The following is a 54755-nucleotide window of genomic DNA, read 5'->3' on the forward strand; positions in this document are numbered from 1 at the left end:
GCCCTGGGCCACCCGGCCCCCCCCACCCGCCCCCGGCTCGGCCGGCTAACCGACCCGGCACGGGCCCGCTCGCGATGGGCCCGTGCCGGGTCGTTTCCGGAGCCGGCGTCAGGCGACGCGGCAGGAGACGGTGGGCCAGTTCCAGTTACCGCCGTGCATGATCGTGAAGCCGAACGAGTTGCCGCTGCCGTTGGGGCGTGCGGTCATCACGTTCGCGGAGTCCCAGCTGGCGCTGGTGTTCCAGGTGGCGACGATCCGCTGGGGTGAGCTGACCGTGACCGTGACGATCCAGTTGTCCGTGCCCGAGACGGTGACCTGGCCGTTGAAGCGGTCGCTCCACTTCTCGCCCTCGGAGTACGTCGCGGTGCAACCCCCGCCGCCGGGGTTGGACGTCGTGGTCGTGGTGCTGGTGGGCGGAGTGGTGGTGCCCGTGCCGGCGTTCAGCGCGTTGAGCACCGAGGTGTAGGCGGCCTTCTTGTTGCCGTTGCCGTCGAACAGCAGCGGGGTGCCGGAGGCGCGCCAGGAGTCGGTGTCGCGGATGCCCCACACGGTGATGCCGGTGCACCGCGCGACGGCGAGACAGGCCTGGGTGACGCCCTGGTACTGCTGGGCCTGGGTGCTGCCCGAGCCTTCAATGTCGAGCTCGGTGATCTGCACGTCCACGCCGAGGGCGGCGAAGTTCTGCAGGGTGGTGTGGTAGTTGGACGGCACCGGGTTGCCGCTGTTGAAGTGCGCCTGGAAGCCGACGCAGTCGATCGGCACACCGCGGGACTTGAAGTCCTGCACCATCCGGTAGACGCCCTGGGTCTTGGCGTGCGACCAGTTGTCGGTGTTGTAGTCGTTGTAGCAGAGCTTCGCGCCGGGGTCGGCGGCACGGGCTGCGCGGAACGCGGCCTCGATCCAGTCGTTGCCGGTGCGCTGCAGGTTGGAGTCGCGGCGTCCGCCGCTGCTGCCGTCGGCGAAGGCCTCGTTCACCACGTCCCAGGCGTAGATCTTGCCCCGGTAGTAGGTCGCGACCTGCGTGACGTGGTTCAGCATCGCGTTGCGCAGCGCCGTGCCGGACATGTTCTGCATCCAGCCGGGCTGCTGCGAGTGCCATGCGAGAGCGTGCCCGCGCACCCGCTTGCCCTGGTTGCGCGCCTGGTTCACGATCCGGTCCGCGTTGCCGTAGCTGAACTGCCCCTGATTCGGCTCAGTGGCGTCCATCTTCATCTCGTTCTCGGCCGTGACCATGTCGAACTCGCGGTTGAGGATCCCGGTGTAGGTCGAGTCCCCGAGCTTGTTCGCGGCCACGGCCGTACCGAAGTAACGGCCGCTTTGCTGGGCCGCCGCGCCGAGGGTGGAGGCGGCGCCACTGGCGGGTGACGCCGCGAGGACTGCGACGCCCGCGGCGGCGAGGACGAGGGTGGACACGAGGGATACCCGTGCGACTGACTTCACTGTCAGCGTCATGTTCGGCGCTTTCTGAGAAGCACTCGCGAGAACGCGAGTGGAATGGGCCGGGCGGTGCGGACTGCGCCATGTCCGCGTCGCTCGATCTGAAACGCTGACAGTATTAGCCGACGTCGTTCGACCTATCAAGCGTGCTTGCCGACCCGTTGTCGCATTAGGGCTGACCTGGACGATCACTGGCGGGGAGGGTGCCGTCTTTTCGAATGCCCGTCGAACGCGCAGGTGGGACCGCCTGTCCGACGGGGCGGAATTCAGTATGATTTCGCGTCTTGTGCGAGGTGTTTCGTGGACAATTGTGTGAAAGTTTCGAAACAAGTTTCGAAACTTGAAGCCGACCGTTTGGGATCACTTCCGCCAGAACAGGTGGTGCGTCACGCCACTCGGACTGGGCACGACGTCGAGGTGGAACCGATCCAGCAGTTCGCCGGGCGACTTCCACAGCGGCACGCCGTGCCCGAGCTCGACCGGCGCCACCGCCACGTGCAGGGTGTCGACGAGGTCGGCGTCGAGGAACGACCGGATCGTGGTGGCGCCGCCGCCGATCCGGACGTCCTTGCCCCGCGCGGCCTCCTTGGCGAGCTCGAGGACGTCGGCCGGGTCCGCGTTCACGAAGTGGAACGTCGTGTCGGACAGGGTGAACGACGGCCGTTCGTGGTGGGTCAGGACGAAGACCGGGGTGTGGAACGGCGGCTCGTCGCCCCACCAGCCCTGCCAGTCGTGGTTCTGCCACGGGCCGCGGTGCGGGCTGAACTTGTGGGCGCCCATGATCTCCGCGCCGATGTTGTGCCCGAAGTCGCGCGTGAGGTAGTCGTCGAGGCCGCGGCTGCCGCCGGGATCGGTGCGGTTGGGCCAGCTCGCGGTCGCACCCGCCCACGCGAACATCGTGCCGGGATCGGCGTGGCCGAAGGGCCGTTCGAGGGTCTGGTCCTCACCGGCACCGAACCCGTCACTCGACACGACGAAGTTCTGGACCTTCACGAGCTGGGTCATGTGGCTTCCTTCCGTTCCGGGGTCGATGGTTGGACCGCGACGGCGGCATGAACTCATCGGTCCCGGTCGGAAAGCGTGTCACTCCTCGTCGGGCTCGAGGACCATCAGCCGGAACGTCGTCGACGGCGACTCGCGCCCACACGTCTGCAGCATGTGCCAGGCCAGGTTGCCGGGCCCGTTGTCGGCCTGAGGCAGTCGCTGCCGGCTGATGCCGAGGACGCCGTCCGGGCTCCTCCCGAGGATCTCCGGCGTGCCGACGAGCACCGCGATGCCGAACGCCAGCACGTCGGCACGCAGGTCGTCGTCCAGGTCGTCGGTGAGCCCGATCTTGCACTGGGGTTCGTCGTTCTCGTCGGCGCCGACGCCGACCAGGCCCGCCAGTCCCGCGCTGTGCGCCACGGGTACCTCGAACACGCGGATGTCCGTCCCCATCGCCAGCGCCATCAGCCTGGCTGTCGGGGTGGTGAGGAGAGGGTCGTTGATCGAGGCGCCGCCATTGCCCGCGGGGTCGTTCATGCGCTGGCCCATGATGCGTCAGATCGTACTGCGAACGACGCCACCCTTTTGGGTGGTCATGAACGGATCGGCGACGTCCGGCTAAGGGATGCGGGCGGCGGCCGCGGCGACGGTCGCCAGCTCCTCGCTCGAGAAGCCGGCGCGGCTCAGCACCGCCAGGGACTTGTTCGCCGCCAGCGCGCACAACGCCAGCTCTGCCGCCTCCCGCTCATCGGCCCCCGCCGCCAGCAACGCCCGCTCCAGCATCGCCCGCACGCCGTCGATCATGGCGCGGACCATCGCCTGGCTTTCCGCGTCGAGGGCCGGGAACTGCGCTGCCGACACCGTGACCAGGCAACCGTCCGGGACCGTCGGGTCGGCGATGCGGTTCAGGGTGACCTGCAGGTAGGCGGCCACGACGGCGCTCGGGCTCGGGTGGGAGTCGGACAGTGCCTGGTCGTACTGCGGGTGGTAGGTCTGCTCGTACCGCTGGAGGCTCTTGCGGAACAGGGTGCTCTTGTCGCCGAAGGTGCTGTAGAGCGAGCTCCGGCCCAGGCCGGTGCCCTCGGTGAGGCGGTCGATCGAGGACCGAGATCCTGCAAGACTTCCTCGGTGGCACACCGGTAGCAGGTGCACCGCGCGCTTGACCCGTGCGCAAGCGAACAACGTGATTTCCTGTTCGTCGATTCCGCCGAGTGCGAGAGGGTGTCCGGGTGACGTCCCCATCCAAAGCGTTCGTGCTGTCGGCGCACCTCGACGACGCCGTCCTCTCCGCGTCGGCCAGGCTGATGCGAAGAGGAACCACCCTGGTCACCGTCTTCACCGGCATGCCGCCGGACGGATTCCCCCCAACGTACTGGGACCGCCTCACCCGCGCGGAGTCGTCAAGGCAACGGCAGGTCGAACGGCTGGCCGAGGACGACGAGGCACGCGGCGTCCTCGGCTGCGACACGGTGCGCCTCGGCGAACTGGAGGAGCAGTACCGGTCCGCCCCGGTGGACGCCGAACGGCTGGCCGCGCGCATCGGCGAGGTCGTCGGGCACGCGGCCGAGGTCTGGATCCCCGCGGGGATCGGCGGGCACGACGACCACCTCGCCGCCCGGGACGCCGCGCTCGCGGCGGTGCGGGCCTTGCCGGAACGCCCTGAGGTCCACCTCTACGCCGACATCCCCTACGCGCTCTGGCACGGCTGGCCGTGCTGGGTGACCGGTGGGGAACCCGGCCCGTACCTGGACGTCGACGCCTGGCTCGACGAGGAGCTGGGCTTCCGGGGCCTCGACCCGGACCGGATGGTCCGGGAGGTGCACGCGCTGCCGCCGCAGGCCAGCGCCCTCAAGGAGAAGGCGGTGGCGGCTTACCGCTCGCAGTTGCCCGCGCTGTCGCTCGACGGCTCGAACCCGCTGCGGCTGCGGAACACCCTCAGCCACGAGGTCTCCTGGCTCCTCCAGCCGTGAGGCAGGAGGGCCTCACCACCCCGCGGTGAGTCCCTCCTGTCTGCCGTCGTCGAGCCCGTAGAGCGACTCCGGGTGGCGCCCCAGCACCCGGAGCACCCCGCCGACACTGGTGCGCACCCGCAGGGTGTGTCCCGCGCCGCTGAGCCACTCCTGGACGTCCGCCGGCATCGACGAGTCGACCTGCAGGTGCGGCGGCACGCCGGCCTCGGTCTTGTCCGCGCCGGGCAGGTAAGTCCATCTTGGACGGTTCAGCGCCACCAGCGGGCTCACCCCGTCGACGAGCAGCGCGGCCAGCACCTGGGTGTTCCACTGGCACTGGCCGTCGCCGCCGGGGGTACCGCCGAGCCGGCGCACCCCGTCGGCATCGGCGGCGCTCCACGCGAAGATGGTGTTGACCGGGCGCCTGCCGGGGGAGACGCCGTTCGGTTCGCCGGGGGAGAGGGTGGCGCTGCGCCCCAGCCGGTTGCACAGCAGCAGACCCAGTTCGCCGACACCGACGCCCGTCCCGAACCCGAGGCCGAGGCTCTGCGTCCAGCTCACGCTGTTGCCCGCCTCGTCGATGACGGCGAAGTGCGTGGTGTCGCCGTCGGTGTAGTGCCCGGCGTACCGGGTGGCACTGCGCTTGTCCGGGTCGACCTCGCCCGCCAGGTCCGCGAGCACCGCCTCCGCCAGCGGGTCTGCCGGCGGCGTGCACGCGGGGTCGCCCAGGTGCGCGATCCGCCACGCGTACGTCTGGTGGACGATCTCCGAGAGGAGGTGCACGTTCGCCGCGGAGTCGGCGCCGCCGTGCTCCCGCAGCCGTTCGTAGAGCGCGAGGTTCTGCAACAGCAGCACCCCTTGCGTCGGCGCGGGGTTCGTGGCCACCTGCGCGCCCGCCACCGTCGTGGTCGCGGCGGGCAGGACCTCACCGATCCGGACCCCGCAGTCGCCGGGCGCGAAGAACCCGCCCAGCCGCTCGCTGAGCCTGGTCACGCTCGCGTCGAGCACGGCTTCCAGCTCGTCCACCGACCTCGCCAGCAACCGGTACAGCGCGGCCAGCCCGGGATTGCGCAGCCGGCCGCCCACGGCGGAGGTGTGCGGACCGTACAACCCCGCGAACTCCGGCTGGCTCAGCACCTTCAGGTTGTCCTGGATCCAGCGCGCCGTCTGCGTGGTGACCGGGGTGCCGCGCTCGGCCAGGTCGACGGCCGGGGCGAGCAGCCGGGACCACGGCAGCGTGCCGTGGCGTTCGTGCAGGGCGCACCAGGCGCCCAGCAGACCCGGTGTGGTGGCCGACTCGATGCCCCGGCCGGGCACGGTCCGGTGGCCGCGGGCGGTGAAGTTCGCCGCGGTGGCGTGGGCGGGCGCCCGGCCCAGCCCGGTCAACGACCAGGCCTGGGCCGAACCCGCGAGGTGGAACACCGCCGCCGCGTCACCGGCGGGGCCGGACGCCATCGGCATCGCCACCGTGAGCACCGCCGAGGCCGTGATGGCGGCGTCGAACGCCGTGCCGCCGTCCCGGAGCACGTCCAGTGCGGCCAGCGTCGCGGCGGAACTGCCGGTGGACACCATCGCCCGCGTTCCCCACTGCTGGCGGTCGCGCAACACGTCACGCATGCGTTTCCTTGCGCAGTCGCAGGAACACGCTGGCGTGCACCAGCTCCACCTCCCCGTCCCCGAGCACCGAGCGCAGCGCGCCGACGGCGTCCTGCACGGACGCCTGCGCCGCCGTCCACGGCCCGCCGCTGGCGACCCACCAGCGGGCGCGGACCTCTGCCGGAACGACCGTGGTGCGTTCCAGCACGAAGGAGTCCTCGACCTCGAACCCCGCGCCACGAGCGAGTTCCCCGGCCTGCGCCACCGTCAGCCTGCGCGCCTCGAACGGATCCGGCTCGGACAACCCGGTCAGGCGGGTCAGCGCGGCCTGGGACTGCTCGGCGAACCGGTCCGTCGCCGCCGTGCGGCCCGCCGTCGCCGCACAGACGAGGCCGCCGTCGGCCAGCAACGCGTTCATCGTGGCGAACACGTCGGGGTAGCGCGGGTGCATCCAGTGCAGCGCGGCGTTGGAGAACACCGCGTCGTAGCGCTGATCCGCTGCCACGTCGGGAAAAGCTCCCTGCGTGAAGCGGACCCGGTCCGGCCAGTCCTTCTCCGCGGCCACCGCCAGCATGTCGGCCGACACGTCGACCGCGTCGATGCGCGCGGAGGGCAACCGGTGCACCAGCGCCTCGGTCAGAGCGCCGGTGCCGCAGCCGATCTCGTACACGCTGCGCGGTTCGGCCGGCCGGGGGTGCAGCCCGGCGACCAGCTCCGCGTTGCGGAACTGGATGCGCCGGGCCAGCACGTCGTAGTCGGCCGCGCTGTTCCAGCGGTGGGCGGTGACCGTCACGTGCGCACCACCTGCGGCAGGCCGATGATCTCGCGGACCTGTTGCGGCGTGGCGGGTTCGCGGCCCATTTCCCGCGCGATGCGCACGATGCGCTCCACCAGACGGGGGTTCGTGGTCGGTTCCTTGGTCTTCCAGTCCAGGTACGGGTTGTCCTCCAGGCCGACCCGGACGTGACCGCCGAGGCTCAGCGCCAGCGTGTTCGCGGCGAGCTGGAACCGGCCGATGCCCGCGAACGCCCACGTGGACGGCTGCGGCAACGAGCTGAGCACGGCGGCGGCGTTGGCCGCGCTGACCTCGGCGGTGCCGATGGAGCCGAACAGGATGTTGAGGTAGTACGGCGGCTTGAGGATGCCGCGGGAGATCAGGTAGTTCGCGTAGTTGACCATGCCGATGTCGAAGATCTCGAGCTCCGGCACGATGTCGCGCTCCTGCATCGCCCGTGCCAGCCCCTCGATCGTCTCTGGCGAGTTCACCGACGGCCCGGACACGAAGTTCATCGACCCCAGCGTGAGCGAGGCCATCTCCGGGCGAGCGAGGTTGTCCACCGTCAGCGACGCGGCGCGCTTGTCGAGGTCCGACCAGTTGCGGCCGCTGGTGGTGACGACCAGGACGATGTCCGGCGTCAGCGTCACCACCGCGTCCACGATGTCGGTGAACCGCTGCGCGCTCCAGGTGGGTTCCTCGTCGTCCTCCCTGGCGTGCAGGTGGACCATGCCGGCGCCAGCCTCGTAACAACGGCGGACGTCCTTGGCGATCTCGTCGGGCGTGATCGGGACGTCCGGCACCTTCGCCCGGCGCGGCACCATCCCGGTGGGACACAGATTGATGATGACCTGATCGGGAAGACTCATACCCCTCGCCTCTCCTCGGTCGCGGACGACCGCCACACCCCGGTCCACTGCCCGGGTGCGGGCGATGGCCCGGCGGGTCGGCAGCGCAGCGTCGCGCCACCGTCGATGTCGATCAGTTCGTGGTCGCCGGCGGCGGGATCGCCCGCGTCGAGCACCACGGCGTGCTCCGGTGCCAGATCACGCTCGGCGGCCGGTTCCCAGCGATAGCGCCGGACGTCGGGATCTTTGCGCCACAACGGTTTCGCGGACTCCCAGAACGCGGTCAGCGCGGGCGGCGGAGCAGCCCAGACCGCCTCCCGGTCGGCGAGGTCCCGCCACAGCCAGTACACGCACAGCTCGGTCTCGTCGTCCGGCCGCACCAGCACCTGGTACCTGAGCAGGCCGGGCACGTGCAACGCCCGGCCCAGCGCGACGTTGAGCCGCACCAGTTCCGCGCCCTCGCCGGGACGCGCGAACTGCCTGCCCAGCACCGCCACCGCGGTGCCGCTCATCCGGCCCGCCCGCCGCCCGCCGAGTCCAGGTGACCCATGAGGACGTCCTTGATCCTCAGGTACTCGGAGTTGTGCGCGCTGACGAACCCGCCGTGCGGCACCCGTTCCACCGAGAGCCCGGCGTTGACGAGCGCCTCGATCTTGGCCGGGTTGTTCGTCGCGAGCCGCAGGCGGGACACGCCGAGCTGGCGCAACGCCTCCGCCGCGGCGCGGTAGTCACGGGCGTCGGCGGGCAGGCCGAGGTGGACGTTCGCCGCGACCGTGTCCATTCCCTCCTCCTGCAGGGCATAGGCCTTGATCTTGTTGACCAGGCCGATGCCCCTGCCCTCGTGCCGGGTCAGGTACAGCAGGATGCCGTGCTGCTCCTTCGCCAGCAGGCGCACCGCGGTGTCGAGCTGGGGCCCGCAGTCGCAGCGCAGCGACGCGAGGATGTCGCCGGTGAAGCAGGCGCTGTGCATGCGCACCAACGGCTGCTGGTGCGCGTCCGGCTCTCCGCGCACGAGCGCGATGACGTCCTCACGGCCGTCATCGTCGCCGAAGACGTGCAAGGTGAAGTCGCCGTAGGACGTCGGTAGCTCGCAACTGGCGAGCAACGTCGTTGTCAGCACTTGATGTCTCCCCCCGAGTAACGTGCCTGTCAGTCGCGATAGCGGTCGATGCGGCCGATCGGCTCCTCCGGTTGCCACGACAGCAGGGGGATGTGGGCGTTGACGGTCTGGCCGTTGTTCAGCAAGGCCGACGACGGGTGGTACAGGTGCAGCATGGTGTCGTCGTACTGGTCGAACGCCGTCGCCAGTTGCACCCTCAACACGAAGTCGAGGTCCTCGCGGCCCCATCCCTCGAACCGTTCGTCCATGCCCCCCACCGCGTTGAACACGTCCCGGCGCAGCCACACGCACAGTCCGGGCGCGCGGTGGACCAGGAAGCCGCGCAACCGGCCGGGGTCCGCCTCTGGCCTGCCCGCCACGCAGCGGTCCGCGACCGCGCGCACGGACGCCGGCTGGTCGACGTACGTCACGTCCCGGAACGGCATGAACCCACCGGCGCCGTCCCGGTCGAACCGGGCCACGTTGCGTTCGACGAACTCCCTGTCCACCAGTGCGTCCGCGTCCAGGACGCAGACGACCGGCGCCGGCCGCGCGGTGTTGACCACGCCGACGTTCACCGCCCAGCACTTGTTGAACGGCCCGCCGTGCGGTGCGAAGAGGTGCTCGTCGGCGTAGTTCTCCGCCAGGTCGCGCCACCGCGGCTCGTCGTCCGACTCGACGACCGTGACCTGGTAGCTCGACCGGTCAACGCTCTGGTCGGACAGGGACTTCAGGCAGGCGACCAGGTTCCTGGCCCGGTACTCGTTCCCGTCGCGGTTGCGGAACGGGATCACGATCTGCGCCAGCGGTTCGCCCGAGCCGGAGGGCTTGGCGGCGGCCTCCCACCGCGGCCAGCCGCCGTCCTCCGTCGCCGTCCGGTCGTAGGCTCCGCCAACGTGGTAGCCCAGCCTGGACCGCCGCGACAGGTCCCACGCGGCCTGGGTCAGGTCCTCGGTCTTGCGGTCCGGATCGTCCATGGCGGCCTTCGCCAGCTCACGGACGCGTTGCCAGCGGCCGACATCGGCCGGGTCGGCCTCGAGCGCCTCGATCGCCGCGGACAGTTCCGCGTCGCCACAGGACACGACCGCGTCCGCCACGGTGGCGAGCAGGTCCTGGATGCGGTGCCAGTAGTAGGGGTTCGCGCCTCGAGCCCCGTCGTCCGCCTTCAACACGGCGGCGTCGGCGACGGCGCGGGCCGGGTTGTCGGAGTCTGCTGGCGGCGTCATGTGTCCTCTTCTCATGCGGGTGCGGATTGCCGCGCGGTCGTCGCACGCGGCGGTGTCTTCTCGTCGATCTCGGCCGGGAAACTCCGGCGCAGCAGGAACAACACGATCGCGGCCCCACCGGCGAACGCGGCGAACACCTGCCAGACGGCCAGGGCCGACGTGGCGAGCAGGGCTCCCGCGATCGCGGGCCCGCTGATGTTCGAGATCGACCACGACATCTGGAACACCGCCACGTAGCGCCCACGCCACGCGGGTGGCGCGGCCGCGACGGAGAGGCTGCTCGCGGCCGGGCCGGCGGCGGTCTCGCCGAGCGCGAGGAACACCACCCCGCCGAACACCAGCGCGACCGCGGCCGCAGTGCCGGTCACCGCCGACGCGCAGGCCAGCAGGACGATGGCGACGAGGAAGAACCCGGCTCCCACGATCGCGGTCGTGGTCCGGCGCAGCACCCCGAGCCTTGCGGTGACCAGCGACTGCAGCACCGCGGCCAGCACCATCTTCACCGTCAGCGCCGACGCGGCCACCCACACCGCGAGCACCGTGTACCTGGCCACGTACAGCGGCAGCACCAGCGACGGGATCAGCCAGCCGAACGTGAGCAGCGTGTTCGCGAACGTCAGCCGCAGGTACCTGCCGTCCCGCAGCAGGGCGGGCCAGCCACCCCGCGGCACCGCGGCGCGCGTGGTCCGCCCGCCGCGCACCGACAGGAACAGCGCACCGGCGATGAGCGACGACGCGATGTTCACCGCGAGCATCACCCGCAGCCCGTCCGTGCCACCGGTCGCCAGTGCGGCGGCACCGAGCGCGCCACCCGCCGCGAGACTCGCGCTCTTGACCATGTTGACCGTGGAGTACCACCGGTCCAGCCCTTCGTCGCTGACCTGCTCGCCGACGAACACCGGCCACGTGGCCCAGTACATCCGGTCGGAGAGCGTCACCAGCGCGACCCCGCACACCAGCACCCCCAGCCCGGTGATGTGGAAGTAGAAGGAGAACCCGGCCGCCGCCACCACCGTCTGCGCCACCAGCACCCGCTGCGCGCCGAAGCGGTCCACGAGCTGGCCGATCAGCGGTGTGACCGGCAGTCCGACCAGGCTCGCCACGGTGATGACGAGGCCGAGCCGCGCGAGCGGGATGTCGGTGGTCTCCGACAGGTAGAGGAAGGTGAGCGGGAAGAACGCGCCCGCGCCGACCGTGTCCACCAGGACCGCGACGAACAGCCGGCGCCGGCCGGCCGGAGCAGCGGTCACCGGCCCGCCACATGCGGTCCACAAAGGACAGATGACGACGACATGTCTCGTACCCCCCAGCACGGTCTTCCGGGCGCCCCTGCGGCCGTCCCCTGTTCATGTATAGCACCGCTTGCGGCCGCTGTGGATCTGACGGCAGGGGAATCGAATTATGCAGCGCAGCGTGACGAAACCGCCTTCCTGCTGGTCTGTTCGAGTGGAATTCCACGATGCGGGTGAAGGTTGGGAACCGGGAACTTTTCCGGTCCCCGAAGACGATTGCGCGGTTTCGCGAACACGTCCGTGCACCGTGACGCAAATGCTCCGAAGTGGACGGTCGGATCGTGTGAGGGCGCGGGGTGTCCGGAACGCTGGGAAGTCCACTTGGGACTGTCGGAGACACCGTCGCGGGGACGGTGCCTCCGGTGCTCACAGCGCCGTCGGGGTGTCCGGGGCGTCCGAGGTGCGGGCGCGCTCCTCCAGCTTGCGGGCGAACAGCGCCCAGGACTCGGCGCAGTGGTGGGCCGCGTCGGCCAGCGCGCCGACCGCGTGCGCGGGTACCGCGTCGGTGTAGCGCTGCCACTGGTCCGGGCTGAAGGTGCTCACGTCGAGCGCCCGCAGGACGCCGCGGCCGACCTCGGTGAACCTCATCGACGGGTCGCGCTTGAGCGGTTCGAGGTCCGGCGCGGGACGAGGCCCGCCGGCCGGGCGGACCGGGGCCTCGGGGTGTTCGGCCAGCCGCTGCCGTGCGGGCACCGGGTCGGCGCCGTCGCGCAGACGGCGGCGCACGTCGCGAACCGTGCCGACGGAGACGTTGGCCCGCCGCGCGACCTCCCGCAAGCTCGCGCCGGGCTGGGAGACCAGCAGTTTCCCGGCCTGGCGGCGTCCCTCCGCGGTGGTGAGCGGCCGCACCCGGCCGTCGCGGCCGATCCTGGCGGGCGCGTCGCCGGCGGGCACCGCGCGGCGCAGCACCCCCACGGTCTTGGCCGACAAGCCGACGACGGCGGCGATCGCGCGGTCCGACCACGTGCCGTGCGAGGCGATGATCCGCCGGGCCGCCGCGTTGCGGTCTGCCTGGCTCAGTGGCAGGCCGCGCGTCGAGTTGAGCCGCACCGCCAGCAGGAACGCCTCCTCGGCGGTCCCGTCGAAGAACAGCACGTCGATCATGTGCTCGTCGCGCGAGCGCGCGGCCCGCAGCCGGTGCACCCCGTCGACGATCCTCATCGTCGGCCGGTGCACGACGATCGCGGGCAACGGCCCGGCCACCCCCGCCAGGGCGCGCACGTGCCCGGGATCCTCCCCGGCCAGCCGTGGCGAATCGCCGGTGACCAGCGCGTCCAGTGGCAGCCGGCCGGACGCGCATCGCGCCAGGTACCGGTCGACGTCCGTGCGGCGCCCTTCCTCCGCGGCCCGGTCGAACCGGGCCACCCCTCCGACCACGATCTCCCCCAGGAGGTTCGCTGACCACGCCCGAGCGCCACTCCCCACAGCGACGGCACGGTGACTTTCGGTGAGTCAACCGTAACAAGATGATCTGTCATCAGGCAACGTCGTGGCCCGCTCGTCAACGGGTATTGCATTCTTGGTCCTGGCGGGCAACGCGCGTGGAGTGCGCGAATATGCAATCTTCCGCCAATATTGTCAACGAGCCCGATTCGCAGTTGCACGCGGGTGGTCCGAATGCTGTCCGCGAGGTGCTTTCCCGGTCGTTTTCGCAGTTCAGCGGCAGCGACGAATCTTCTTGCCAGTGAAGTCGAGTGCGGGTAGTACTGGAATGAGTCCATTGGCTGAAAGGGCTTCGATGTCCAGAACGGAACGGAACAACTTGCAAGATCCGGACGAGATCGCTCGCCGGGTGCAGGACGGAACTCTCACCCGGCGGAACCTGCTCAAGTTGTTCGGCGTGTCCGCGGCGTCGGTCGCGTTCACCTCGGCCGCCACGGGCACGGCGGGGGCGGAGGGGGTTCGCTACGACTACGTCGTCGTGGGCGCCGGCTCGGCCGGGTGCACGCTGGCCGCGCGGCTGCTGGCGGACTCGCGCGCGAGCGTGCTGCTGATCGAGGCGGGCGGTTCGAACGACCTGCCGGAGGTGCGGGACTTCACGAAGGCCGGCTCGCTGACCGCGCCGGGTTCGAGGCTCATCTGGCCGTACATGTCGGAGCCGCAGCCCGCGTTGCTGAACCAGCCGCAGTCGTTCGTGTGCGGGAAACTCGGCGGCGGCAGCAGTTCGGTGAACGGGATGGTGTGGGTCCGGGGCAACCCGGCCGACTACGACCACTGGGCCGCCCAGGGCGCGACCGGCTGGAACTACGCGAACGTGCGCTCGTCGCTGGACGCGCTGACCGGCCCCATCAAGCCGTCGAGCGAGCTGACGCGGCGCAACCTGCTCTCGCAGGCCACGGTGAACGCGGCCGTCGACGTGGGCTACACCTACAACCCGGACTACAACGGCGCGACGCAGTTCGGTGTCGGCTACACGCAGCTCAACGTGGTGAACCAGATCCGCCAGGACGCGTTCACCGCGTTCCTGACGCCGTACCTCACCGACCCGCGCCTGACGATCATGACGGACGCGGAGGTCGCGCGGCTGACGTTCGACAGCCGCAAGGCCGTGACCGGCGTCGTGATCAAGGCGGGGGACCGCCAGTTCACGGTCCGGGCCGAGTGCGAGGTCGTGCTCAGCACGGGCACGATCAACACGCCCCGGCTGCTGCAGCTGTCCGGCGTCGGCGCGGCGCGCGATCTGGCGCCCCTCGGCATCCCGGTCGTCGCGGACCTGCCCGGCGTCGGTGCCAACCTGCACGACCACCTGATCTCGGTGACGTTGAAGAAGCTGCGGGTGCCGGAGCCCGCGTCGCACATCACCGCGATGGACGTCAACGTGTTCACCGGCAGGGGAAGGGTGCCGGGCACGCCCGCGTACGAGTTCCAGGTCTACTACACGCGGGACGGGTACCCGCCCTATCCGGGCAACTCGATGTCGGTCGGGGTGATGAACCTGCACCCGACCAGCCGGGGCCACGTGAAGCTGCGGTCGGCCGATCCCGCCGTGCCGCCGATCATCCAGCCGAACTTCCTGCAGACCGCGGAGGACCTCGACACCCAGGTGGAGGGCTACCGGCTGGCGATGGAGCTGATGAACTCGCGGGGCCTGCGCGACTGGGTGACCGACGAGGGTTCCCTGCCGGGGCCGGGTTTCGACACCAGGGAGAAGCTGGTCGAAGCGGTGCGCACCTACTCCCAGGCCGACTTCCACGCGGTCGGGACGTGCCGGATGGGCACCGACGCGAACGCCGTCGTGGACCCGCAGCTGCGGGTGCGCGGTATCACCGGGCTGCGGCTCGCCAGCGCCGCGATCATGCCCAGCGTGACGTCCGGCAACACCAACGCACCGTCGATGATGATCGGCGACCGGTGCGGGCGGCTGATCCTGGGCCGTTCCTGACGACACCACCGCGGACCGCTGTGCAACCGGGGAATCTCCTGGTGGCACAGCGGTTCGCCGCACCGAGCAGTCGAGGGGAGTGCCGTGGCCGCCGGCGACGACGTGCGGGCCGATGTCGAGCTGGCGGTCCGGGCCGCGGGGTACCGGATGGAGGTCATCGACCTGATCCGCTCGGCGGGCAACGGGCACACGGCGGGCAGCCTGTCCTGTTTGGACATTCTCACCGTGCTGTACGAACGGGTTCTGCGGATCTCACCGGAGACCTTGAACCACCCGGAACGGGACCGGTACGTGCAGAGCAAGGGTCACGCCGTGGAGGCGCTGTACGTGGTCCTCGCGGGCGCGGGACTGCTCGACCGCGCGTTGCTGGACACGTACCTGAGGTTCGGCACGAAGCTGGTCGGCCACGCCACCCGTTCCGTGCCGGGCATCGAGCAGTCCACGGGAGCGCTGGGACACGGGTTGTCCCTCGGCGTCGGCATGGCGATCGCCGGGAAGCAGAACGGGCTCGGCTACCGCGTGTTCGTGCTCCTCGGTGACGGCGAGCTCGCGGAGGGGTCGGTGTGGGAGGCCGCGATGTCCGCGGGCCACCACGACCTCGACAACCTGGTGGCGATCGTCGACCGCAACCGCCACCAGATCGCGGGTCCGACCGCGGAGATCATGAACTCCGAGCCGCTGGCGGAGAAGTTCGCCGCCTTCGGCTGGACCGTGCACGAGATCGACGGGCACGACCTCGTCCAGGTCGAACGCACCCTGTCCTCGGCGCCGACGGTGCCCGGCCGCCCGACCACGGTGCTGGCGGACACCGTCAAAGGCAGCGGCATCTCGTACATGGAGCACGACATCCGCTGGCACCACAGGGTGCCGAACGACGAGGAGTACGCCGTCGCGCGGCAGGACGTCGAGAACCGAATCGCGGAGCTGAGGAGCCGGGCATGAGCCAGGCCCGGCCAGGGCTCGCGAACCTCCAGGTGCTCGACGCGACCCTGCGCGACCTCGCGGCCTGCGACCCGGCCATCCGGGTGCTCACGGCGGACTCGCGCATCTCGGGCAAGCTCGAACCGTTCGCCCGGGAGTTCCCGGACCGCGTGGTCGAGCTCGGGATCGCCGAGCAGAACCTGGTCGGCGTGGCCGCCGGGCTCGCGTCGTGCGGGATGAAGCCGTTCGTGATCTCGCCCGCCTGCTTTCTGACCAGCAGGGCACTCGAACAGATCAAGGTCGACGTGGGCTACAGCGGCAACGCCGTGCGGCTCGTCGGGATCAGCGCGGGGATCAGCTACGGCGCGCTCGGCGCCTCGCACCACTCCATCGCCGACTACGCGGCGCTGCGCGCGATACCCGGCATCCCCGTCGTGGCGCCCGCGGACAACTGCGAAGCGGAGGCGGCCATCCGGCTGGCGGCGGCGACCGACGGTCCGATGTACGTGCGGTTCGGGAAACGGGCCTTGGCGTGCGTGCACGGGCCCGCGTCCGAACCCGTGGCGGTCGAGCGCGCCACCCGGCTGCGGACCGGCGGCGACGTGGGCATCATCGCGACCGGTGAGACGGTGGGCATCGCGCTCGGCGCGGCGGAGGTGCTGGCGCGCGACGGCGTCGAGACGACGGTCGTCAGCATGCCGATGGTGCGGCCGCTCGACACCGCGACGCTGTTCGACGTCGCGCGCCGGGTGCGCGGGCTCATCGTGGCCGAGGAGCACAGCGTGCACGGGGGCCTGGGGGAGGCGTGCGCGGCCGCGCTCCTGACCGAGGGTGTTGCGGTGCGGTTCCGCGCGCTGGGCATCCCGGACGAGCCGATCGTCAACGGTCCGCAGCTCGACGTCCTGGCGCACTACGGCATCGGCCCGGACGAACTCGCCGCACTGGCCGTGGAACTGCTCAGGTGACTGGCACGACCGATCTCGGCTAGGAGGACCCGCTCCGCTCCTCCGGCCACGGGGCGTACGGCTTGGGGCTGGTGTCGCGGGTCAGCAGCGGCGTGGCGAACCACAGCGTGCCGAAGATCAGCGACGCGATGCCGCCGATCAGCACGGCCTGCCAGCCGCCGACGATGATCTCGCTGATCAGCAGGACGGTGCCGGTCATCGCGACGGCGAGGAAGGCCAGTCCGGTCAGCAGGAACGTGTTGCCCGCGGCGACGACGTCCTCGCGGCGGTCCTGGCGGAACAGCACGCGGTGCCAGGCCGCCGGCGCGGTCAGCAGGGCGACCGCCACGGCCGCGCACAGAACCGTCACCAGGTGGGTGACGCGGATGAACTCCGACGAGGCGGCGTACTTGTCGGTGAACGTGATGGTGAGCAGGAAGCCGAACAGGATCTGCACGCCGGCCTGCGCCACGCGGAGTTCCTGGAGCAGCTCGTTGACGTTCCTGGCGAGACGGTGGTGTTGTGACTCCTCGGCCTTGCTCATCTGAGTGTCTACCCTCGGGAGAGCCGGCAAAACGGCGGCTGCGCGGGTGTATCCGGGCGCACAACGGGTATGCGTGGCTGCCGGCGGCGGACCGCCGGTCCATTGTGGAGTTCAGCGTGCGGTCTCGTCGCGGACCGGGTCGCCGCACAGGGAGGAACACCGATGCGAATCCTGGTGCTGCGCGCACTCGGACTGGGCGACCTGCTCACCGCCGTACCCGCACTGCGCGGCCTTCGCCGGGCGTACCCCGGCGCCGAGATCACGCTCGCCGCGCCCGGCTGGCTGGCCGACGCGGTGGCGAGGATCGACGCCGTCGACCGGCTGCTGCCCACCGACGGTCTCACGCACATCGAGTACGACAGCCCCGATCTCGCCGTCAACCTGCACGGCCGCGGACCGCAGAGCGTCGAACGGCTGATGGCCACACGACCTCAGGTGCTGATCACCCACGACGAGTGGCCGGAAGAGCGGCACGAGGTGCTGAGGTGGTGCGACCTCCTGGAACAGCACGGAATTCCGTGCGATGCAGACGATCTGCGTCTGCCGCCGGTAGGACCGCGAACCGAGCGGATCGTGGTCCATCCAGGTGCGAGCCACGGCGCGCGCAGGTGGCCGGTGGAGCGGTTCGCCGCGGTGGTGCGGGAACTGGACGGCCACGACGTCGTGGTGACGGCCAGTCCGTCCGAACTCGAAGCGGCTCGCCGGATCGTGCCCGAACCCGTGTGCGGCAGCCTCGGCCGGCTGCTCGACCTCGTCGCCACGGCCGGGCTCGTGATCTGCGGCGACACCGGGGTGGCGCACGTCGCGACGGCCTACGGCACGCCGTCCGTCCTGCTGTTCGGTCCGATGCCGCCGAGCCTGTGGGGTCCCCGTTCCGGGCCGCACCACGTGCTGTGGCACGGCGGAACGGGGGACACCTTCGCCTCCGAGCCGGACCCCGGTCTGCTCCAGATCACCGCGGACGAGGTCCTGGACGCGGTGAAGGACTTCCGGCTGGTCACGGCAGGCCGAGGTGCACGACCTTGACGGTGGTCATCTCGTCGAGCAGTTCGGGCCCGTAGCCGAACCCCGTGCCGGACGCGCCACGAGGCTGAGCCGCGCCGCCGGGAGCGCCGCCGAACACGGCGTTCACCTTCACCGTGCCGACCGGCAGCGCGCGCCAGGCCTGCTGCGCGTGCTCCATCGACCGGGTCAGCACCGTGGCCGCCAGGCCGTACTCGCCGGAGCACGCCTCGCGCAGGCCTTCGTCGAACGACGGCACCACGCACACCGGCGCCACCGGGCCGAACGTCTCCTCACACATGATCCGCATGTCCGGCGTGCAGCCGGTGAGCACGGTGGCCGGGTAGAACGCGCCGGGGCCGGCCGGGATCTCGCCACCGGTCAGCGCCCGCGCGCCGGCCTCGAGCGCTTCGGCGACCTGGGCGTGCACGAACTCGCGATGCCTGTTGTCCACCAGCGGTTGTGCGTTGGCCGTCCACTCCTTCGCGCGGGCGCACAGCGCGTCGATGAACGCCTCGGCGACCTCTTCGTGCACGTAGATCCGTTCCACCGAGACGCACAGCTGGCCCGCGTTGGTGAACGCCCCGAGGGCCGCCTGCTCGGCCGCCCGTTCCGGATCGACGTCCGCGTCGACGAGCAACGGGTCGTTGCCCCCGTTCTCCAGCAACAACTTCGCCCGCGACGCCTGAGCGATGGCACGTCCTGTCGCGGTGCTGCCGACGTGCGCGACGACGTCGACGTCCTCGCGCACGAGCTGCGCGCCCGTCGTCCCGTCACCGATCAACGTTTGCAGCACGTCCGGCGGAAAGTGCGGCCGCAGCACCGTGTCGAGCAGCATGCCGGTGTGCGGGCAGCGTTCGCTCGGCTTGTGCAGCACGGTGTTGCCCGTGACCAGCGCCGCGCCGAGCAGGCCGCACGCGACGGCCACCGGGTCGTTCCACGGCGTGAGAGCCACGACGACACCGCGCGGTTCCGGGATCATGAAGTCCACGGCCGAACCGAGCAGTGACCGTCCGCGGTGGACCGGGCCGAGCTCGGCGTACTGCTCCAGCGTGGACGCGCCGGCGAGCACACCTTCCCGCGCCGACGCGTACGGCCTGCCCGTCTCGGTCTCCACCACGGTCGCGAGGTCACCGGCCCGCGCCCTGAGGTCCGCGGCGGCCGCCCTCACCGCGGCACCGCGTTCGGCCGCGGACGTGGCGGCCCACGCGGTCTGCGCCTTCCGGGCGGCCGCCACCGCTGTTGTCGTCTCGGTCTCGGACGCGGCCGGGAGCCAGCCGACCAGCTGACCGTCGAGTGGGCTGTGGACGTCGATGGCGTGGGTGGCGGTCATGCGATCCGGGTACCCGGACGTCCCGGTCGAAACATGGAGGAACCATGCCCGGACGAGAGGAACTCCCCAGCACGGTGGCGCGGTCGTCGAAGAAGGCGCAGCGCACCTGGATAAAGGCCCACGACTCGGCGGTGGAGACCTACGGAGAGGGCGAACGTGCGCACCGCACGGCGTTCTCCGCGTTGAAGCACTCGTTCGAGAAGGTCGGCGACCATTGGGAAGCCAAGGCAGAAAAGGGACCTTCCGACCGTCAGGCGACCAGGAGCACGCCGGCGCAGGGGGAGACCGCCGGTGGCGTGGACGCGAACGCGAGCAAGGAACACCTGTACGACATCGCGAAGCGGCTGAAGATCGACGGCCGCTCGCGGATGACCAAGGACCAGCTCGTCGAGGCGATCGGCAGGGCGAACGACCGCGCGTCGGCGGCTGCCCGCTCGTGAAGGTCGTCGTCACCGCTGACCTCGGTTTCTGACTCAGCGTTTCGAGCACGTCACCACGCGTTGTGATCAGTGGCGGGGAGAACCGCTTCGCTGAGTAGCGTTTCAAGCCGTTTTTCTCGGCTAAATCTCCTCTATGGATCGGACCATCGAGGCGGTGCTCTTCGACCGCGACGGCACGCTCGTCCGTGATGTGCCGTACAACGGCGACCCGGCTCGGGTGGAGCTGATGCCCGGCGCCCGGGAAGTGATCAGGGACCTGCGCGCACGCGGAGTGCGCACCGGAGTGGTGAGCAACCAGTCCGGAATCGGCAGGGGACTGCTCACCGAAGGCCAGGTCCGCGCGGTCAACGCCCGCGTGGAGGAACTGCTCGGACCGTTCGGCACGTGGCAGATCTGCCCGCACCACCCGGATGACGGCTGCGCGTGCCGCAAACCCGCCCCTGGCCTGGTGCTCGCGGCGTGTGAGGCGCTCGGGGTGAGCCCGCGGCGCACGGTGGTCGTGGGCGACATCGAGGCCGATGTGATGGCCGCGCGCAACGCGGGCGCGACGTCCGTCATGGTCCCCACGGACGTGACCCGGCCGGAAGAGGTGGAACGCGCACCGCGCACGGCCGCGGACCTGCGCGCCGCGATGGGGATGATCCTGTGAGGACGCTGGTGGCGCGCCTGGACAGTGACGGCGACGTGCTGCTCGCGGGTCCGGCGATCCGCGCGGCGGCCGCGTCGGGCGAGGTCGTCCTGCTGTGCGGGCCCGGCGGGGTGCGGGCGGCCGAACTGCTGCCCGGCGTGAACCGGATCATCGAGTGGGAGTGCCCGTGGATCGTGAACCCGGCGCCCGAGGTCCGGCCGATCGACATCGAGGCCGTGGTGGCACTCGTGCACGGAGTCCGGGCCGACGTGGCGCTGGTGCTGACGTCGTTCCACCAGAGCCCGTTGCCGCTGGCCCTGTTGCTGCGGCTCGCCGGGGTGCCGAAGATCGTGGCGCGCTCGATCGACTACCCCGGTTCGCTGCTGGACGTGCGGCTGACCGGCGACCCGGACGTGCCCGAGGCCGAACGGGCGTTGGAGGTCGCGCGCGCGGCCGGGTTCGAGCTACCGCCGGGCGACGACGGCCGGCTCGCCGTGCTCGACCCGCCCGAACTCGAACTCGCTGAACTGAGCCACCCGTACGTGGTGGTGCACCCAGGTGCGACGGCGCCCGCCCGCACCTGGTCGCCCGACCGGTGGGCGAAGGCCGTGGTCGCGTTGAACGCGGCAGGGCATCGCGTGGTCGTGACCGGCGGACCGGCGGAAGCCGGTCTGACCGCGCACGTCGCCGGCGCGTGCGGGACAGATCTGGGCGGGCGCACCACCTTCCGCGAGCTGAGCGGCGTGCTGGCCGGTGCCGAGGCGGTCGTCGTCGGCAACACCGGCCCTGCTCACCTCGCGGTCGCGGTCGGCACACCGGTCGTGTCGTTGTTCGCGCCGGTCGTGCCCGCGGCCCGATGGGCACCGCACGGAGAACATGTCCTGCTCGGCGACCAGCACGCGCGGTGCCGGAACAGCCGTGCCCGTGAATGTCCGACACCCGGCCACCCATGTCTCGACCTCGTGGAACCCGCCGAGGTCGTCGCGGCCGTCGCGGAGGTGACCCGATGAGGATCCTGCTCTGGCACGTGCACGGGTCCTGGACGAACTCCTTCGTCCAGGGCGATCACGACTACCTGATCGTCGGCCCTCCGGACGGCATCGGGCTCGCCGGGCGTCCCTGGCGTGCCACCGAGACTTCTCTGTCCGAAGTGGACGCCGATCTCGCGGTGGTGCAGCAGCCGGAGCAACTCGGGCTGGTACCACGCGGTGTTCCGGTGGTGTACCTGGAGCACAACACGCCGAGTGCGCCGGGACAGCGGCATCCGATGGCGGACTGGGACGGGCTCCTGGTGCACGTCACCCACTTCAACGACCTGATGTGGGACTGCGGATCCACCCGGACGGTCGTCGTCGAGCACGGCGTGGTCGATCCCGGTCCGCTCTACACCGGCGAGCTGGCCCGCGCGGCCGCGGTCGTCAACGACCCGGTCCGGCGCGGCCGGATCGTCGGCACCGACCTGCTGCCGCGGTTCGAGCCGATCGACGTGTTCGGGATGAACACCGAGCCGATCGGTGGTCTGGGCGACCACGACCTCGGCTCGCTGCACCGGGAACTGGCCCGTCGGCGCGTCTACGTCCATCCGATGCGCTGGACCTCGCTGGGGCTGTCGCTCATCGAGGCGATGCACATCGGCATGCCGGTCGTGGCGCTCGCGTGCACGGAGGCTGTGCGCGCGGTGCCCGAGGAGGCCGGCACGGTCTCGACGGACGTGGAGGACCTGGTGCGCGCGACGCGGGAACTGATCGCGGATCCCGCTCTCGCCCACGAGAAGGGAAAGAGGGCGCGCGAGTTCGCGTTGGCCCGGTACGGACTCGATGCGTTCCTGCGGAGCTGGGACGACGTGGTGAAGGAGGTGGCCGGATGAGGATCGTGACGATCTCCGAACATGCCAGCCCGCTGGCGGTGGCGCGATGAGCCTCGAGAAGCACCTGAACGGACTCGCCGGCACGCTGACCGCCCTGCGGGCGCAGGCCCCGCGGATCACCCGCTGGGGCAGCGCGCTCGCCCGCAGGCTGACCGAGGGCGGCAGGCTGCTCGCCGCGGGCAACGGCGGGTCCGCCGCCGAGGCGCAGCACCTGACGGCCGAGCTCGTCGGCCGTTACCGGCACGACCGTGCGCCGTTCTCGGCGCTGGCGTTGTGCGCGGAGACGTCGAGCGTCACCGCGATCGCCAACGACTACGGGTACGACCAGGTCTTCGCCCGGCAGGTCGCGGCACACGCGCGGCCGCGGGACATCGTCGTGCTGCTGTCCACCAGTGGCCGCAGCGAGAACCTGCTCGAGGCCGCCCGCACGGCCAGGAAGGTGGGGGCGCAGGTCTGGGCGTTCACCGGCCCGGCACCGAACCCGCTGGCCGACCTGGCGGACGACGTGCTGGACCTGCCCGGCGACCCCTGTCACGTGCAGGAGGCGCAGCTCGTCGCGGTCCACGCCCTGTGCGAGGCGTTCGAGGCCGCCCTGCCCGCGACCCTGCGGAGGGTCTCATGAGGCTGGTGGTGGTCGGCGACTCGCTGCTGGACGTCGACGTGGAGGGCACGGCCGAGCGGCTGTGCCCGGACGCGCCCGCTCCCGTCCTCGACGTGTCCGCCGAACGGGCCAGACCAGGTGGTGCCGCGCTCGCGGCGACGATGGCGGCGCGCGACGGCGCGGACGTGACGCTAGTCAGCGCACTGGCCGACGACGAGGACGGGCACCGGATCCGCTCGCTGCTGGAGGTGCCCGGTGTGTTCGGACGTTCGAGCGCGCCCACGTCGGTGAAGACGCGCCTGCGCTGCGGAGGAACCTCGCTGGCGCGCATGGACCGCGGTGGTGGCCCATCGGAGCCCAAGGCCACCGACGACATGCTCGACGCCGTACTGTCCGCCGACTTCGTGCTGGCGTCCGACTACGGCCGCGGACTGCTCCGCGACGAACGGCTGCGCGCGGTGCTCACCCGCGTCCCGGTGGTGTGGGACCCGCATCCACGGGGTCCGGCGCCGGTGCCCGGCGCCCGGCTGGTGACGCCGAACCTCGCCGAGGCCACGGCGTTCAGCGGCCACTCGGATGCGTTCGAAGCGGCGGAGGAGCTGCTGTCGCGGTGGCGTTCGCGTGCTGTGGTGGTGACGCGGGGCTCAGGCGGTGCCGTGCTCCACTGTGGAGGGACACCCGTCGCGGTACCCGCGCCGAAGGTGTCCGTGCTGGACCCCTGCGGGGCGGGGGACAGGTTCGCGGTGACGGCGGCGGCGCGGCTGGCCGCGGGCGCCACTCCCGACGAGGCCGTGGCGGACGCCGTTCTCTCGGCCGCACGGTTCCTGGCCGACGGCGGTGTGTCGGGAATGACGGCGACACCTATGTCCACTATGGACGCCGTGCGGGCTCGTGGGGGAGTCGTGGTGGCCACGGGCGGATGCTTCGACGTGCTGCACGCCGGTCATGTCCGCATGTTGCGGGCGGCGCGGGACCTCGGCGACTGTCTTGTGGTGTGTCTCAACTCCGACGCGTCGGTGCGCAGGCTCAAGGGGCCGGAGCGTCCCGTGAACCGGCAGGCCGACCGCGTGGAGGTGTTGCGCGCGTTGGGTTGCGTGGACGAGGTGGTGGTGTTCCCCGAGGACACACCGGAACGCGTGCTGCGCGACCTGCGTCCGGACGTGTGGGTGAAGGGCGGTGACTACACCGCCGAGCTGTTGCCGGAGACGGCTGTGGTGCGGCACTGGGGCGGCCGGACGGTCGTCGTCCCGTACCACCGCGGCCGTTCGACGACCGAAATCCTGTCGAGGAGGGGCTGATGCTGGGAAACGTGCTGGTCACCGGAGGTGCGTCCGGACTGGGGGCGGCGGTGGTCGACGCCGTGCACGAGGCAGGTGGACGGCCCCTCGTGCTGGACAAGGCGGCGCCGTCCGCACCGCACGTGGCCGATTTCGAGTCGGTGGACCTGTCGGACACCGACGCCGCCGAACGGGCCGTGCGGGACCTGGTCTCCCGCAACGGCGACCTGAGCGCCGTGGTGACCGCCGCGGGTGTGGACAGGTGCGGACGTCTCGACGAGGTGCCCACGGCGGAGTGGGAACACGTCGTGCGGGTGAACCTGTTCGGCACGGTGGCGGTCGTGCGGGCGGCGCTGCCACACCTGGAGAACGGCCGGGTGGTCACCATCGCGTCCACCCTCGGCGTGCGCGCGGTCAGCGACGCCACGGCGTACTGCGCCTCGAAGTTCGGCGTCGTCGGCTTCACCCGCGCGCTGGCGGCCGAGACGGCCGGCCGGGTCGGCGTGACGCTCGTGGTTCCCGGCGGCATGCGCACCCACTTCTTCGACGACCGCGACGAGCAGTACAAGCCGACGGACACGGCGAAGCTGAACCCGCCGGACCGGGTGGCGGCCGCGATCATGTTCGCGCTGAGCCAGCCGGCGGGGTGCGAGGTGCGCGAACTCGTCGTGGCCCACGCGGAGGAACCGTCCTGGCCGTGAGCCGGGGCCGGCCTCGCCCGGCAGGCCGTGGTGCGCACGCACCTCGATCCGGTCTAGGTTCGTACCCGACGTCGGATCGGGCCGGGCTGACCGCGCGACCGCTGGGTTAGAGGACGGGTGTTGGACGGGCAGCGTCGGGAACGGCTCACGCGGGCGGTGGAGGAGTTCACTGCCGCGGCTTCCGGGCGTGCGGGTCTGGCGCGCGGACTGTGCGCAGCCTGCCTGCACGTCCTGCCTGGCCTGGACGCCGCGGCACTGACGTTGCGTGGCAGCGCACGCGCGGAGGAGATGGTCGGCGCCAGCGACGAGTGGGCGGCCCGGCTGGAGGAGATCCAGTACACCCTGGGAGAGGGACCGGGAGTGGCGGCGTTCAGGGACGCCACCCCCGTGCTGGTGGCGGACCTGAGCGCGGACGGCGTGCGGTGGCCGGGTTTCGAGGCGGCGGCCGCGGCGGCGGGCCTGGCGGCGATGTTCGCGTTCCCGTTGCAGGTCGGCGGCATCAGGCTGGGCACGCTCGACCTGTACCGCCGCCGCCCCGGTGGCCTGACCCCGGTGGCGGTAGCCGACGCGACGATCCTCGCGGACGTGGTGACCTACGCGTTGCTGGAGCAGGACGACTCCGCCGACGAGGACGAACAGCTGCGGATGACCTTGTCGTACCAGGACGTGAACATGGCGACCGGGATGCTGGCCGCTCAGTTGAGGATCAGCCTGGAGGACGCGTTCGCCCGGTTGCGCGCGCACGCGTTCTCCTCGGGCCATTCGGTGCTGGACGTGGCGCGTGAACTGCTGGAACGGCGCATCCCGCTGGACCGGCTGGCGGGCTGACTGTGCCGCGAGCACCGGGCCAGGCCGGGTCGTATGCTGCCGGAGTGCCCCTTGTCCAGGAACAGATCGCCGTCACGCTGAGCGAGCTCACGGCGAGCCTGGTCGGCCGTCACGACGCCGAGTCTGTTCTGCGCCTGGTCACCGCCGCGTGCGAGAACCTGCTGTCGGCGTCCGCGATCGGGGTGATGCTGACCGATCCGCGCGGCGGGCTGAGCGTGGTGTCGGCCTCTGACGAGCAGGCGCGGTTCCTGGAGCTGCTGCAGAGCCAGATCGACGAAGGCCCGTGCGTGGACTGCGTGCGCGAGAACGCGCTGATCGACTGCCCGGACCTGGAAGACGGCTCCGGCCGGTGGCCGGCGTTCATCCCGGCCGCTCTCGACGCCGGGTTCCGCGCGGTGCACGCCGTGCCGATGCGCCTGGCCGGCGACGCCATCGGCGGCCTCAACGTGTTCTACACGGCGGTCACCCCGTGGGAGGCCTGGCAGCAACGGCTCGGGCAGGTGCTCGCCGACCTGGCGGTGCTGGGCCTGTCGCAGGACGACGACCCCGCGCGCACCCACCGGCTGGCCGAGCAGACCCTGACCACGCTCAACGACCGCGTGATGCTCGCGCACGCCATCGGCATGGTCGCGGGCACCCTGGACACCGGCACGGACGAGGCCCGCGGCCTCATTTTCGGCTACGCCACGAGGAATCAGAAACCGATCCGCGACGTCACCCGCGAGCTCACCGGCGGGAACCTCGAAGCGGCGGCCCTGCGGGACACGGACTAGTCGCCCCAGTCGGGGTCCGCGCGCCGCTCGGCTGCCGCGTCCACGACCGCGTTGACCCGCGCGACCTCCGCCTCACGTTCCGCGTCGCTGCGCCGGTCGCAGAACCGCTCCAGCACGTGGTCCTGGTCGCCACTCCACGCCTGCACGACGCCGATGGCTTCGTGCAGTGCCGCTCGCCTCGTGATCGCATCGACGAGGCGCTGCGCCGCGGCGGCATCGCCGGATCCGCGGCTGGATGAGGTCATGTGCCCAGCCTCCTCCTCATCACCAGGAATAGCGACCCTGTGCCGGACCGTGCCGCCGAGGTACTGTTCGGCGAGGTCAGGTGTTGCGACTAGTCCACAGTGGATGAATCGGGAGCGGTACCGGATTCGCAATCCAGTGGGCAGCCGCACGAGAGGCCGAGGGTGGACGGACAGCGCAGGGACCGGCTCGAGCGAATGATCGAGCAGTGCGCCACGGGTGTGGAGTGGCCGCAGGCGCTGTGCACGGTGTGCGTGAAGGTGCTTCCGGTGGACGCCGCGGGGCTCGTGGTGCGCGGCGAGGAGCGGTCACAGGACACGGTCACCGTCAGTGACGGGTGGAGCCAGGCGATCGAGGAGCTCCAGTACTCGCTCGGCGAGGGGCCCGCGGCGGAGGCTCGCCTCGGCGGTGATCCGGTGCTGGTGGCGGACGTGGAGGCCGAGCGCGGCAGGTGGCCCTGGTTCGCCGCCGCGAGCGCCGAGGCGGGCCTCGGCGCGATGTTCGCGTTCCCCCTGCACATCGGTGGTATCCGGCTCGGCGCGCTGAACCTCTACCGGCGGCGCCCCGGTGGTCTGTCCGCGGACGCGCTCGCGGACGCCGTGCTGCTGGCCGATCTGGCGGCCCTCGCGCTGCTGGAGAGCGAACTGGCCGACGACCACGAGAAGCTGCGGATGGAAGTGTCCTATCAGGACGTGCACTTGGCCACCGGCCTGCTGGCCGCGGGGCTGGCGATCGGTCTCGAAGAGGCTTTCGTGAGGCTGCGGGCGCACGCGTTCGCCGAGCGCCGCACATTGCTGGCCGTGTCGCGTGACGTGCTCGAACGGCGGATCCCCGTCGACCGCCTCGCGAACTGAGGGCCGTCGCGGACCTGGCAAGTCGCGTACTTTTTCCCGAAGCGGTGTAGGCGGCGTTTCGCCGGGTAGCTCAATCTCATGGCAGAACGTGCTGTGGTGACCGGAGGTGCCGGCTTTCTCGGCTCGCACCTGTGCGATGCCCTTGTGGCGCGTGGCATGCGGGTGACCTGTGTGGACGACTTCAGCACGGGAGAACCCGCGAACGTGCCGCCCGCGGTCGACCTCATGCGCGTCGACGTGCGCGAACCGTTCCGGTTGCCGCCCAGCGAGCTGGTGCTGCACTTCGCGTGCCCCGCGTCGCCGTCGGCCTACCTGGCGTCCCCCGTCGGCACGCTCGAGACGGGCGGGTTCGGCACCCGTCACGTGCTGGAGGAGGCCAGACGGATCGGCGCGCGGGTGGTCGTCGCCTCCACCAGCGAGGTGTACGGCGATCCGCTGGAGCACCCGCAGCGGGAAACCTACTGGGGCAACGTCAATCCGATCGGGCCGCGCAGCGTGTACGACGAGGCGAAGCGGTTCGGCGAGGCGCTCGCGTTCGCGTACCGGCGGGAACACGGGCTCGACGTCGGCGTGGTCAGGATCTTCAACACCTACGGGCCGCGGATGAAGTCGAACGACGGCCGGATGTTACCGACGTTCTTCGCGCAGGCTCGCAAGAACGAACCGTTGACCGTGCACGGTGACGGTACGCAGACGCGGTCGCTGTGCTATGTCGACGATCTCGTGCGCGGGGTGCTGGCCATGGCGGACAGCGGCGAGGCAGGACCGGTCAACCTCGGCAACCCCGAGGAGGTCACGGTACTGGAGGTCGCCAAGCAGGTCATCGAGGTGACCGGCAGCGGCTCCGAGATCGTGCACGTCGGTGCGATGACCGACGACCCCCGGCGACGCAGGCCGGACATCACCACGGCGCGGGAGCTGTTCGGCTGGGAGCCGGAGATCCCGCTGGAACGAGGACTTCGACTGATGGCGAAGGAGGCGTGATGCGGGTTCTGGGCATCAACGCGATTTTTCACGACCCCGCGGCCGCCCTCGTGATCGACGGGCACACGGTCGCTGCCGCCGAGGAGGAACGGTTCTCCCGGCGCAAGCACGGCAAGCGGCCGGTTCCGTTCTCGGCCTGGGAGCTGCCGGAGATGGCGGCGAAGTGGTGTCTGGAGAAGGCCGGGCTCACGCCGGCCGATCTCGACGCCGTCGCGTACTCCTACGATCCGGCGCTCGCGGAGGACGACACCGCGCCGTGGGAGGAGCTGCGCACCACCTACGCCTGGCGGGCCCCGCAGTTCCTGGCCACCGCGTTGCCCGGCCTGGACCCGGAGATCGTGCGGTTCGTGCCGCACCACGCCGCGCACGCGGCCTCCACGGGACTCGCGGCACCGTTCGGAGGGAACTGCGCGGTGCTGGTGGCCGACGGGCGCGGCGAGTGCGGCTCCTACCTGGCCGGGCGGTACGACGACCAGCGGCTGGTCAAGCTCGCCGAGCAACGGCTGCCGCACTCGCTGGGCCTGCTCTACGAAGACCTGACCGAGCACCTCGGTTTCCTGCGGTCCAGCGACGAGTACAAGGTCATGGCGCTCGCCTCGCACGCCGAACCGGTGCACCTGGACCTCATGCGCGAGCACATCACGACCACCTCTGACGGTCGCTTCCAGATCGTGCCGATCGAGTGGAACACGCTGGCCAAGCCGCCGGACGGGGAACTGCTGCAGGAACACGCCGAACTCGCCGCCAGCGTGCAGCGCAGGCTGGAGGAGGTGCTGCTGGAGCTCACCACGTGGCTGCACGAGCAGACCGGTGAACGCAGGCTCGCCATGGCGGGCGGGGTGGCGCTGAACTGCGTCGCGAACACGCGGATCTTCGCCGAGGGACCGTTCGACGAGGTGTGGGTGCAGCCCGCGGCCGGTGACTCGGGCACCGCGCTCGGGGCCGCGCTGCACGTGGCGTCGGGTGAACCGCTGGCGCCGATGCCGGGCGCCGACCTCGGCCGGAGCTGGAGCGACGACGAGATCGAGCAGGTGCTCAAGACGGCGAAGGTCGTGTACGAGAAGCCGACGGACCTGGCCGCCGTGGTGGCGCGGGCGCTGGCGGACGACAAGATCATCGCCTGGTTCCAGGGGCGGTCGGAGTACGGGCCACGCGCGCTGGGCCGCCGGTCGCTGCTCGCGAACCCCTGTTTCGCCGAGAACCTGGAGCGGATGAACGACGTCAAGGGTCGAGAGCAGTTCCGGCCGATCGCGCCGATGGTGCTGGAGAGCCGGGCACACGAGCTGTTCGAGCGCGGACCGGTTCCCAGTCCCTACATGCTCTTCGTGCACGACGTCCGTCCTGAGTGGAGGGACCGCATCCCGGCCGTGGTCCACGTGGACGGCACCGCCCGCGTGCAGACCGTGGCGAACGACCCGCTGCTGGAGCGGGTGCTGGAGGAGTTCGACCGCCGCACCGGCGTGCCGGTCGTGGTCAACACCAGCCTCAACACGGCGGGGCGGCCCATGGTCGACTCCCCGAGGGACGCGCTGGAGTGCTTCGGTTCGTCGCCCGTCGACCTGCTCGCGATCGGCCCGTTCGTGGTGCGGCGATGACCGGCTACACCGTCGTCATCCCCACGGTCGGCCGCGAGAGCCTCGACGTCGTGGTGAACGCGATCCGGTACGGCGACGGGCCGCCGCCGGACGAGATCATCGTGGTGTACGACCGGTTCGGCCGTGGACCGGCGGCCGCGCGCAACGCCGGCTGGCGGCGGGCCACCAGCGAGTGGGTGGTCTTCCTCGACGACGACGTGCTGCCGCCACCGGACTGGAAACGACGGCTCGTCGACGACCTCGAGGCACTGGACGACGACGTGGCGGCCAGTCAGGCACGCATCGAGGTGCCGCTGCCGCCGGACCGCAGGCCCACCGACTGGGAACGCAACACCTCCGGCCTCGCCGACGCCAAGTGGATCACCGCGGACATGGCCTACCGGCGGTCCGTGCTGCTGGAGACAGGCGGTTTCGACGAGCGTTTCCCGCGGGCCTACCGGGAGGACGCCGACCTCGCGTTGCGCGTGATCGACCTCGGGTACCGGGTCGTGTTCGGTGACCGGGTCACCACGCATCCCGTGCGGCGCACCGGTTTCTTCACCAGCTTGAAGCAGCAGCGCGGAAACGCTGACGACGCGTTGATGCGCAGGGTGCACGGTCCGCGGTGGCGGGAGAAGATCGGCGGGCATCGCGGCCGGTTGCGCGAACACGCGCTCACCACCGGCCTCGCGATCACGTCTATCCTTTGTGGACTTGCCGGGAACAGGCGTGCCGCGGCCGTCGCGGCACTCGGGTGGGCCGCCATGACGGCGCGGTTCGCGGCGCAGCGCATCGCGCCAGGGCCTCGTACGGCGCCGGAGGTGGTGCGGATGATCGTGACGAGTGCCGCCATCCCGCCGGCCGCCTGTCTGCACCGGGTCCGTGGCGAGCTTCAGGTGCGTGTGCCCCAGAACGAGACGCAGACCGCAGCGCGAGACATGTCGGGAGGGCGAACGTGCATCGAATCGGTGTCGTTGGTGCCGGGTACGTCGGCCTGACCACGGCCGCCTGCCTCGCTCATCTCGGCCACGACGTCGTCTGCGCGGACGTGGACGAGGCCAAGGTCGAGCGGTTGCGGCGGGGCGAGGTGGACCTGGTCGAGCCAGGGCTCGCGGAACTGCTGGAACAGCACGACATCGAGTTCACCACGGTGTTTCCGCATGACGTGGACTTCCTGTTCGTCTGCGTTCCCACGCCGGCGGGGGAGCACGGTGAAGCCGATCTGACCGCCGTGCACGACGTCGTCGCGCAGGTGCCGGAGAACACCGTGCTGGTGCTGAAGTCGACGGTTCCCGTCGGCACCGCGCGGGGCATCGCGCACCAGCCGACCGTGTCGAACCCGGAGTTCCTGCGGGAAGGTCACGCGGTCGAGGACTTCCTGCGGCCGCAACGGGTCGTGGTCGGTTCGGCCGACCCCGAGGCGGCGAGACGGGTCGCCGCGCTCTACGGCGACGACGTACCGGTCGTGCTCACCGACAACACCACGGCCGAGCTGATCAAGTACGCCTGCAACAGCTTCCTCGCGGTGAAGCTGTCCTTCGTCAACTCCCTCGCCGAGCTGTGCGAACGCGTCGGCGCGGACATCGACGGAGTCACCGAGGGCATGCGCCTGGACGAACGCATCGGCGCCGCGTTCCTGCAACCCGGCCCGGGCTGGGGTGGCTCCTGCCTGCCCAAGGACACCCGCGCGTTGCTCTGCACGGCACGGGAGCAGGACGTCGAGTTCGCGACCCTGCGCGCCGCCGTCGACACCAACGAGCACCAGGTCCGCCGCATCGCGGAGAAGGTCGAGGGCGAGCGCATCGGGCTGCTCGGCCTCACGTTCAAGGCGGGCACCAATGACCTGCGCGACTCGCCCGCGCTCGCGATAGCGCGGCTGCTGGACGGCGACATCCGCGCCTACGACCCGGCGATCAGCCAGCAGGTCGACGGCATCACCGTCGTCGGCACACCGGAGGAGCTGGCGGACGGCCGGGACGTGCTGGTCGTCCTCACCGAGTGGCCGGAGTTCGCCGAGCTCGACTGGCCGGCGCTCGCCGGCCGGATGACGACACCGGTGCTCGTCGACACCCGGGGCGTCGTTCCCGCCGACAAGGTCCGCGAGGCGGGCTTTCGGCTGGTCAGCGTGGGACACCGGACGGACGACGGTGACCTCCGGCGAGCCCGATGTGGTGACGCCGAGTAGCGCTTCGGTGAGCGGTGTTTCGAAGCGTTTTCCGGGGATAAATCTCCTCTGTGGACCGGACTTCCGCCGCGGGGCCCTCCGATCGTGACGACGCGATGTGGACGCCGAAGTCGCGGGCGGGGATCGGCCGTACGACGGAGGTGAGGGCATGAGGATCGCGATGGTGTCCGAGCACGCCAGCCCGCTGGCGGTGCTGGGCGAGGTCGACGCTGGTGGGCAGAACGTGCACGTGGCCGCGCTGTCCGAGGCGTTGGCGGCGCGGGGACACGAAGTCGTGGTCTACACGCGGCGTGACGACGGCAAGCTACCCGAACGGGTGCGCACGAACGCCGGTTACGAGGTGGTGCACGTACCCGCCGGACCTGCCGAACACGTGCCCAAGGACGAACTCCTGCCTTTCATGGGGGAGTTCGCCCGCTTCATGGCCGCGGACTGGCGTGCCGCGCCGCCCGACGTCGTGCACGCGCACTTCTGGATGTCCGGATTCGCCGCGATCATGGCGACCCGCGACCTCGACGTGCCGGTGGTGCAGACCTTCCACGCTCTCGGCACCGTGAAACGCCGCCACCAGCTCGAAGCGGACACCAGTCCTCCCCAGCGCATCTCGATCGAGCGGATCATCGGCAAGCAGGCCGCTCTCATCGCCGCGACCTGCGAGGACGAGGTGAACGAGCTGGTGCGGATGGGAATCCGGCGCACGCGCACCGCGGTCGTGCCCTGCGGCGTCGACCCCGGCCTGTTCCACCCCGCCCCGGCCTCACCCCACCCGCGGCGGATCGTGTCGGTCGGCAGGCTGGTGCCGCGCAAGGGGTTCGAGGACCTGATCACCGCGCTCAAGATGGTGCCGGAAGCCGAGCTGGTGATCGCGGGCGGACCGCCCGCGAGCAAGCTGAACTCGGACCGCGAGGCGCAGCGTTTGCTCGCGCACGCGGAGGCCCTCGGGGTGCGCGACCGCGTCCGGCTCGCAGGGCAGGTGGTCCGCCAGGACATGCCGGACTTCCTGCGCTCGGCGGAGGTCGTCGCCTGCGTGCCGTGGTACGAGCCGTTCGGCATCGTGCCGTTGGAGGCGATGGCGTGCGGCCTTCCGGTGGTCGCTTCCGCGGTCGGCGGGCTCCTCGACACCGTGGTCGACGGCGTCACCGGGAAGCTGGTGCCGCCGCGGAATCCGAAACGGCTCGCGAAGGAGCTGCGGGTGTTGCTCGGGGACCGCTCCCGGCGCCACGTCTACGGCACCGCCGGCGCCGACCGCGTCTCCGCCTGCTACACCTGGGACGAGGTCGCGCGGAGGACGGAGCACCTGTACCTGCGCGTCACCCCGGCCGTCGCTCGCGATGGCGTGATGACCGTCGTGTAGACGAGAGAAGGCACTGGCCGCGCTGGACGAGGCGGTGTCCGCCGCCGACCCACGGGCGGGCAAGGCCAGGCGCGTGCTGATCGCGTCGGGTGCGTCCGTGCTGGTGGACCAGACGCTGCCGGTGCCGCCGCCCGCCGACGTCATCCGCTATTCGTCGCTGCCGGACCTGCTGCCGCTCGCGTCCTGCCTGCCGCCGCCGGTACGCACGTCGTCGTGGTCGGGCGGGTCGCGGACGCGCTGGGCCCGAGCAGGTCGGTGCCGAGGAGGCCGTCGTTCGCGAGTTCACCGACACGAGCCTGCCGCGGTCGAACGCAACCGCGCGGACGACGCGTTGACGCGCGCGGCGGCCGTGACGGGGGCGAACATCGTTGTCGGCGACGACATCGAGGTGCTGCAGGGCGTCGGTGCCATCCTGCGCCATCGCCCGTAGTCGTTCTCAGGACTGGAATGCCCCGCTGTCCACAGTGGACAGCGGGGCATTCCAGCGTCTCGACACCCTTAGGCAACTCGCCCACGCGGTAGAGGGTCGTCAGGTCGGCCGGGGCGTCGTCACCGACGTTCTCCAGCGCGTGCATCCGTGCGGCCAGGCCGGGTCGCCGCTCGACGGGTGCACGCACGAATGCGCATGCCGAACGCTCACTCGGCACCCAGGCGCCGCCGCAGCTCCGGCAGGAACTCGGCGTCCTGGCCGACCAGCGCGGCGGGATCCAGTTCGTGCGGGACGGACGTGTTCGGCTCGCGGTCGAGCAGGTACCGGATGATCTCCTCGACCAGCGTGGCCCCGTCCGGCTCCTGGACCGCGAGATCGTCGAGAAAGCCTTGCGACAACACGACGTGATGCGTGGTCGTCTCGGTGCCTTCGCGCACTTCGGCGGCGTACTCGTTGGCGGCCATGGACGTGATGCGGACATTCGTGCTCATGGCGGCTGGCTACCCGCGAGCGGCGGACGGAAACGCCGCCGTCACCGTCCGTGTGCTTCGGCCCTGCTCCTCGCCCGCACCCGAGCACGGCGACGCGGACGCGTGACCGGCGCGGGCTGGTGCGGATGACCGGCCGGGTGCGCGGCACCGCGCCGCCGGTGCAGCACCCGGTGGGCGAACGCCGTGCGCCGCTGCGGGGACGCGCCGAAGAGCGAGGCCGCGGTCAGCGTCGCGAGCAGCGTCACGGTGCCCGCCAGCACGAGCGTCGTGTTCGCCCCGGACCGCTCGCACAACCAGCCGAGCAGGGGCGCGCCGATCGCACCCGCGGCGGCCCCGGCGGAGCCGCTGATCGCGAGCATCCGGCCACGCATGCCTTCCTCGGAGTCGAGTTGCAGACGGGTGCTCATGGTCGTGTCGATCAGCACCGCCGCCGCGGCGATCGGCACGAGCACGACGGCGAACGCGAGAGATCCCGGTACGAGGCCGCCGACCGCCTGGAGCAGGCTGGCGAGCCCCGCGCACACGAGCAGAAGCCGCACGGACAGCGTGCGCCGGGCCGCCGCGACCAGCCCGCCCAGCACGGTGCCGATGGCGAACACCGACGAGAGCAGGCCGTACATCGCCGCATCGGCGCTCATCGCCGCCATGGTGACCTGGTAGTTGCGGCCCAGGCAGGACAGGACGAACCCGAGTGTGACGAGCAGCAGCAGACGCCCGCTGCCGGCGACGTACCGCAGGCCGTCCCGCACGCCCGCCCGGCTGGGAGCGCTCGTGGCGAGGGGGTGGAACTCCTCACGGCGAATGGTCAGCACCGCGACGATGACGGCGACGAAGCTGAGGCCGTTGAGCGCGAACAGCACCGGTGCGCCGACCAGCGCGACGAGCACACCCGCCGCGCTCATCCCGGCGATGCGGCCGACCGAACTGATCACCGAGCCGAGCGCGACCGCGTTGGCGAGGCCGTCACGCGGGACGATCTGGCTGCTCAGCCGGCCGAACGCGGGACCGTCGAACACGGTGACCAGCCCCGCGGCGAAGGTGAGCGCGTAGATCGGCGCCATCGGCAGCCCGGACCAGACGGCGCAGGCGAGCACGAACGCCAGCACGGCGTGCAGCGTCTGGCAGACGAGCACGATCCGGCGCACCGGGAACCGGTCGGCGAGCGAGCCCGCCCACGGACCCAGGAGAACGCTGGGCACCGTGCTGAGCAGTACGGAGAACCCGACCGAGGTCACCGAGCCGGTGCGCTCGAGCACCACCCAGTTCACACCGATGACCTGCATCCACGAGCCCGTCACGGAGATCAGGTCCGCGGTGGCCCATCGGCGGTAGTTCCGATGGCTCAGGGCGCGGAACATCGGCGGCATCGTTCGCCGCAACACAACAACTCCTCGAACGGGGATTGGGCCAGACACGACACGGCCCGGACCCGACGGAGCGTACGTGCGGTTTTCCCCGATCTAAACGTGAGTTCGTTCACGTCCTGGGCGGCGGTGAGGTCCGAGCGACTCCATGAAGATCCACAGTGGACGCCGGTGTTGGCGCTGCGCGCAGCTCGCCGTCAGATCATCGGCACCGCCCGCGGCACCCGCGAATGCCCCCGGCGGTCCGGGGTACCTCCGTGGTGTTGGCCACGTGCTCTGGAGGAGGATCGGTGAACCCACAGGCAGTCGTGACGGGAGCGTCGAGCGGTATCGGGCTCGAGCTCGCGAAGGTGTTCGCGGACAACGGTTACGATCTCGTCATCGCCGCCGAGGACGACGCGATCGAGACCGTCGCCGAGGAGATTCGAGGCCGTGGTGGCGTCCAGGTGGACGCCGTGCAGGTCGACCTTTCGTCGTACCAAGGCGTCGAGGACCTGGTGGCGCGCATCAGGGCGAGCGGGCGGCCGGTCGACGCGCTCGCGGTCAACGCCGGCGTCGGGGTCGGCGGTGACTTCGTCCGCGACACGTCCGTGGACGACAACCTGGAGATCGTCAACCTGAACGTCACGTCCGCCGTGCACCTGACGCACCGGGTGCTCTCGGACATGGTGGACCGCAAGGAAGGGCGCGTGCTGTTCACGTCGTCGATCGCGGCCACCACCCCGGGGCCGTTCCAGACGGTGTACGCGGCGTCCAAGGCGTTCCTCGCCTCGTTCGGGCAGGGCCTGCGCGAGGAACTGAAGGACACCGGTGTCAGCGTGACCATGCTGATGCCCGGTCCGACGGACACGAACTTCTTCGACCGGGCGGGCATGCAGGACACCAAGGTCGCCCAGTCCGCCAAGGACGATCCGGCGCAGGTCGCGCGCGAGGGGTTCGAGGCGTTGATGAAGGGCAAGGACCACGTCGTCGCCGGCTCGGTGATGAACAAGGCGCAGGCGCTCGCGGGCCGGGCGCTGCCGGACCCGGTGAAGGCCAAGGCACACCGCAAGATGTCCGAGCCCGGCTCGGCGGAGTAGGCCCGCGCCGACCATCCTTTGTGGACGTTTCGGGTGGGGTCACCTGGCACAGCCGCCGTGCCAGGTGACAGCTCTCATGTCAGGGCAGCACGTTGTGCGCCGCGGTCCTGCTCCACTCGAGCAGGAGCAGGGTGGCGTCGTCCTGCAGGTTCCCGTGCTGGTGGTCGAGCACCGCGCGGGACACCCGCCGCAGGGTCTCGGGTGCGGGCAGACCGGCCGACTCGTTCCGTTCGGTGAGGTCGACCAGGCGCTCGACGCCGAACTCCTCGCCCCGCGAGTCGCGTGCCTCGGTGACGCCGTCGGTGTGCAGCAGGATCCGGTCACCGGCCTGGAGGTGCTCACGCCCGAGCAGCCGGGGCGTCCTGGCGAGGTGGCCGAGTCCGAGCGGCACGTGGACCGGGCCCTTCAGCGCTTTCACCATCCTGCCGCCCCGCAACAGCAGGGCCGGCGGATGTCCCGCGATGACGTACTGCAACGCCCCCGTCGCGAGGTCGAGATCGGCGAGCACCGCCGTCGCGAACGGAGCCCTGAGCCCCTCGGTCGCCTGCTGCCGCACGGCTTGGTCGGCCAGTTCGGCCGCTTCGAGCAGCCCGAGGCCGTTGCGGCGTGCGTTGCGCGTGGCCGCCAGCGCTATCGCGGTGGTGAGGCCCGCGTGCATGTCGTGCCCGGTCGCGTCGAAGATCGAGACGTACGCGCGGCCGTTGTCGATGGCGTAGTCGTAGCCGTCGCCGCCCACGGAGTGATAGGGCTCCATCACCGCCGTGACCGTCAGCTGGTCACACGCGAAGGTCTGGGGTGGCAGCAGCTGCCACAGCAGCTCGGACGCCACGGACAACGGCGTGGTGCGGCGCAGGACGTGCAGGAAGTCGCTGTAGTGGAGCTTGCTCATGACGAGGTGCCCGAGCAGACCGGCCAGCTCCCAGCAGTGCTCGCGGATCGACCGGTCGCCGGGGTCCCGGTCGCCGTGCAGGACCATCTGGACGACGCCGAGCCGCTCGGTGCCGTTCAGCACCGGCAGCCACAGGCACGGCGGCGAGCCGCCCACGGGGATGATGTCGGTCCGCTGGAACGCGCGTCCGGCCGTGGTGGCGTCCACCCGCAACGACGGCCCTCCCTCGGGACGGACCGAGCGCAGCCACTGCTGACCCATGTCGACGACGTACAGCTGCGCGGTGATGTCCACCTGGGCGGCGGCCCCGTCCAGCAGCTCCGCGAGGTCGCCGGCCGTCGACAGGTGGGCGCCGTTGACGATGTGGCGGAACGCGGAGCTCCAGGCCTCGGCCTTCTCGGTCACGTGAACTCCTCGGACCGGCGGCTCACCGCGAGGACGTCGTGCAGGCCCGACAACGTGAGAATGCGGTCGGGAGCACTGCCGCGCAGGCACGTCACGCCGATCGCCCGTCCGGCCCGCCGCGCGGCGCCCGCGGCCTCGAGGAGCAGCGCGACGCCGGAACTGCTCAGGTAGCCGAGGCGGGTGAGGTCGATGTCGACCGGGCCGCCGGGCCGGTCGCCGATGTGGGCCAGCAGCGGTGCGCGGAAGCCGCCGGAGGTGTGCGTGTCGAGGTCCCCGGTGAGGCGGAGCACCTGCGTGCCGTCGGCGGCCTCCCGCACGGCGAGCCCGATCACGTCGGACGGCTTGGCGAGCGCCGGAGCCGGTGCCGGCGGTACGTCGGCCGGTGCGGTGGAGAACCGGAAGCTGACCGTCGTGCCCGTGCCGTTCGCGTCGAGCTCGACGTCGTCGGCCATGGCGCGGATCATCTGGAGCCCGCGGCCGCGGTGGCCGGGATCCTCGGGCGCTGGACGCCACCTGCCGTGGTCCCGGACTGTGACGTGCACGGCGCCGTCCCGCTGCGAGAGCTCGGTGTCGAACGTGCCGGTGGTGCCGGGATAAGCGTGGTCCACGACGTTCGCGGCGGCCTCTCCGCAGGCCAGTACGAGGTCGTAGGCGAGGTCGTCGGACAGCCCCGCGGCGGCGGCCCACTCGGACACGGCACCTCGCAGCTCCGACAGCCGGCGCGACTCGGCGGGGGACGTCACGCGCAGCGGCGCGGGCAGGTGGCGGGCGACGACGAGCGCGACGTCGTCGCTGTGGCCGTCGGCGAGCAGCGCGTCGACGATCGTGCCGGTCAGTTCGGCGGGCGCCTGGTGATGTGCCCGCGCCACCACGGCCAGCAGCTGGTCGAGCCCCTCGTCGACGACGACGCCCCTGCGTTCGACCAGGCCGTCGGTGTAGAGCACGATCGTCGCACCAGGGGCGAGCGCCGTGCTGTGCTCCTCGTACCGCGCTCGTCCCGGGGTGCCCAGCACCGAGCCGGTGTCGTTCGTGAGGAACCGGGCGCCCTGCTCGTCGGCCACCAGCGGCGGCAGGTGGCCCGCGCTGGCCCAGCACAGCCGCCCGGTGGCCCAGTCGAACGTGATGCACGCGGAGGTGCTGCCGGTGGCGCCGTTCACCCTGGCGGCGAAGGCGTCGAGCCGTTCCAGCGCGGCGGCGGGGGAGTGCCCGTCGACCAGGAACCCGGCCAGGGCGCTGCGGAGCTGCCCCATCACGGCCGCGGCCGTCGGGCCCGAGCCGACGACGTCGCCGACCGACATCCCGGCCACCGTGCCGCTGATCGGCAGCACCTCGTACCAGTCGCCGCCGACCTGCGCGTGGCTCGACGCGGGCAGGTAGCGGGCGGAGGTGGCGAGGCGTTCCAGCACCGGCAGCTCGCGGGGCAGCAGGCTGCGCTGCAACGTGGTGGCGATCTCGTGTTCGCGCTGCAACAGCAGTTCGCGCTCGGCCTCGGTGCGCTGCCGTTCGGTGACGTCGCGCCCGATGGCCTGCAGCCCGCTCGGCGTGACCTGGACGCTGAGCTCCAGCGCGACGATCGACCCGTCGGCGCAGCGCAGGTCCCAGACCCCGGTCTGCTCCTGGTCGTGCGGCAGGTCTCGGCCGTCGTCGCCGAGCACGAACAGCTCCTCGGCGCGCCGGCCGATCAGGTCCTCGCGCCGGTAGCCCAGCAACCTGCAGGCCGCCGGGTTGATCTCGACGAACCGCCGTTCGCCGTCGAGGACCCAGATGCAGTCGACGGCCCGGTCGATCAGCAGCCGGAGGCGCTGCTCGTTGTCGCGCAGGGCGCGGTCGGAGTGCGCGCGCTGCATCGACTCCCAGCAGCGGTTGACCACGACGGACACGAGGTCGATCTCATCCTCGGTCCACTGCCGCGGTTGCGCCTGGTGCACGGCCATGGCCGCGACGAACCGCCCGCCGCGCAGCAGGGGCAGGCAGATCACCGCGCGGATGCCCGTGGCCGCGTAGGCGGCCAGGTCGTCCTCGTCGAGGCGCGGATCGTTGCCGCTGTCCACGACCACCCACGGCTCTCCCGCCCGCATCGCGCGCAGCGCTCCCACGCCGAACGCGCGCATCGCGAACCGTCCCGGCAACGGGGGCAGCCCGGTGGCGTAGTCGCCGCTCATGACGAAGTGGTTCTCGTCCTCCTCCGTCCGCGCGTACGCGCACCGGTCGACGGCGAGGTGCTCGCCGAGCATCCGGGTCGCCAGGGCCATGAGGTCGTCGGCGTCGTCGAGCTGCTGCGACTCCCGGTCGAGCACGGCGAGGAACCGCTCCCTCTCGGCGGCGACGCGCTGGCCGGTGACGTCGACGAGCACGCCCTGGAGCGCTCGCGCCGCGCCCGATTCGTCCCGCTCCACGTGGACCTTCTCGTGCAGCCACACGACTTCACCACCCGCGGTGAGGGCGCGGTAGCTCAGGTCGTAGTCGTCCTGCTCACCGGATCGGTGCCACCGTTCCCGCTGGGACCTGTCGCGGTCGTCGGGGTGCACGACCGAGTCCCAGAACCCGGGCTCCTCCAGCCAGCGCTGGACGGGATGGCCGAGCAGCTGTTCGACGTAGCCCGACACGAAGGTCAACTCGCGGGTCCGGGCGTCGGCCGCCCAGAACACCACGCCGAGGTTGTGCACGAGCCCGCGCAGCCGGTCGGAGTCGATCTCGTGCCGGGCGGTGCTCATGGGGAAAGCCTGTCACGCCGGCGACGGTGCGGCGAACCGCACGCGGCCGAGGTCACCGAACGCATGGTGCGGCCCCTTCGTCTCGATCAGTGCCGACGGGGTTTCCGCAGGAGAGAGCCCGCCAAACGTCGGCCGCGGGCTCAGCGCGGGGCGACGCTGTCGATCAAACCCTGCGCGACCTCACGCAGCTTGACGTTCCGTTTCTGGGAGTCCTGCACGAGCATCGCGAACGCCTCGTCCGCGGTGCACGAGTGCACCGCCATGAGCACGCCCTTGGCCTGGTCGATGACCGCGCGTGACACGAGCGCGGTCTCGAGGTGGGCGATGTGGTCGCGGGAACGCTGCCACCGGTGCGCGTTGTCGATCGCGGCGCTCGCGGCGGTGGTGAACAGCCGCATCAGGCCTTCGTCGAAGGGGTCGAACGCCGAGGCGTTGTAGCTGTAGATGTTCAGCGACCCGACGTGCTTGGCGTCGCTGCGGTCCGAGGCCGGGAGCAGGATCGGCACGGACAGGTAGGCGCGCACGCCGTGCTGGTCGGCGGCCGCGTCGAACTCGGGCCAGTCGTTGCCGTCGTCCCCGACCACGGCGCGCACGGCCCGGAGCGTGCGGGCGGCCTCCAGGCACGGACCGCGGTTGGCGCTGTACTGCTTCTCGTCGATGTCGAGGAGCGAGGCGTCGCTGGCGGCCGCGGTTCTCGGCTGCGCGGGATTCACGGTGACGGTGACCGCGTCGGCGTCCTGGATCGCTCTCGTGGCGGTCACGCTGAGCCGGTGGAGCACCTCGTCGAGCGGTTCCTCGCCGGAGAAACCGTCCCGCAGCATCATCAGCGCGGAGGTGGCGTCGTCGAGTCGCTCCACCGCGTCCTGCCGATCGGTTCCGGCGGTGTGCGCGCCGTCCTGACTCGGTGGGATCGTCAAGTCGTCCATTCCGCCGGCCCTCTCCCCGGGATCGAGTTCGCGGCGCTGGTCGCTCAACGCGCTCGCTCGGAATGTTAGAGCCTGCGTGATTCGGCGTGCACGCCGCGGAAAGGTGAGAAACCGAACCAGGGCGGGGTGCCGTAGTCCACAACAGCCCGCACCGGCTCGGTTTTGCCGCGTTCAGCCGATGTCACGCGCGGACGAGGTGTGCGGCACGCTCGTAGACGAGGAGCGCGTCGCGTGCGACGCGGTCCCAGCCGTACCGCGCCCGCACCCGGTCGGCGCCCGAGAGACCGAGAGCGTCCCGCCGGGACCGGTCCCCGACCAGCTCGCGCAGGGCGAGCGTGAGTGCGCGGGCGTCGCCCGGCGGCACGAGCCGGCCGGTGATCTTGTCGACGACCACGTCGGCGAGCGCTCCCACCGCCGAGGCGACGACCGGCAGTCCCCGCGCCATCGCTTCCAGGGCAACGACTCCGGCCGGGTCCCGCCGCGGCGTGGTCACCACGACGTCGGCCGAGCGCAGCAGCGCGGTCACCTCTTCCCGGTTCGCGGTTCTGGCCACCGACACCCGGTTCTGGACGCCGAGCCGCACGGCCATGTGGCGCAGCCGCCTCGCTTCCAGGTCGGTGTCCTGATCGAGCGTCTCGGCCGGTGCGGCGGCGACGACGAGCGCGGCGTTGCGCACGTCGGCCATCGCCTCGACGACGGTGTCGAAACCATGACCGGGCAGCAGGCCGCCCAGACCGAGCAGCCGCACCGGTCCGGAGCCGTGCTCGGCGACACCGGGCAGGTCCTGGTCGTCGAAGTCCACACCGGCCGGTGACACGGAGATCCGGGAGCGGGGCACGCCCGCCAGGCACAGGCCGTGCACCTGATCGCTGCTGGTCACCACCACGTGAGCGGCGTGCCGGCAGATCAGCCGCGCGATCCGCTCGTGTTCGCGGGCCGGTTCGTGGTGGGTGTGCACCACGGGCACGGCGTGCTCGCGTGCGGCCAGCAACGCGGCGAGGCCCGCCGCCGATCCGTCCGCGTGGGCGATGTCCGGCCTCGTCCGTTCCCACTCGCGGCGGAGGAACCGGGCGAAGTCGTCGGTGTGGTCCCAGACGGCGTCCTCGGACGACGGTCGAGCAGGCCCGACGGGCACGCGCACGACCTCGTAGCCGTCTTTGTCGCGCTCTTCGAGGTGTGCGGCATCCCCGCGGACGTAGACGACGATCTCGTGCCCGTGCTGGGCCAGCGCTCGCGCGAACCCGTTCTCGTGGGGCACCTTGCCGGTGTGGCTGCTGACCAATGCGATCCGCATGATCATCTCCTCGCCGTCTGACGAGGACTCCGGAACGAGGCGCACGGCGGGGAGAGCTCCCGCCGGCTCTTTCTGAACCGGATGATCGTGCGATGTTCGGCGTACCCGTCCATCACGAATCCGGGGCCGTCGCCGGTGTTCGGCGCGTGAAGACCGCGGACCGGACGAGCTTAGCTGGCGATCTGGCGATCTGCCGATCCGGCGATGAACCCGGGCCCGGTTGTTCGTGCCGGGTAGCATCCCGCCGATGCCCGCCGCTCCTGGCAGGCAGACCGAAATCGTTGTCCTGCCTGGCTTCCCCTACTCCGGACCAGTTTCCGGCGGAGATCGACATGCCCTTTGCCGATGAGCTGATCGGTGCTCAGACCGTTCGTGCCCTCGCCGCCGCCCTGCGCACCGTGTCGCCGGGAGCGAGCCTGATCCGGCTCGACGCGGCCGAAACCGCCCTGGCGCCGCTGGCGCTCAGGCAACGCAGCGATCTCATCCGTGACGCGCTGCTCGCCGACCTGCCGGGGGACTACCCCTCGTTCGCGCGGACCGTGCGCGCCGCGGCCGCCGAGTCGCCGTCCTTCACCGGCTGGTTGATCTGGCCGGTCACCAGTGCCGTCGCCGCGAAGGCGATCGGCGAGGGCGGCGTGGAGGCGTTCGACGACGCGCTCGCTCTGCTGGCGGAGCTGACGCCCCGGCTGACCTCGGAGTTCGCCTTGCGGGCACTGCTCGTCACCGATCTCGGGCGAGCGCTGGCCGCGATCGGGCCGTGGACCCGTTCGGAGTCGGCGGACGTGCGCCGGCTCGCCTCGGAGGGAACGCGTCCGCTGCTGCCCTGGGCCGTCCGCGTGCCCGGCATCCTCGCCGAGCCCGAGGCCACGCTGCCGATCCTCGACGCGCTGTACCGGGACGAGAGCGAGTACGTCCGGCGGTCGGTCGCCAACCACCTCAACGACATCAGCCGCCGTGATCCGGAACTCGCCGTCGTGACCGCGCGCACGTGGATGGCCGCGCCCGACGACAACACCGCACGCGTCGTGCGCCACGGTCTGCGCACGCTCGTCAAACAAGGCCATCCCGGCGCGCTGGAGTTGCTGGGGTTCACCTCCGCGCACCTGGACGTGACCGGCCCGCTGCTCACGGCCGAGACCGTGGCGATCGGGGAGACGCTGTCGTTCACGGGCTCCGTGCGCAACCTCGGCCAGGAGCCCGCACGGCTGGTGATCGACTACGTGGTCCACCACCGCAAGGCCAACGGCACGCTCACCGGCAAGACCTTCAAGCTCACCACCCGGACCGTCGAACCGGGCGAGACCTACGAGCTCAGCCGAGAGCACTCGTTCCGGGTGCTGACCACGCGCCGCTACCACCCCGGGCAGCACGCCGTCGAACTGCAGATCAACGGTGTGCGTTCCGGCCGCGCCGAGTTCGCCCTGGTGGCGGGTGAGGGATAGATCAGGTCGAGGTCAGGGGGAAACCCTGATGGCAGGGTTCGCGGCCACGGGCACTCTGGAGTCGTCAAGGGGACATCCGCAGTGCGAGGAGAATCATGAGCGAATCCAGGCCTGAGTCCGTCCAGACCGGCGTCGACTCGGTGGTGAACGCCGTGCGCGGGCTGGTCAGCGAGGGTTTCAACCGTCGCGTCGTCGTGCGTGACAGCAAGGACGACGTGGTGCTCGAGGTGCCGGTGGCGCTCGGGTTGATCGCGGCGTTCGCCGCTCCGGTGGTCACGACGATCGGTGCCGGTGTCGCGCTGGTCGGCAAGTGCGGGATCTCGCTGGAGAACCGCGAGCCGGCCGACGATCAGTCCGTGGCGACGGTGACGACGGTCGAGTCCGAGCGGGTGTAGTGGGGAACAGCCGGCGAGGGTCTCCTCGTCGGCTCCGTTCACCCTGGTGCTGCCGATCACCTTGTGCGGCAACCAGAACCACGCGATCAGGGCCGGGCCAGCCACTCGCTGAGGAGCGTGCGCTCGGCCTCGGTCAGCTGCCGCAGTTCCGGCAGGCGACGCCGGACCGCGTCGGTGGCCGTGGACGTCGTCTCCGTCGCCGGCGGCTCGTCGAGGATCGACCGCATCACCGTCTCGTACATCGCGTCGGCGAGACCGGCTCCTCCGCTCACCGCACCGGACGCGCACGACCTCGACGACGTCGCCGTGATGCTGACCGAGCTCACCGGCCGCACGATCCGGCGGGTCGTCGTCGCGGACGAGGAGTGGGCCGCTTCCCTGGTGCAGCGCGGAGCGCCCGAGGACCGGGCGACCCTGTTGCTCGGCATGTTCCGGGCGTCGCGTCGCGGCGAGTTCGCGACGACGGGGGACCAGCTGGAGAAACTGCTGCTGCGCCCGCCACCCCGTTGCGCTCGGTCCTGGTGGCGGCACTCGGCGAGGCGTGATCCCGTTCAGAGCCCGAGACGAGTGCCACGGCGCCAGACGGCACGCGTGTTGAGGGTGTCCGAGATCGTGGTGGTGGGGTCACCGTCGACGAGGAGCAGGTCGGCGCGCAGCCCCTCGGCGATGCGGCCGCGGTCGGACAGCGCGAAACGGCGGGCCGTCGTGGCGGTCGCGGCGCGCAGCGCCTGTTCGGGGGTGAGCCCGGCCTGCACCAGGTACTGCAGCTCGTGGTGGACGCTCGCGCCGTGGGCGAGGCCGCCGAGGAACGGCAGGGGGTGGGAGGCGTCGGTGCCCACCAGGATGTCTACGCCCTCGTCGTTGAGCGCCTTGATGGTCTTCAGGACGTCCTTGACGTCGCCCTGCGGGTAGCAGTTGAAGCTGGAGCGCAGGGTCTTGTCCCAGTCCTCGTCCAGCCGGGACGACACTCGCGGGTCATCGGCGAGTTCGCCGCCGGTGATGCCCATGAGGGAGGCGTTGAGAACCGCGCACGGGACGACGAACATGCCGGCGTCCTTGATCAGGGCGATGATCTCGTCGTCGTGGGGCTCGACGAACACGTGCGCCAGGCCGTCGATCCCGGCCTCCACGGCCATTTTGACGGCGTCGATGGTCAGCGTGTGCGCGACGGTGAGCGCGCCGTACCTCCTGGCCTCGGCCGCACCCGCGTTCAGGGTCGCCTGGTCGATCATCGGCAGACCGGGGTGCCCCTCGACGCTGCCGTCGTCGATCATGAACTTGACGTAGTCCGAGCCGCGGGCGAGCAACTCGGGGATCGACGCCGCGGCGCCCTCGGGGCTCGTGGCGTCCGGGTGGAACGGCGGCTCGCCCGTACCTCCCCGGCCGCCGGGGGTGAAGCCGGGCGGGAACAGTTCGCTGGGGTGCCCGCCCGGTGGCGTCAGGCCGAAGCCCGCCGAGCGCACGTCCGCGACGGCGTCGTTCTCGCTGATGCCGGCACGCCGGTCGCGTGTGTTGAGGCCCTGCATCTCCAGCTCGGTGGTGACGCCGAAGCGCAATGCCAGTGCGAGGGACGCCGGACCGGTGTGGACGTGCGCGTCGATCAAGCCCGGCAACAGCGTCGCGCCGGTTCCGTCGACCACGTCGCTCCCGGCGGGTGCTTCGCCTCCGATCCGGACGATCTTTCCGTCCTCAATGGACACGGTGGTGACACCCAGGGTCTTCTCGCCGTCGAAGACCCTGGCGCCGGTGATGGTGGTTGTGCTCATGACCCCACTGAATCACATACCTTCTGATATGTAAATAACCCAAGATATGTATATGTCATGTGGTTCACAGTTGCTACCGTAGGCGGATGAGCACCTCGCCGCTGCCCGACGACGACCTGCTCGACCAGGTCGGGCCCGCACTGTCACGGCTGCGCCGCCGCACCTCCGGTGGACGCGGGGACCTCACGCGCAACCTCGTCCTGAACCTCGTCCACGAGAGTCCCGGCGAGATGACGGTGGGCGGGCTCGCCGCCGAGATGCGGGTCGCCCAGCCCGTAGCCAGCCGGACCGTGGCCGCCTGCATCGCGGACGGCCTGCTCCGGCGTGCCGTCTCGCAGGCGGACGGCCGCCGCACGGTCCTCGAGCTCACCGACGCCGGCGAGGCCGAACGCCGCCGCTTCGCCTCGGAGCAGCGCGAGACCTTCGAGCTCATCACGACCGCCTGGACGGCCGCCGAGCGCGAGCAGTTCGCCCGGTTCCTCCTCCGCTACAGCCGCGACAGTGCGAACTGGTCGAGCCGGCGCACTTCGCCGGGTGCGGAGTGACCATTTGCTCGGCGGTAGCCCGCCTGAAACTCACTCGCAACAAAAAACACAACCGTTCTTTGTTGGAAGTCGCCTGATTTCCATTGAGACCGACGGGCGTCGGCGAGGCGCGGCGAGGTCGGCCGGGCGACGGCGCGCCTCCGCGCGTCCGCGGCGAAGATCGGGGAAATCTGCCGGAGCGGGTGCGGGGGAGCACTTCGCCGCTGTTGCGAGCGGTTACAGTGGGGGCGCAGAGTCGTTGATCGGCTCGTCCACCCGCTTCGTCACCTCCGCGGTCTGTGAGCCCGCCCGCTGTGGTTCCGCGGCGATCTGAGGAACACGGAGTCGCAAGGCAGTGACCGCGCCCATCAGTGACGATCGAGTCTCACGCCCCTCCGACGTCGCACCGGAGGCGACGTCGGAAGGTACTCACCTGCTGGCCGGGGCCCTCGAGCGCTACGTGTGGAAGGTCGCCGAGGCCCTCGGCGTGCCGCGCGAAGGCGCCAGCTTCGAGGTCACCGACACCGCCACCGCCTACATCGCGCTCGGCTGCCGCGCGGTGGCTCATCCGGACCGCGACGTCATGCTCGTCTGGAGCGCGACGCAGGGCTGGGCCGTGTCGATCGAGACCGACCCGGCCGAGCCGCTGATCGTGCTCGGCCGGCTCTCCGGCGACATCGTGCAGGCACCGGAGGCGGTGGCGGGTCTCGTGGCCGAGTCCATGACGCGCCCCGGCGTCCGGCAGTTGCCGGTGGCGGGCCCGCCGCTCATGGGGTGGTCCGACCTCGCCGAGTGCATGGAACGCTACGCGCCCTGACGCCGCCTGATTTTCGCCCGGAGATTTCGGCGAATGGCGGATCGTCATTTTCCGGAAACGACGGCGCTTTTCGGCCGATCATGCGGGAAATGGTGTAGTGTCGAATTTGCTGAGAGCATCTCGCACCTGAGCACTCAAGCTCACGTCGCACTCGGCGAAACCTGAACCGGTCCTCCACGGGCCGGAGACGGGAGTTCCGGCATGACGTCGGCTCCTCACCTTTCCACGACCCCTCCGGCCGTCACGGCCAACGAGCAGCTCCGGACTCCGCTGCGATTGCGGTTGCGGCCGAATGCGCTCTCCACGGGGCATGTCGACGGTGCCTGGTGGCCGCGTTCCCGGGACCTCGCCGCCGAACTGCCCGCGCTGCTCGCGGTGCTGGCAGTTCGGCTGGGCGACATCCCGCGGGTGAGCTACAACCTGACCGAGTGGGACACCGCGCCACGCCAGATCGCCGTGGACGGCGTCCGGGTGCGGCTCAGCGGGTTCTGGTCCAGGCCCGCGCACACCGTGGACGTCGTGGCGGGAGACCGGCGCCGCCTGACGCTGCTCCTCCTTCCGCCGGACGCCGACCCTGCCGCGGCTCACGACTCCATGATGAGCGCCGCCGAGCGCGGGAACACCGACACCGTCGAGGTCCTGCTGCACGGCGTCGCGGCACACGAATCCACTGTGGACGCTCGCAGCACTTGCCTGCCCGAACAGATGTTCCAAGGAGTTCGATGACCACCTCGACCTACACGTCCGCCTACGAGCGCAGGCTCAAGATGGTGCAGGACGTGCTGACCGGCCAGGCCGAGCTCGACGGCAAGGCGACGCGGGATCTCGCGGTGCGCGTGCTGCGCGCGCTGGACCACATACCGGAGCAGGTGCGTTGAACTCGCGCCATTACGGCACTGGCGCGGAACAGCTGACGTGGGGCACCCGACTGCTCCGCGTCGGCTGTGCGTTCACCTACCGCGCCGAGGTGCCCACGCCGGCGGTGTTCCTCGTGCGGCCGCTGTGGAGCGCGGACGTGCGGGTCAGCCAGGAGCACCTGGACGTGAAGCCGGACGTCCCGATGCGGCACTACCTGGACCTGTACGGCAACCGCAACACCCGCGTCGTGCTTCCCCCCGGTCTGTCCACAGTGCACTACAACGCGTGGGTGGACGTGCCGGACAGGACGGAGGACGTGGACGAGTCCGTGCCGGAGACGCTGCCCGACGGTCTTCCGGACGACGTGCTGATCTACACGCTGCCGAGCCGGTACTGCGTGTCCGACGTGCTCGGCGACGAGGCCTGGTCTCGGTTCGGCGCCCATCCGCCGGGCTACGGGCGGGTGCGGGAGATCTGCCGGCACGTCCACGAGTCGCTGAACTTCGGCTACGGCACCTCCACCGCGTTGTCCACCGCCGCGGACGTCAACGCGGCGGGTTTCGGCGTGTGCCGCGACTTCACGCACCTGGCGATCTCGTTCTGCCGCGCGCTCAACATCCCCGCCCGGTACGTCTTCGGCTACCTGCCGGACCTGGACGTGGCACCCGGCGACGCGGAGATGGACTTCGCGGCGTGGATGGAGGTCTGGCTGGGAGACCGCTGGTGGACCTTCGACCCGCGCAACAACGAGCCCCGCAAGGGCCGTGTCGTCATCGGCAGGGGCCGGGACGCGGCCGACGTCGCGATGGTCACCACGTACGGCGGTCCGCAGCTCGAGTCGATGGTCGTCCAGGCGGAAGAGGACCTGGCACCGACGTGGCGCTGAGCGGGCCACATCCTCCGCGGAGTACGCTGGAGTCACCGAGGGCACGTCGTGCAACAGCGCTCAAGCTGGTGCCGCCTTGGGCGCATCAGGAAGCCCGGCCGGTTCGGCTGGAGGCAGGAGCGCCGAGATGAACTCGGCTCAGCTCTGCACCACCGCGACTTCTCCCGCGTCACGCGGGGAAGAACCGACGCGGAATCCGGTCAGGCGTACGCGCTGACGAACCCCATGTCCCGTTCCAGCGCCGATCATCGGAGTGTCCGCATGCCCGAATCACGAATCCCAGCCCCCGACAACGATGCCAGCTGCGTCGTGTGTCCCCACCTGTGGCGCGAGCACGACCCGCTCGGCACGCGGTACTGCACCGCGACCACGGCCTCCGCGCTCACTCGAGGGTGCATCTGCCCATGACGGTGCTGAGCACCAGCCGGCTCACCCTGCGTCCCTGGCGTGTCGAGGACGCATCAGCCGCGCTGGAGGTCTACGGCGACGCCAGGGTGACCCGCTGGCTCAGCCCCGAGATGGACCAGGTCCCGGACGCGGCGGCCATGAAGTTGTTGCTGCAGCAGTGGATCGCCGAAAGCGCCCGCCTCGCGGCTCCGGCCGGCCGGTGGGCGGTCGAACGCGAGGACGACGGTCAGGTGATCGGCGGCGCACTCCTGCTCCCGCTGCCACCGGGCCAGGAGGACCTGGAGGTCGGCTGGCAGGTGCGGCCTGACCTGTGGGGCCAGGGCTACGCCAGCGAAACGACCCACGCCCTCGCCACGTGGGCGTTCCGCCACGACGTGTACGAGGTGTTCGCGGTCGTCCGGCCCGGCAACACGCGCGCCTCGTCCACCGTGACGAAGAACGGCATGCATTGGGTCGGTGAGACCAGCAAGTACTTCGGTCTCGACCTGGAGGTGTACCGCCTGCGCGTGGCGGACATCGATCCCGCCGCGCCCGCGTCGGCCGGGCCGCCCGCCCGCGACTGACGAACGTCACCTACGGCAGCAGCCCGCGCACGAAGGCGGCCTGCCCGGCGTGCTGGAGGTCGTCCTCCAGCACGCTGACCAGCCGCACCGCGCGGGTGACCGGCGGATCCCACGACACGTCGATCACCACCGACAGATCTCCGGCCTTCACGCCGCGCAGGTACTCCGCGGTGCGCTCGTGCACGGCCCGGTGGTACCCGAGCAGCAGGTCCGGCGGCGCGACCACCGCGGCGACCTGTCCGGCGTCGTGGCCGTAGCCGGTGTCCTCGGCCGACAGCGGCAGGCCGAACCGCTCGAACCAGCCGCCGTCGGTCCAGACCTGCCCCGTGCCCGCCAGATCGGCGACGTGGTCGTCCTGCACGCGGGTGAGGTGCCAGACGAGCCAGGCGATCGAGTTCGCCGAGTCGTTCACGCGGTGCGCGAGCTGGTCGGGGGACAGGCCTTCGAGGATTCGCGTGACCGTCTGCTGAACGCGGTCGAACCCGTCCAGCAGCACGTCCGTCGCACTGATCTCACTCATGATCCCGTGTACCCGATCACCCGTCCGTCCACTCAGCGCACGGCGCCGGCCAGGACCGTGGTCACCACCTTCCGCACGGCCACGGCCTGCGCCGGGCCGGCCCCGTGTTCGGTGAACTGCAGATGTGCGGCGCCGATCACCGTGGGAGCGAGCGTGTCGACGTCGGCGTCGGGTGCGATCCGGCCGAGGTCGCGCTCGGCCGTCAGGTAGTCGGCGACCGCGGCCGTGAACTCACCGACGAGCGGAAGCCGGGCGGTGCCTGCCGCACGCAGCCGTGTGCGCAGTTCGTCCCGTGCGATGACCAGGACCACGACTGCCACCATGACCGGATCGAAGCCGGTCGTGAGAGCGCTGGTCAGGTTGTCGGCGACCGTGCCGGTGCCCGCGGTGTCCCGAAGGGCGGCGCCCTGAGCCTTGACCTGCTCGATGCGCTCCAGCACCAGTTCGGTGAGGAAAGCGTCGAAGTCGGCGAAGTACCGGTGCAGGACGCCCTTGGCGACGCCCGCCTCGGTGGTGACGGCCCGGCTGGTCAGCTCGCTGGCCCCATCCCGGAGCAGGACGCGTCCGGCGGCGTCGAACAGCTGCCGCCGCGGGTCGCGCAGCGCGACACCAGTCGGCACCACGCCTCCTCTCCGATCGCCGAAAGCGAACCCGGCCGTCTAATGGGCACATGCCCACTAGAGTGGGCACATGGTCACTCTACCGTCGTCACCTGCGCCTGAACCGCATCGGCACCGTCGCGTGGCGGAGTCGTTCGGCGTCGACCCCGAGAGGTACGACCGGACTCGGGCCGAATACCCAGAGGCGATGATCGAGCGGATCGTCTCCGCGAGCCCGGGCCCGGACTTCCTCGACGTCGGCTGCGGGACCGGCATCGCGGCCCGCCAGTTCCAGGCGGCCGGCCGCACGGTGCTCGGCGTCGAGCCCGACCGGCGCATGGCCGCCTTCGCGCGAGGCACCGGGCTCGAGGTCGAGGTGGCGAAGTTCGAGGAGTGGGAGCCCGCGGGCCGCACCTTCGACGCGGTCGTCTCCGGCACGGCCTGGCACTGGGTCGACCCGGTCGCGGGCGCGGCCACGGCGGCGCGAGTCCTGCGACCGGGAGGTGTGCTGGCACCGTTCGGGCACGTGTACCAGCTCCCGCCCGCCCTGGCGGAGGCCCTCGCCGAGGCGTTCCGTCGGGTGGCACCCGACTCGCCGCTGAGCTTCACCGGCCGGTCGGAGGTGCCGGTCCTCGACGCCTACCAGGGCCTGTACGCGAGGGCAGCGGACGGTATCCGCGAGGCCGGCGGGTTCGGCGAGCCCGAGTTGTGGCGCTACGACTGGCAACGCGCGTACAGCCGCGAGGCACTGCTGGACCTCGTGCCGACCTCGGGCGGCCTCACCGCCCTGCCGCCGGAGCGGCTGGCGGAGGTGGTGGCCGCCCTGGGGACGGCGGTCGACGAGATGGGCGGCACCGTCACGGTGCCCTACGCCACCTGGGGCCTCACCGCGATCCGCACCGAGGCGCCGCCCCGGCGTCCGGGCGGGTGAGGGCCGTCAGCCGACGCTGAGTTCTCCGGCGAGCACCGGCGCGCCCGTCTTCGCCACCACGTCCTCGACCGTGCTGCCGGGTGCGAGCTCGACCAGGCGGAAGGCGCCGTCGGCGACGTCGAGCACGGCCAGGTCGGTGATGACGCGGGACACGACCCCGCGTCCCGTCAGCGGCAGGCTGCACGCGCCGACCAGCTTCGGGTCACCGGAGCGAGACACGTGCTCCATCAGCACGATGACCCGGCGGGCGCCGCTGACGAGGTCCATCGCGCCGCCCATGCCCTTGACCATCGCGCCGGGCACCATCCAGTTGGCGAGGTCGCCGTGCGCGGAGACCTGCATGCCACCGAGGACCGCGGTGTCGATGTGACCGCCGCGGATCATCGCGAAGCTGGTGGGCGAGTCGAAGAACGACGCTCCCGGCAGCACGCTGACGGTCTGCTTGCCCGCGTTGATCAGGTCGGGGTCCACCTCGTCGTCGTAGGGGAACGGGCCGACGCCGAGGATGCCGTTCTCCGCGTGCAGCGTCACCGTCGAGTCGGCGGGCAGGTGGTCGGGGATGAGCGTGGGCAGGCCGATGCCGAGGTTCACGTACTCGCCGTCGCGCAGTTCGAGCGCGGCGCGGGCGGCCATCTGGTCGCGGGTCCAGGCCATGTCAGTTCGCCTCCTGGCGGGCGCGGGTGGTGCGCTTCTCGATGTCCTTGCGGGCGGCCTGGTCCGGCGTGAGCGCGACGACGCTCTGCACGAAGACGCCGGGCAGGTGCACGTGGTCAGGATCGATCTCGCCGACCTCGACGACGCGTTCGGCCTCGACGACGGTGAACCGGCCGGCCATCGCGACGGCAGGGTTGAAGTTGCGGGCGGCGGCGTGGAAGACGCAGTTGCCTGCCCGGTCGACGACGGCGGCGCGCACGAGGGCCACGTCGGTGACGATCGACTCCTCCAGCACCATCTCCTTGCCGTGGAAGGTGCGCACCTCCTTGGGCGGCGAGGCGAGCGCGACGGTGCCGTCCGAGTCGTACCGCCAAGGCAGACCGCCCTCCGACACCAGCGTGCCGACACCGGTAGGCGTGTAGAACGCGCCCACCCCGGAACCTCCGGCGCGCAGCCGTTCCGCGAGCGTCCCTTGTGGAGTGAGCTCCACGGTCAGCTCCCCGGACAGGTACTGGCGGGCGAACTCCTTGTTCTCGCCGACGTAGGACGCGACGACCCGGCTGATGCGGCGGTGTTCGAGCAGCAGCCCGAGACCGGCGCCGTCGACACCGCAGTTGTTGGAGACGATCGTGAGGTCGTCGGCGCCCTGCTCCAGCAGCGCCTCGATGAGGAACCACGGGATGCCCGCGAGCCCGAACCCGCCGACCGCGATGCTCGCGCCGGACCGGATGCCCGCCACGGCTTCGGCCGGTCCGCTGACCACCTTGTCCAGGCTCATGTGTGGCTCTCCTTCGTGGCATGATCGTGAGTTGTCCACAGGCTGGCTACGTGCTGACCTGCAGTTATCCGGATTCGGATAGCCTGTGGACAGAGCGGGAACCAAATCCGGGGATCGCGCGTTGCGTCATGAGGAATCGCGCGGGGAGCAGTGGCGCGGCAGCGCTCATCAGCGCACCGCCTCGAAGACAGCGGCGAGCCCCTGGCCGCCGCCGATGCACATCGTCTCCAGGCCGTAGCGGCTGCCGCGGCGGCCCATCTCGTGCGCGAGCGTCGCCAGGATCCGTGCTCCGGTCGCACCGACCGGGTGTCCGAGCGAGATGCCGGATCCGTTGGGGTTGAGCCGGTCGTCCCCCGCGTCGAGCTTCCACTCGCGCAGGCA

60 protein-coding genes (1 of these 60 running past the window's edge) are annotated in these 54755 nt (G+C 71.1%); 32 read left to right on the forward strand and 28 right to left on the reverse strand.

Annotation, left to right across the window (positions count from 1 at the left end; genetic code table 11):
• Positions 1-108: 108 nt before the first annotated feature.
• The 4 genes from AB0M48_RS36400 to AB0M48_RS36415 all read right to left on the reverse strand — a co-directional run bounded on the left by AB0M48_RS36400 (position 109) and on the right by AB0M48_RS36415 (position 3603).
• Complete coding sequence (locus AB0M48_RS36400) at positions 109-1452, reverse strand: endo-1,4-beta-xylanase (protein ID WP_363850793.1); 1344 nt, start codon at positions 1450-1452, stop codon at positions 109-111.
• Between the two features lie 345 nt (positions 1453-1797).
• Entirely contained in the window at positions 1798-2442 is a 645-nt protein-coding gene (locus AB0M48_RS36405; RefSeq protein ID WP_363850796.1) for a dihydrofolate reductase family protein, read from the reverse strand.
• A gap of 78 nt (positions 2443-2520) precedes the next feature.
• Positions 2521-2970, reverse strand: a complete 450-nt coding sequence (locus AB0M48_RS36410) for a hypothetical protein (RefSeq protein WP_363850799.1) — start codon at positions 2968-2970, stop codon at positions 2521-2523.
• Positions 2971-3039: 69 nt separating this feature from the next.
• The gene (locus tag AB0M48_RS36415; protein WP_363850801.1) at positions 3040-3603 is read right to left on the reverse strand and encodes a TetR/AcrR family transcriptional regulator; all 564 of its coding nucleotides are present in this window, start codon (positions 3601-3603) and stop codon (positions 3040-3042) included.
• 47 nt (positions 3604-3650) lie between these two features.
• Here AB0M48_RS36415 and AB0M48_RS36420 point away from each other — a divergent pair, with 47 nt between their 5' ends.
• Positions 3651-4391, forward strand: coding sequence for a PIG-L family deacetylase (locus tag AB0M48_RS36420; protein WP_363850804.1), 741 nt, complete (start codon positions 3651-3653; stop codon positions 4389-4391).
• Between the two features lie 12 nt (positions 4392-4403).
• Here the strand turns inward: AB0M48_RS36420 and AB0M48_RS36425 are convergent, their stop codons facing one another.
• From AB0M48_RS36425 to AB0M48_RS36460, 8 genes are all read right to left on the reverse strand, one after another.
• Positions 4404-5987, reverse strand: coding sequence for a gamma-glutamyltransferase (locus tag AB0M48_RS36425; protein ID WP_363850807.1), 1584 nt, complete (start codon positions 5985-5987; stop codon positions 4404-4406).
• Positions 5980-6759, reverse strand: a complete 780-nt coding sequence (locus AB0M48_RS36430; protein ID WP_363850809.1) for a class I SAM-dependent methyltransferase — start codon at positions 6757-6759, stop codon at positions 5980-5982. Before AB0M48_RS36430 ends, AB0M48_RS36425 begins: the two co-directional genes overlap by 8 nt.
• Entirely contained in the window at positions 6756-7610 is an 855-nt protein-coding gene (locus AB0M48_RS36435; protein ID WP_363850812.1) for a 3-keto-5-aminohexanoate cleavage protein, read from the reverse strand. The genes AB0M48_RS36430 and AB0M48_RS36435 overlap by 4 nt, the downstream gene beginning before the upstream one ends.
• Positions 7607-8101, reverse strand: coding sequence for an antibiotic biosynthesis monooxygenase (locus AB0M48_RS36440; protein WP_363850815.1), 495 nt, complete (start codon positions 8099-8101; stop codon positions 7607-7609). The genes AB0M48_RS36435 and AB0M48_RS36440 overlap by 4 nt, the downstream gene beginning before the upstream one ends.
• Positions 8098-8709 (reverse strand): GTP cyclohydrolase II, encoded by a 612-nt coding sequence (gene ribA / locus AB0M48_RS36445; RefSeq protein ID WP_363850818.1) that lies wholly within the window; start codon positions 8707-8709, stop codon positions 8098-8100. Before ribA ends, AB0M48_RS36440 begins: the two co-directional genes overlap by 4 nt.
• 29 nt (positions 8710-8738) lie before the next feature.
• Positions 8739-9914 carry a glycosyltransferase gene (locus AB0M48_RS36450; RefSeq protein WP_363850821.1) on the reverse strand — a complete coding sequence of 392 codons (1176 nt, stop codon included), beginning with the start codon at positions 9912-9914 and terminating at the stop codon, positions 8739-8741.
• Positions 9915-9925: 11 nt separating this feature from the next.
• Complete coding sequence (locus AB0M48_RS36455) at positions 9926-11164, reverse strand: MFS transporter (protein ID WP_363850823.1); 1239 nt, start codon at positions 11162-11164, stop codon at positions 9926-9928.
• 408 nt (positions 11165-11572) lie between these two features.
• Positions 11573-12583 (reverse strand): streptomycin biosynthesis regulator, encoded by a 1011-nt coding sequence (locus AB0M48_RS36460; protein ID WP_363850826.1) that lies wholly within the window; start codon positions 12581-12583, stop codon positions 11573-11575.
• Positions 12584-12944: 361 nt separating this feature from the next.
• Between AB0M48_RS36460 and AB0M48_RS36465 the strand changes: the two genes are divergently transcribed.
• The 3 genes from AB0M48_RS36465 (at position 12945) to AB0M48_RS36475 (ending at position 16474) form a co-directional block, all read left to right on the forward strand.
• Positions 12945-14588 (forward strand): GMC family oxidoreductase N-terminal domain-containing protein, encoded by a 1644-nt coding sequence (locus AB0M48_RS36465; protein WP_363850829.1) that lies wholly within the window; start codon positions 12945-12947, stop codon positions 14586-14588.
• 84 nt (positions 14589-14672) lie between these two features.
• A complete protein-coding gene (locus AB0M48_RS36470; protein WP_363850831.1) occupies positions 14673-15530 on the forward strand; it encodes a transketolase in 858 nt (285 codons plus the stop codon).
• Positions 15527-16474 carry a transketolase C-terminal domain-containing protein gene (locus tag AB0M48_RS36475; RefSeq protein WP_363850834.1) on the forward strand — a complete coding sequence of 316 codons (948 nt, stop codon included), beginning with the start codon at positions 15527-15529 and terminating at the stop codon, positions 16472-16474. Before AB0M48_RS36470 ends, AB0M48_RS36475 begins: the two co-directional genes overlap by 4 nt.
• A gap of 19 nt (positions 16475-16493) precedes the next feature.
• On the opposite strand, the gene AB0M48_RS36480 is transcribed toward AB0M48_RS36475, so the two are convergent.
• A complete protein-coding gene (locus AB0M48_RS36480; protein WP_363850836.1) occupies positions 16494-16997 on the reverse strand; it encodes a DUF6328 family protein in 504 nt (167 codons plus the stop codon).
• A gap of 162 nt (positions 16998-17159) precedes the next feature.
• Here AB0M48_RS36480 and AB0M48_RS36485 point away from each other — a divergent pair, with 162 nt between their 5' ends.
• Positions 17160-18023 (forward strand): glycosyltransferase family 9 protein, encoded by an 864-nt coding sequence (locus tag AB0M48_RS36485; RefSeq protein ID WP_363850839.1) that lies wholly within the window; start codon positions 17160-17162, stop codon positions 18021-18023.
• On the opposite strand, the gene AB0M48_RS36490 is transcribed toward AB0M48_RS36485, so the two are convergent.
• Positions 17995-19332 (reverse strand): aldehyde dehydrogenase family protein, encoded by a 1338-nt coding sequence (locus AB0M48_RS36490; RefSeq protein WP_363850842.1) that lies wholly within the window; start codon positions 19330-19332, stop codon positions 17995-17997. The two genes, AB0M48_RS36485 and AB0M48_RS36490, sit on opposite strands and share 29 nt — an antisense overlap.
• Positions 19333-19376: 44 nt before the next feature.
• On the opposite strand from AB0M48_RS36490, the gene AB0M48_RS36495 reads away from it, so the two are divergent.
• The 9 genes from AB0M48_RS36495 to AB0M48_RS36535 all read left to right on the forward strand — a co-directional run bounded on the left by AB0M48_RS36495 (position 19377) and on the right by AB0M48_RS36535 (position 26447).
• A complete protein-coding gene (locus tag AB0M48_RS36495; RefSeq protein WP_363850844.1) occupies positions 19377-19772 on the forward strand; it encodes a ChaB family protein in 396 nt (131 codons plus the stop codon).
• A gap of 133 nt (positions 19773-19905) precedes the next feature.
• A complete protein-coding gene (locus AB0M48_RS36500; protein ID WP_363850847.1) occupies positions 19906-20421 on the forward strand; it encodes an HAD family hydrolase in 516 nt (171 codons plus the stop codon).
• On the forward strand, positions 20418-21410 hold the full coding sequence (locus AB0M48_RS36505) for a glycosyltransferase family 9 protein (RefSeq protein ID WP_363850850.1): 993 nt from the start codon (positions 20418-20420) through the stop codon (positions 21408-21410). The genes AB0M48_RS36500 and AB0M48_RS36505 overlap by 4 nt, the downstream gene beginning before the upstream one ends.
• The gene (locus AB0M48_RS36510; RefSeq protein ID WP_363850853.1) at positions 21407-22267 is read left to right on the forward strand and encodes a glycosyltransferase; all 861 of its coding nucleotides are present in this window, start codon (positions 21407-21409) and stop codon (positions 22265-22267) included. The genes AB0M48_RS36505 and AB0M48_RS36510 overlap by 4 nt, the downstream gene beginning before the upstream one ends.
• Positions 22268-22313: 46 nt before the next feature.
• A complete protein-coding gene (locus AB0M48_RS36515; protein WP_363850856.1) occupies positions 22314-22889 on the forward strand; it encodes an SIS domain-containing protein in 576 nt (191 codons plus the stop codon).
• Positions 22886-24166, forward strand: coding sequence for a D-glycero-beta-D-manno-heptose 1-phosphate adenylyltransferase (gene rfaE2 / locus AB0M48_RS36520; RefSeq protein ID WP_363850859.1), 1281 nt, complete (start codon positions 22886-22888; stop codon positions 24164-24166). The genes AB0M48_RS36515 and rfaE2 overlap by 4 nt, the downstream gene beginning before the upstream one ends.
• A complete protein-coding gene (locus AB0M48_RS36525; RefSeq protein ID WP_363850862.1) occupies positions 24166-24846 on the forward strand; it encodes an SDR family oxidoreductase in 681 nt (226 codons plus the stop codon). Before rfaE2 ends, AB0M48_RS36525 begins: the two co-directional genes overlap by 1 nt.
• Before the next feature lie 117 nt (positions 24847-24963).
• The gene (locus AB0M48_RS36530; protein ID WP_363850865.1) at positions 24964-25674 is read left to right on the forward strand and encodes an ANTAR domain-containing protein; all 711 of its coding nucleotides are present in this window, start codon (positions 24964-24966) and stop codon (positions 25672-25674) included.
• Positions 25675-25718: 44 nt separating this feature from the next.
• Complete coding sequence (locus AB0M48_RS36535) at positions 25719-26447, forward strand: GAF domain-containing protein (RefSeq protein ID WP_363850868.1); 729 nt, start codon at positions 25719-25721, stop codon at positions 26445-26447.
• On the opposite strand, the gene AB0M48_RS36540 is transcribed toward AB0M48_RS36535, so the two are convergent.
• Positions 26444-26692, reverse strand: a complete 249-nt coding sequence (locus AB0M48_RS36540; protein WP_363850871.1) for a hypothetical protein — start codon at positions 26690-26692, stop codon at positions 26444-26446. The genes AB0M48_RS36535 and AB0M48_RS36540 overlap by 4 nt on opposite strands.
• Before the next feature lie 195 nt (positions 26693-26887).
• On the opposite strand from AB0M48_RS36540, the gene AB0M48_RS36545 reads away from it, so the two are divergent.
• From AB0M48_RS36545 to AB0M48_RS36575, 7 genes are all read left to right on the forward strand, one after another.
• Positions 26888-27544, forward strand: a complete 657-nt coding sequence (locus tag AB0M48_RS36545) for a GAF and ANTAR domain-containing protein (protein ID WP_363850874.1) — start codon at positions 26888-26890, stop codon at positions 27542-27544.
• A gap of 78 nt (positions 27545-27622) precedes the next feature.
• On the forward strand, positions 27623-28528 hold the full coding sequence (locus AB0M48_RS36550) for an NAD-dependent epimerase/dehydratase family protein (RefSeq protein WP_363850877.1): 906 nt from the start codon (positions 27623-27625) through the stop codon (positions 28526-28528).
• Positions 28528-30123, forward strand: coding sequence for a carbamoyltransferase C-terminal domain-containing protein (locus AB0M48_RS36555; protein ID WP_363850880.1), 1596 nt, complete (start codon positions 28528-28530; stop codon positions 30121-30123). Before AB0M48_RS36550 ends, AB0M48_RS36555 begins: the two co-directional genes overlap by 1 nt.
• Complete coding sequence (locus AB0M48_RS36560) at positions 30120-31100, forward strand: glycosyltransferase (protein WP_363850883.1); 981 nt, start codon at positions 30120-30122, stop codon at positions 31098-31100. The genes AB0M48_RS36555 and AB0M48_RS36560 overlap by 4 nt, the downstream gene beginning before the upstream one ends.
• On the forward strand, positions 31058-32287 hold the full coding sequence (locus AB0M48_RS36565) for a UDP-glucose/GDP-mannose dehydrogenase family protein (RefSeq protein ID WP_363850886.1): 1230 nt from the start codon (positions 31058-31060) through the stop codon (positions 32285-32287). The genes AB0M48_RS36560 and AB0M48_RS36565 overlap by 43 nt, the downstream gene beginning before the upstream one ends.
• 148 nt (positions 32288-32435) lie before the next feature.
• The gene (locus tag AB0M48_RS36570) at positions 32436-33641 is read left to right on the forward strand and encodes a glycosyltransferase (RefSeq protein ID WP_363850889.1); all 1206 of its coding nucleotides are present in this window, start codon (positions 32436-32438) and stop codon (positions 33639-33641) included.
• Positions 33642-33675: 34 nt separating this feature from the next.
• A complete protein-coding gene (locus AB0M48_RS36575; protein WP_363850892.1) occupies positions 33676-34071 on the forward strand; it encodes a hypothetical protein in 396 nt (131 codons plus the stop codon).
• Between the two features lie 206 nt (positions 34072-34277).
• On the opposite strand, the gene AB0M48_RS36580 is transcribed toward AB0M48_RS36575, so the two are convergent.
• The gene (locus tag AB0M48_RS36580; protein ID WP_363850895.1) at positions 34278-34562 is read right to left on the reverse strand and encodes a hypothetical protein; all 285 of its coding nucleotides are present in this window, start codon (positions 34560-34562) and stop codon (positions 34278-34280) included.
• A gap of 41 nt (positions 34563-34603) precedes the next feature.
• Complete coding sequence (locus AB0M48_RS36585; protein ID WP_363850898.1) at positions 34604-35944, reverse strand: MFS transporter; 1341 nt, start codon at positions 35942-35944, stop codon at positions 34604-34606.
• 272 nt (positions 35945-36216) lie between these two features.
• On the opposite strand from AB0M48_RS36585, the gene AB0M48_RS36590 reads away from it, so the two are divergent.
• Positions 36217-37005 (forward strand): SDR family oxidoreductase, encoded by a 789-nt coding sequence (locus tag AB0M48_RS36590; RefSeq protein WP_363850901.1) that lies wholly within the window; start codon positions 36217-36219, stop codon positions 37003-37005.
• Between the two features lie 79 nt (positions 37006-37084).
• Here the strand turns inward: AB0M48_RS36590 and AB0M48_RS36595 are convergent, their stop codons facing one another.
• From AB0M48_RS36595 to AB0M48_RS36610, 4 genes are all read right to left on the reverse strand, one after another.
• Positions 37085-38299, reverse strand: coding sequence for a PP2C family protein-serine/threonine phosphatase (locus AB0M48_RS36595; protein WP_363850904.1), 1215 nt, complete (start codon positions 38297-38299; stop codon positions 37085-37087).
• Positions 38296-41013, reverse strand: coding sequence for a SpoIIE family protein phosphatase (locus AB0M48_RS36600; RefSeq protein WP_363850907.1), 2718 nt, complete (start codon positions 41011-41013; stop codon positions 38296-38298). The genes AB0M48_RS36595 and AB0M48_RS36600 overlap by 4 nt, the downstream gene beginning before the upstream one ends.
• A gap of 140 nt (positions 41014-41153) precedes the next feature.
• Positions 41154-41939 carry a GAF and ANTAR domain-containing protein gene (locus AB0M48_RS36605; RefSeq protein WP_363850909.1) on the reverse strand — a complete coding sequence of 262 codons (786 nt, stop codon included), beginning with the start codon at positions 41937-41939 and terminating at the stop codon, positions 41154-41156.
• A 181-nt stretch (positions 41940-42120) separates the two neighbouring features.
• Positions 42121-43233 carry a glycosyltransferase gene (locus tag AB0M48_RS36610; RefSeq protein ID WP_363850912.1) on the reverse strand — a complete coding sequence of 371 codons (1113 nt, stop codon included), beginning with the start codon at positions 43231-43233 and terminating at the stop codon, positions 42121-42123.
• A gap of 332 nt (positions 43234-43565) precedes the next feature.
• On the opposite strand from AB0M48_RS36610, the gene AB0M48_RS36615 reads away from it, so the two are divergent.
• Both AB0M48_RS36615 and AB0M48_RS36620 read left to right on the forward strand, forming a co-directional pair.
• Positions 43566-44675, forward strand: a complete 1110-nt coding sequence (locus tag AB0M48_RS36615; RefSeq protein WP_363850915.1) for a DNA alkylation repair protein — start codon at positions 43566-43568, stop codon at positions 44673-44675.
• A 95-nt stretch (positions 44676-44770) separates the two neighbouring features.
• A complete protein-coding gene (locus AB0M48_RS36620; protein WP_363850918.1) occupies positions 44771-45070 on the forward strand; it encodes a DUF4342 domain-containing protein in 300 nt (99 codons plus the stop codon).
• 86 nt (positions 45071-45156) lie between these two features.
• Here the strand turns inward: AB0M48_RS36620 and AB0M48_RS36625 are convergent, their stop codons facing one another.
• A complete protein-coding gene (locus AB0M48_RS36625; protein WP_363850921.1) occupies positions 45157-45498 on the reverse strand; it encodes a hypothetical protein in 342 nt (113 codons plus the stop codon).
• Positions 45499-45621: 123 nt separating this feature from the next.
• Complete coding sequence (locus AB0M48_RS36630; RefSeq protein ID WP_363850924.1) at positions 45622-46836, reverse strand: amidohydrolase family protein; 1215 nt, start codon at positions 46834-46836, stop codon at positions 45622-45624.
• An 86-nt stretch (positions 46837-46922) separates the two neighbouring features.
• Here AB0M48_RS36630 and AB0M48_RS36635 point away from each other — a divergent pair, with 86 nt between their 5' ends.
• The 7 genes from AB0M48_RS36635 (at position 46923) to AB0M48_RS36665 (ending at position 50892) form a co-directional block, all read left to right on the forward strand.
• Complete coding sequence (locus tag AB0M48_RS36635; protein ID WP_363850926.1) at positions 46923-47381, forward strand: MarR family winged helix-turn-helix transcriptional regulator; 459 nt, start codon at positions 46923-46925, stop codon at positions 47379-47381.
• A gap of 334 nt (positions 47382-47715) precedes the next feature.
• The gene (locus tag AB0M48_RS36640) at positions 47716-48177 is read left to right on the forward strand and encodes a DUF6292 family protein (RefSeq protein WP_363850929.1); all 462 of its coding nucleotides are present in this window, start codon (positions 47716-47718) and stop codon (positions 48175-48177) included.
• A gap of 201 nt (positions 48178-48378) precedes the next feature.
• Positions 48379-48903 (forward strand): DUF5994 family protein, encoded by a 525-nt coding sequence (locus AB0M48_RS36645; RefSeq protein WP_363850932.1) that lies wholly within the window; start codon positions 48379-48381, stop codon positions 48901-48903.
• The gene (locus AB0M48_RS36650) at positions 48900-49055 is read left to right on the forward strand and encodes a DUF6307 family protein (RefSeq protein ID WP_319984815.1); all 156 of its coding nucleotides are present in this window, start codon (positions 48900-48902) and stop codon (positions 49053-49055) included. The genes AB0M48_RS36645 and AB0M48_RS36650 overlap by 4 nt, the downstream gene beginning before the upstream one ends.
• Positions 49052-49921: a transglutaminase family protein gene (locus AB0M48_RS36655; protein WP_363850935.1), complete on the forward strand. Its 870-nt coding sequence runs from the start codon at positions 49052-49054 to the stop codon at positions 49919-49921. Before AB0M48_RS36650 ends, AB0M48_RS36655 begins: the two co-directional genes overlap by 4 nt.
• Positions 49922-50182: 261 nt before the next feature.
• On the forward strand, positions 50183-50329 hold the full coding sequence (locus AB0M48_RS36660) for an RGCVC family protein (protein ID WP_363850938.1): 147 nt from the start codon (positions 50183-50185) through the stop codon (positions 50327-50329).
• Positions 50326-50892: a GNAT family N-acetyltransferase gene (locus AB0M48_RS36665; protein ID WP_363850941.1), complete on the forward strand. Its 567-nt coding sequence runs from the start codon at positions 50326-50328 to the stop codon at positions 50890-50892. The genes AB0M48_RS36660 and AB0M48_RS36665 overlap by 4 nt, the downstream gene beginning before the upstream one ends.
• 10 nt (positions 50893-50902) lie before the next feature.
• Here AB0M48_RS36665 and AB0M48_RS36670 read toward each other — a convergent pair whose 3' ends face one another.
• Positions 50903-51403: a DUF664 domain-containing protein gene (locus AB0M48_RS36670; protein WP_363851244.1), complete on the reverse strand. Its 501-nt coding sequence runs from the start codon at positions 51401-51403 to the stop codon at positions 50903-50905.
• A 41-nt stretch (positions 51404-51444) separates the two neighbouring features.
• Positions 51445-52032, reverse strand: a complete 588-nt coding sequence (locus tag AB0M48_RS36675) for a TetR/AcrR family transcriptional regulator (protein WP_363850944.1) — start codon at positions 52030-52032, stop codon at positions 51445-51447.
• Positions 52033-52153: 121 nt separating this feature from the next.
• Between AB0M48_RS36675 and AB0M48_RS36680 the strand changes: the two genes are divergently transcribed.
• Entirely contained in the window at positions 52154-52942 is a 789-nt protein-coding gene (locus AB0M48_RS36680) for a class I SAM-dependent methyltransferase (protein WP_363850947.1), read from the forward strand.
• 6 nt (positions 52943-52948) lie between these two features.
• Here AB0M48_RS36680 and AB0M48_RS36685 read toward each other — a convergent pair whose 3' ends face one another.
• From AB0M48_RS36685 to AB0M48_RS36695, 3 genes are all read right to left on the reverse strand, one after another.
• A complete protein-coding gene (locus AB0M48_RS36685; RefSeq protein WP_363850950.1) occupies positions 52949-53596 on the reverse strand; it encodes a CoA transferase subunit B in 648 nt (215 codons plus the stop codon).
• 1 nt (position 53597) lies between these two features.
• Positions 53598-54374: a CoA transferase subunit A gene (locus AB0M48_RS36690; protein ID WP_363850953.1), complete on the reverse strand. Its 777-nt coding sequence runs from the start codon at positions 54372-54374 to the stop codon at positions 53598-53600.
• Between the two features lie 168 nt (positions 54375-54542).
• On the reverse strand, positions 54543-54755 hold the final stretch of the coding sequence (locus tag AB0M48_RS36695; RefSeq protein WP_363850956.1) for an acetyl-CoA C-acetyltransferase. It continues 1002 nt past the right edge of the window; the window shows 213 of its 1215 coding nt (coding positions 1003-1215); its start codon lies beyond the right edge, outside the window; the stop codon is at positions 54543-54545.

Source organism: Lentzea sp. NPDC051208, assembly GCF_040682435.1.
Classification (GTDB): Bacteria; Actinomycetota; Actinomycetes; order Mycobacteriales; family Pseudonocardiaceae; genus Lentzea; species Lentzea kristufekii.

What these genes read in the sequence shown, in the direction of transcription:
- AB0M48_RS36685 (WP_363850950.1), bottom strand. Translation starts at nt 53,596, where the DNA reads ATGGCCTGGACCCGCGACCAGATGGCCGCCCGCGCCGCGCTCGAACTG.
- AB0M48_RS36425 (WP_363850807.1), bottom strand. Translation starts at nt 5,987, where the DNA reads ATGCGTGACGTGTTGCGCGACCGCCAGCAGTGGGGAACGCGGGCGATG.
- AB0M48_RS36610 (WP_363850912.1), bottom strand. Translation starts at nt 43,233, where the DNA reads ATGCGGATCGCATTGGTCAGCAGCCACACCGGCAAGGTGCCCCACGAG.
- AB0M48_RS36440 (WP_363850815.1), bottom strand. Translation starts at nt 8,101, where the DNA reads ATGAGCGGCACCGCGGTGGCGGTGCTGGGCAGGCAGTTCGCGCGTCCC.
- AB0M48_RS36645 (WP_363850932.1), top strand. Translation starts at nt 48,379, where the DNA reads ATGACGTCGGCTCCTCACCTTTCCACGACCCCTCCGGCCGTCACGGCC.
- AB0M48_RS36480 (WP_363850836.1), bottom strand. Translation starts at nt 16,997, where the DNA reads ATGAGCAAGGCCGAGGAGTCACAACACCACCGTCTCGCCAGGAACGTC.
- AB0M48_RS36490 (WP_363850842.1), bottom strand. Translation starts at nt 19,332, where the DNA reads ATGACCGCCACCCACGCCATCGACGTCCACAGCCCACTCGACGGTCAG.
- AB0M48_RS36525 (WP_363850862.1), top strand. Translation starts at nt 24,166, where the DNA reads ATGCTGGGAAACGTGCTGGTCACCGGAGGTGCGTCCGGACTGGGGGCG.
- AB0M48_RS36450 (WP_363850821.1), bottom strand. Translation starts at nt 9,914, where the DNA reads ATGACGCCGCCAGCAGACTCCGACAACCCGGCCCGCGCCGTCGCCGAC.
- AB0M48_RS36570 (WP_363850889.1), top strand. Translation starts at nt 32,436, where the DNA reads ATGAGGATCGCGATGGTGTCCGAGCACGCCAGCCCGCTGGCGGTGCTG.
- AB0M48_RS36545 (WP_363850874.1), top strand. Translation starts at nt 26,888, where the DNA reads ATGATCGAGCAGTGCGCCACGGGTGTGGAGTGGCCGCAGGCGCTGTGC.
- AB0M48_RS36510 (WP_363850853.1), top strand. Translation starts at nt 21,407, where the DNA reads ATGAGGATCCTGCTCTGGCACGTGCACGGGTCCTGGACGAACTCCTTC.
- AB0M48_RS36400 (WP_363850793.1), bottom strand. Translation starts at nt 1,452, where the DNA reads ATGACGCTGACAGTGAAGTCAGTCGCACGGGTATCCCTCGTGTCCACC.
- AB0M48_RS36580 (WP_363850895.1), bottom strand. Translation starts at nt 34,562, where the DNA reads ATGAGCACGAATGTCCGCATCACGTCCATGGCCGCCAACGAGTACGCC.
- AB0M48_RS36555 (WP_363850880.1), top strand. Translation starts at nt 28,528, where the DNA reads ATGCGGGTTCTGGGCATCAACGCGATTTTTCACGACCCCGCGGCCGCC.
- AB0M48_RS36660 (WP_363850938.1), top strand. Translation starts at nt 50,183, where the DNA reads ATGCCCGAATCACGAATCCCAGCCCCCGACAACGATGCCAGCTGCGTC.
- AB0M48_RS36435 (WP_363850812.1), bottom strand. Translation starts at nt 7,610, where the DNA reads ATGAGTCTTCCCGATCAGGTCATCATCAATCTGTGTCCCACCGGGATG.
- AB0M48_RS36650 (WP_319984815.1), top strand. Translation starts at nt 48,900, where the DNA reads ATGACCACCTCGACCTACACGTCCGCCTACGAGCGCAGGCTCAAGATG.
- rfaE2 (WP_363850859.1), top strand. Translation starts at nt 22,886, where the DNA reads ATGAGGCTGGTGGTGGTCGGCGACTCGCTGCTGGACGTCGACGTGGAG.
- AB0M48_RS36485 (WP_363850839.1), top strand. Translation starts at nt 17,160, where the DNA reads ATGCGAATCCTGGTGCTGCGCGCACTCGGACTGGGCGACCTGCTCACC.
- AB0M48_RS36620 (WP_363850918.1), top strand. Translation starts at nt 44,771, where the DNA reads ATGAGCGAATCCAGGCCTGAGTCCGTCCAGACCGGCGTCGACTCGGTG.
- AB0M48_RS36465 (WP_363850829.1), top strand. Translation starts at nt 12,945, where the DNA reads ATGTCCAGAACGGAACGGAACAACTTGCAAGATCCGGACGAGATCGCT.
- AB0M48_RS36475 (WP_363850834.1), top strand. Translation starts at nt 15,527, where the DNA reads ATGAGCCAGGCCCGGCCAGGGCTCGCGAACCTCCAGGTGCTCGACGCG.
- AB0M48_RS36635 (WP_363850926.1), top strand. Translation starts at nt 46,923, where the DNA reads ATGAGCACCTCGCCGCTGCCCGACGACGACCTGCTCGACCAGGTCGGG.
- AB0M48_RS36410 (WP_363850799.1), bottom strand. Translation starts at nt 2,970, where the DNA reads ATGGGCCAGCGCATGAACGACCCCGCGGGCAATGGCGGCGCCTCGATC.
- AB0M48_RS36495 (WP_363850844.1), top strand. Translation starts at nt 19,377, where the DNA reads ATGCCCGGACGAGAGGAACTCCCCAGCACGGTGGCGCGGTCGTCGAAG.
- AB0M48_RS36550 (WP_363850877.1), top strand. Translation starts at nt 27,623, where the DNA reads ATGGCAGAACGTGCTGTGGTGACCGGAGGTGCCGGCTTTCTCGGCTCG.
- AB0M48_RS36515 (WP_363850856.1), top strand. Translation starts at nt 22,314, where the DNA reads ATGAGCCTCGAGAAGCACCTGAACGGACTCGCCGGCACGCTGACCGCC.
- AB0M48_RS36625 (WP_363850921.1), bottom strand. Translation starts at nt 45,498, where the DNA reads ATGCCGAGCAACAGGGTCGCCCGGTCCTCGGGCGCTCCGCGCTGCACC.
- AB0M48_RS36540 (WP_363850871.1), bottom strand. Translation starts at nt 26,692, where the DNA reads ATGACCTCATCCAGCCGCGGATCCGGCGATGCCGCCGCGGCGCAGCGC.
- AB0M48_RS36560 (WP_363850883.1), top strand. Translation starts at nt 30,120, where the DNA reads ATGACCGGCTACACCGTCGTCATCCCCACGGTCGGCCGCGAGAGCCTC.
- AB0M48_RS36605 (WP_363850909.1), bottom strand. Translation starts at nt 41,939, where the DNA reads ATGGACGACTTGACGATCCCACCGAGTCAGGACGGCGCGCACACCGCC.
- AB0M48_RS36500 (WP_363850847.1), top strand. Translation starts at nt 19,906, where the DNA reads ATGGATCGGACCATCGAGGCGGTGCTCTTCGACCGCGACGGCACGCTC.
- AB0M48_RS36405 (WP_363850796.1), bottom strand. Translation starts at nt 2,442, where the DNA reads ATGACCCAGCTCGTGAAGGTCCAGAACTTCGTCGTGTCGAGTGACGGG.
- AB0M48_RS36690 (WP_363850953.1), bottom strand. Translation starts at nt 54,374, where the DNA reads ATGAGCCTGGACAAGGTGGTCAGCGGACCGGCCGAAGCCGTGGCGGGC.
- AB0M48_RS36615 (WP_363850915.1), top strand. Translation starts at nt 43,566, where the DNA reads ATGCCCTTTGCCGATGAGCTGATCGGTGCTCAGACCGTTCGTGCCCTC.
- AB0M48_RS36665 (WP_363850941.1), top strand. Translation starts at nt 50,326, where the DNA reads ATGACGGTGCTGAGCACCAGCCGGCTCACCCTGCGTCCCTGGCGTGTC.
- AB0M48_RS36600 (WP_363850907.1), bottom strand. Translation starts at nt 41,013, where the DNA reads ATGAGCACCGCCCGGCACGAGATCGACTCCGACCGGCTGCGCGGGCTC.
- AB0M48_RS36630 (WP_363850924.1), bottom strand. Translation starts at nt 46,836, where the DNA reads ATGAGCACAACCACCATCACCGGCGCCAGGGTCTTCGACGGCGAGAAG.